Here is a 57,671-nt window from a genome sequence, read left to right as displayed (position 1 = left end):
TTTGCCACATGCGTTAAATCTTCACCGTAGCAAATTAGTCCACTGTACAATGGATTCTTGGCTCCAAAATTTGGAATTGGAGTAAAATTAAAACTGGATTGAGGAAGGTACGGCGAACCGTATACTTGAAATTGATTAGAAGTTCCGCGACCCACACTCACGTTTGTGCCTTCAAAAAAACACAAACTCGCATAGAGATTTATGGATTGTGAATTCGGTAAGTTAGGCGATGGATTTACCGGTAAATTGTACGACATGGTTCGCTTGTAATTTTCACAAGGAATAATGTTCAAATGGCATTGGACTTTGTTTTTGAGCCAACCTTGGCCGTTAATCATCAATGCATATTCGCCAATGGTCATGCCATGCAATACAGGAATGGGATGCATACCCACAAAACTTGAATAATTAGGATCTAAAATAGGGCCGTCCACGATAGAGCCGTTTGGATTCGGGCGGTCTAAAATGATCAGAGAAACATTGTTTTCCGCACACGCTTCCATAATGTAGTGCAAGTGTGAAATATACGTGTAAAAACGCGCTCCCACATCTTGCAAATCAAACAACAAGATGTCAATTCCGGCAAGTTGTTCGGCAGTCGGTTTTTTATTGTTGCCGTAAAGCGAAAGTATGGGCAAGCCCGTTTTCGCGTCTTTTGAATCATTCACATGTTCACCCGCATCGGCCGTTCCACGAAACCCATGTTCGGGAGCGAAAATTTTGACCAACTGAATGGGCGTTTTCTCCGTAATATAATCGACCAAATGGACGGTGCGAATGCGTATTTTTGGTTGAGGCGAGCGTCCTTCAGTCATCGTACTGTAAATAGAATCGTAGGTAACTAAACCCGTTTGGTTAGTGACAATACCCACTTTTTTATTTTCAAATAATTCTAAATGATCTTTCAAATTATCAGCACCAGTCATGAACTTTGTCGTTTTGACTTTCGGTTTTAAGGCCACTCGACTTGGCTTTGAATAGTTTGCAGAAATCAAACTCTTGCACGACACAAGTAATAAGAGTAAAAGCAGAGACGATAAAGGGCGAAAGTAGGTGGATTTATTTTTCATAGACAAGTGTAAAGGGATCAAAAACAGGTTTAGCGACTAATCAGTACAATTATAAGGATAAAATAGACACTAATTAAAGCGAATAAAGTATTTTTGATAAAAAAATAAAAGACTTGAATCTAGAATATTTTATTGCAAAGAGACTCATCACTGCTAAGAATCATAAAAGTAGTATTTCTGGACCAATTATAAAAATTGCTGTTTCGGCAATTGCCATCGGAATGATCATGATGTTGGTTTCTGTGGCAACAGGTATTGGTCTGAAAAAAGAGATTCGCAATAAAATATCGGCGTTCAACGGACACATCACGGTAACTAGTTATGACAGCAATCAGTCGGAGGAAACGTTATCACCCATTTCTACAAAGCAGGATTTCTACCCTAAATTTACTGCTGTTCCTGAAGTCACCCACATTCAAGCCATCGCGACCAAAACGGGAATCATCCGGACTGAAAGTACCTTTGAAGGAGTTGTGCTGAAAGGAGTAGGTAAAGACTACGATTGGAAAAGCATCAAAGGCTATATTTTAGAGGGGAAGTTACCGGATGTCAATTCAAATTTAAATGATCAAATCATCATTTCTAAATTTTTGGCCAACCGGTTGCACCTTAAATTAGGCGATAAATTCATGACCTTTTTTCTCAAAAATGAAGTGAATAAATATCCCAATAAGCGAAACTTTGAAATTGTAGGCATTTTCGATTCCGGATTTCAAGAGTTTGATGCCAATTACATCATCGGCGACATTCGACACATTCAACGAATGAACAAGTGGGAAAAGGACGAAGTAGGTGCTTTTGAAGTATTTGTGAATGATTTTGACCAAATTGAAGCCTTGGGCAACCAAGTGTATAAAGCTACATTTAATAAAGAGAATCAAGCGAAGCCATTAGATGCTCAAACCATTGTGGAAAAATACTATTTCATCTTTGAATGGCTTAAAATGTTTGACATCAACATCCAAATCATTCTTATTGTGATGATATTTGTTGCCACTATAAATATGGTGGTGGCTTTACTTGTGTTGATTTTAGAGCGGACGCAAATGATTGGAATTCTAAAAGCGTTAGGTGGAAATAATTGGAGCATCAGAAAGATTTTCTTGTACAACGCACTGTATTTAATTGGAAAAGGTCTTTTTTGGGGAAATGCAATCGGGATTGGGATTCTATTAGTGCAGAAGCACTTTGGGATTGTCAAACTGAATCCTGAAAATTACTATGTGAATCAAGCACCGGTGTACATTGGAATAGAAAACATACTGCTGCTAAATCTACTGACTGTGGTAATTTGTTTCTTGATTTTATTGATTCCTTCTTACATCATCACTAAAATATCGCCCATAAAAGCAATCAGATATAACTAAAGACTGTTTAATTTGAATTGGCATTGCACTAAAATTTAAGCGATTTGTTTTCAGTGTATTGCTGTTTGTGAAAGAGATTTTGTTAGCTATTTCACTTAAAAGCGCATCGTTAAATTCACCTAGTAGTACCAATGCTAAAAACCTACAACTTACAACTTTCAAACTCCAATGCTCAAAACCTACAACCTAGAACCTACAACTCTTAAAAAAACCTTCTAAAAAAGTAACTTCTTCTTTCTCAACTCAAAATTCTGTCCCAAGTAGACGCGTCGGACCATTTCATCTTGAACCAAATCTTCAGGTATTCCGGCTTTCAAAATACCTCCTTCAAACATTAAGTACGTTTTGTCGGTGATGGCTAGTGTTTCTTGAACGTTGTGATCGGTAATTAAGATACCGATGTTTTTGTTTTTCAATTGAGCAACGATACGTTGAATGTCCTCCACGGCAACAGGATCGACACCTGCGAAAGGTTCATCAAGTAGGATAAACTTTGGATCAGTAGCTAAAGCACGGGCAATTTCAGTACGACGGCGTTCCCCACCCGAAAGTAAATCGCCACGGTTCGTACGAATGTGTTCCAAGCTGAATTCTTCAATTAAAGATTCCATTTTAGCCACTTGTTCCACTTTTGACAATTTAGTCAATTGCAGAACGCTTAAAATATTGTCCTCAATACTCAACTTTCGGAAGACAGACGCTTCTTGCGCCAAATAACCAATGCCATATTGGGCACGTTTGTACATCGGATAATCCGTAATATTGGTATCGTCCAAGTAGATATTTCCAGAATTGGGCTTTACCAATCCCACAATCATGTAAAATGAAGTTGTTTTTCCAGCACCATTTGGTCCCAAAAGACCTACAATTTCACCTTGGTTGACCTCCACAGAAATCCCTTTTACGACACTTCTGCCTTTGTAGGTTTTGATTAAATTTTCGGCTCTTAACTTCATTTATGCTGAATTTATATTTAGTACAAAGAAACGAATTTCATTTCTTTACGGAATTCATTTAACTTCAAATTTGGAATGTGGGTCGAAGAATAGATTAGAGAGAAAAGAGAATAAAATATAGAGAATAGAAAAAAGAGTAAAGAATAGAGATGAAAGAAGTTTTGTTTTTTAATTTCAAATTAACCTACAACCTACAACCTACAACCTACAACCTACAACCTACAACCTACAACCTACAAATTCCAATGCTCAAAACCTTAAACCTGTTCCTCCAATGCTCAACTGAACACTAAAAACTGATTACTGACCACTTTCTTCCAACGCTCAACTGAACACTAAAAACTGATTACTGACCACTTTCCTCCAACGCTTCCCAAAACTCATACGCTCTTCTCAAATGCGGTACAACAATCGTTCCGCCCACTAACGTCGCAATTCCCAAAGCTTCCATCACTTCTTCTTTTGTAACGCCTTCTTTGTGGCTTGTTTCCAAGTGGTATTTTACGCAATCGTCGCACCTCAAAACAGCTGAAGCAACTAAGCCCAAAAGTTCTTTGGTTTTTACATCTAAAGCACCAGCGGCATACGCATTGGTGTCAAGGTTGAAAATACGTTTGATGATTTTATTATTGTCTGCCAATAATTTCTCATTCATTTTTTGACGGTAGTCGTTGAATTCTTTTATTACATCACTCATAATTAATCGGTTTTAGCGTCGCGGTTTTTATTGACGATTTTAGAAATAAAGATACTTATTTCGTATAATATTATTAAAGGAAATGTTACAATCATCTGGCTGATTACATCCGGTGGCGTTACAATTGCAGCAATAATCAAAATGATTACGTAAGCGTATTTTCGATAATCCCGGAGGAATTTTGGCGTAACCAATCCAATTCTTGAAAGGAAATAAATGACAATAGGCAATTCAAAAACAAGCCCTGTTGCTAAGGAAGTTGATTTCACCAATCCGATGTAGGAATCGATGTCAATTTGGTTTTGAACCATGCTGCTGATCGTCAAGTTCGATAGGAAATTAATCGATAAAGGCACGAGTACGAAATAACCAAAAGCCACACCTACGAAAAACAAAAGGGAAGCTAAGAAAATAAAATACTTGATGTTCTTTTTCTCTTTCTCGTACAAAGCGGGCCCCACAAACTTCCACAATTCCCATAAAATAAAAGGGAACGCAATAATGAATCCGGCGGTTATTGAAGTCCAAATCAACATTGAAAATTGCCCTTCCATCGTTCGGTTCTGAATGGTGAACGGCAGTTCGGTGATACAGAAGCTTTGGTCCAATCCGTATTTTGTGGCCATTTCACAGAAAAAGCGGTACGTCACGAAGTCGGCATTTTTAGGGCCAAAAATAACTGTATCAAAAATAAATTCACTGTAATTGTAAGCGACTGCAGCACCCACGAGAATCGCAATTGTACTGCGAATCAATACCCACCTTAATACTTCAAGATGGTCTAGGAACGACATTTCGCCTTGGGTTTTCTTTGCCATTATACGATGCCCTCTTTTAAGATGTCGTGCAGATGCAAAATGCCTTTGTATGCATCACCATCCAAAACAACCAATTGGGTAATCGAAAAATCTTCTAAAATATTCAAGGCATCCACCACCATATCGGTTGCTTTCACCGTCTTCGGATTTTTAGTCATAATGTCTTTTGCGGTTAAACCGGTAATCGAATCCTGCTCGTTCAGCATTCTTCGAATATCTCCATCGGTAATGATACCAATTACTTTTTCGTTTTCAATAACGGCCGTCACACCCAAGCGCTTTTCTGAAATCTCAAAAATAGCTTGTTTTACAGAAGTATCGGGGCCAACCATTGGTTTCAAGGAGTGTTCCAACATGTCTTTCACTTGCAGCAACAACTTTTTGCCTAAAGCACCACCGGGATGGTATTTGGCAAAATCAGTACTTTTGAAATCACGCAATTCCATCAAACAAACCGCAACGGCATCACCCATGACCAATTGAGCAGTGGTGCTGGAAGTGGGTGCTAAATTAAGTGGACAAGCTTCTTCTTCCACGGTCGTGTCCAAAACGTAATGTGCTCCTTTCGCTAAAAAGGAAGTACGGTTGCCCGTCATTGCAATCAAGGTATTTCCGAAACGTTGAATGATAGGGACCAAAACTTTAATCTCTGGACTGTTTCCGCTTTTAGAAATACAGATCAAAACATCGTCCGGTTGTACCATTCCTAAATCGCCGTGAATGGCTTCCGAGGCATGTAAAAACATAGAAGGCGTGCCCGTGGAGTTCATGGTGGCGACAATCTTTTGAGCGATGATGGCGCTTTTTCCAATTCCGGTGACGATCAAACGCCCTTTGGATTGGTAGATGATTTCAACACTTTTTACAAAATCAGCATCGATGAAATCAAGCAGTTTTGTAATCGCTTTACTTTCAATTGTTATCGTTTTCTTGGCCAGTGCCGTAATCGTTTGTGATGAATTCAAAACAGAAGTTTTATAAAAGTTGTTCGTATTAAAGAAAGTTGTATCTTTATGAAGTGCAAATTTATATAAAATACCCTTAACAAAGAATGAATTCAAACGAAATTGATATCCATAAGGAGTTAAAAAAATATTTTGGTTTCAACCAATTCAAAGGTCTACAAGAACAGGTTATAAAAAGCATTATCCACGACAACAATACGTTTGTAATTATGCCTACTGGCGGTGGTAAATCGCTTTGCTACCAATTGCCTGCTTTAATTAAAGAAGGAACGGCCATTGTTGTTTCTCCCTTAATTGCCTTAATGAAAAACCAGGTAGATGCCATCAGGAGTCTGTCTACAGATCCTGGAGTGGCCCATGTTTTGAATTCGTCGTTGACTAAAACCGAAATTGCACAAGTCAAACGCGACATTACTTCAGGAATTACGAAACTATTATATGTAGCCCCAGAATCATTAACAAAACAGGAATACGTTGCTTTTTTGCAAACGGTTACCATATCCTTCGTGGCTATTGACGAAGCCCACTGTATTTCAGAATGGGGACACGATTTCCGTCCGGAATATAGAAATTTACGACACATAATTAAACAATTGGGCGATGTAGCCATCATCGGTCTTACCGCTACGGCTACGCCAAAAGTGCAAGAAGACATCTTGAAAAATTTGGACATGTCCAATGCCAATACCTTCAAAGCTTCGTTCAACCGTCCGAATTTATATTATGAAGTACGGACAAAAACAAAGAACGTCGAATCGGACATCATCCGTTTCATCAAACAACACAAAGGAAAATCGGGTATTATCTATTGCTTGAGCCGTAAAAAAGTGGAGGCTGTTGCCCAAGTTTTGCAAGTCAACGGCATCAGTGCGGTTCCGTACCATGCGGGATTGGACGCCAAAACCCGTGCCCGACACCAAGATATGTTCTTGATGGAAGACGTGGATGTGGTGGTGGCAACGATTGCATTTGGAATGGGAATTGACAAGCCAGACGTTCGCTTTGTTATTCACCACGATATTCCAAAGTCGCTTGAAAGTTACTACCAAGAAACGGGACGTGCCGGTCGTGATGGAGGTGAAGGCCATTGTTTGGCGTATTACTCCTATAAAGATGTGGAGAAATTAGAAAAATTCATGTCTGGGAAACCCGTGGCAGAACAAGAAATAGGTTTTGCTTTACTGCAAGAAGTGGTGGCGTACGCGGAAACGTCGATGTCGCGACGTAAGTTCTTGTTGCATTATTTTGGTGAAGAATTCAGTTCAGAAACCGGCGAAGGTGCGGATATGGACGACAACGTTCGGAATCCAAAAAGCAAGAAGGAAGCCATGGACGAAGTAGTTAAACTGCTGAAAGTCGTTCGGGATACCAAGCATTTATATAAATCAAAAGAGATTGTGTATACTTTAGTGGGCAAAGTCAACGCCACTATAAAAGCCCATAGAACCGATGGTCAAGCGTTTTTCGGTATTGGTGCAGGATTTGAAGAGCGGCACTGGATGGCATTGATCCGCCAAGTGTTGGTTGAAAATTACCTTTCCAAAGACATTGAAACCTACGGTATTTTAAAAGTGACTGAAAAAGGATTGCAGTACATTGACAATCCCGTTTCGTTTATGATGTCGGAAGACCATGAATACAACGAAAAAGAAGACGAAACCATTGTAACTGCTGCAAAAACGTCGGGCATTGCCGATGAGGTTTTGATGGGCATGTTAAAAGACTTGCGTAAAAAAGTGTCTAAGAAATTAGGCGTTCCCCCATTTGTGGTGTTCCAAGATCCTTCGCTTGAAGATATGGCACTCAAATACCCCATGTCCATTACCGAGCTGGGAAGTATCCACGGAGTAGGAGAAGGGAAAGCCAAGAAATACGGTAAAGATTTCGCTGAACTCATTGCGAAATATGTAGACGAAAACGACATCATCCGTCCCGATGATTTAGTGGTGAAATCCACTGGCGTGAATTCGGCAAACAAACTATACATTATTCAGAACATCGACCGTAAACTCCCTTTAAGCGATATTGCTGCTGCAAAAGGACTGGACATGGATGCGTTGTTGAAAGAGATGGAAATGATTGTCTATTCGGGAACTAAACTCAACATCAAATATTGGGTGGACGACTTACTCGACGACGAACAACAAGAAGAAATTTTCGACTACTACATGGAGTCGGAATCCGACAGCATCAAAAATGCGTTAAAGGAATTTGACGGCAACTACGATACCGAGGAATTGCGATTGATGCGGATTAAGTTTATTAGTGAAGTAGCGAATTAGGCGATTTGTTGTATGTTTTGAGTTGCAGGTTGTGGGTTGTAAGTTGTAAGTTGTAGGTTGTAGGTTGTAGGTTTTGAGAGGGTATCCGACTTCTTTTCTGTTGTTTTAACTGACGTTATAATTGTAGTAGCTTGCCTTACTTTTCTTGATACGTGGATTTCCTGTTTCTGTTTGTGAATGGGTATTTTTGTTTATTGTAATACTGATGAAGTAGGAATGTATTCTTTTGTATTATATGTACTGTTCGATGTAAACTTGTAACGCTAGAAAGGTCTCTTTTCCTTACCGTACTCAGCAAAATAAGATTTATTCCTTTAATCTTTTAAATTTCTCGTCCTTCAATCTCTAAACCAAAAATCAAACATCATTATTTTTGGTGATTTATAAATGAATCTAGTCCTGACGCAGTGATCCCTCGTGCCTCGGGATGACAAAAAGAAAGGTAGAGCGACGAAAAGACTGTCGTATTGGAGGTGATTGAACAACTTTAATACATCATCACATTTATTTGTCATTCTGACGAATCCCGAGACTTCGGGAAGAATCTCTGCGTTAGTAATTTGTGATGTTATTATTTAATAGACTATTGTAGTCCTGACGCAGCGATCCCTCGTGCCTCGGGATGACAAATTGGAGGTTGTGTATATGAAACTTGATTGAGTAAATTATGTCCCTCAAATTGTGAGTCATTGATTGTTTAGATTTTAAATTAAAATCCCAATTTCTTCCATTCCCTTTTTATCGTTCCATCAATCCGCGTCCGTTGTTCCAAAACCTAAGTACGAGTGCGACGATAAATAACATGCTTGTGTATTCAATCCATTCCATCTGCAATTGTTTTAAGGTGCTTTAGTTGCCACCATTTATACTACGGCAAATCTAGAAGAAAAGATAAACGCTTCATTTATAAGATTTCTAGAAAGTGTTTTGATTTGGAACGGGGTTTTTAATTTGGATTTAGAAATTGCATTGTGGAATTCCTTCCTCGATTATTCAATGGAAAAGCGAACTAGATATAAAATCAAGTTTGGTTGGGCAACTGAATTAAAAGCCGACTTACTGATCTACGTCGCTTTAGTACGAATTGCAGCTGCACTTTAAAGTTTCAATCTTCTAGCAAAATTCTTTTATTTCGCAATTGATTGTTGATTTGCTTCATGATTTCGGGAACGTGTCTTTTGTCCACTCCTTTGTATTCAAAAAACTCAACAAAAAGTATTCGGTGTGTGGGTTCTTTGTTGTAGAATCTGCGAATTCTTTGCAGTTCTCGATAGGCAGATCGGAGGTCGTTGTCCATAAATACTTGTACTTGTTTTGCATTTATAAAAAGGGGATCGATTAATTTCATGGCTTCGATGTATTAAATTATTATAGAATAAGCTGTGTTCAACTGCTATGTTGGGCAGTTGCAATGCTTGAATGTACTTATTTGTTCGTTGTTGGAGCGTTATAAGTTGGTTATAAGTATGCTATTGATTCGTTGTTGGTTCGTGTCGTTGTCGTAACCTCCACGTAACCTCCACGTAACCTCCACGTAACCTGTACGTAACCTGTACGTAATTTGATCGGCATTTGACGTAACTTGTACGTAATCTGCACGTAACTTCAACGTAGTATTAGGTGTTTTTTATTGCTTTTTAAGATTAAAAACAAGCTCTTCGGTCTACTCTTTATTTCTGTTAAAACCTGTTGTGAAGATACAGGTTTTATGGTCTGTCCTTTTTTTAAAATGGACAACATTCCTTTTGACATTTTGAGTGGTTTCTCCCGAAACCGTACTTAGTTGTCTGCGCTTTAAGTATTTAAAACGTTTACAAATGTAAAATATTATTTTACAAATAAAAATATTATGCCAACTATTTTTGAATATCATCATTTATTCTGCACGAATAGCATTAAAATTATGTGAATTATGCTTATTTGTGTAAGCCCATCCTTTTAGACAACAGTATTTTTTCTTCTATTTTTAATCGTCACTCAATAATTAATTTATTGTTCAATACTGCGTATTTTTTTCATTGAGACTTCATTTATTTCGTGATTTTGTACATTTTGACTGTATTATTTAGTGACAATAACTGACAATAACTGACAATAGATGGCAAATACTGACAGAAATACCACGGTTTGTTTTTTGAATGTACGGTACGATTATCTTCGTTCCAATAATTTTAAATATTTGCAAAATGGCAAAAAATCAAAGTATTGTACGATTAAGCGGCTCCATAGATGGAGTTACGTACTCAGAGGGTGTAAATGGGAAGTTAAGTCGTTCTCGTTCGTCGTTGAATAAGGCAAAAATGGATGCCAATCCAAAGTACCGAAAATTGCGGATGATGCAAAGTGAACTCGGTTCTTATTCGCGTTTTGGCGCGTTGCTGCGTAGTGGTGCAAAAGGCGAGTTGAAACAGATCAAGCCTTTTCGTGGTGTTCAACGGATCAATAAATTGTTTAACGAAATTAAGAACTTGAACACGATTCACCGCATGGGCAAGCGAACCGTAGTTACGGGTTTGGACAACGTTCGGGCTCGGAATTTACTTAAGAATTTTGATTTCTATGGTAAAACCACGGTTTCTGAATTACTCGATCGTGAATTTGTTGTGGATTTAGCTACCGGGGAAGCACGGATTGACGATTTTAATCCAACGAGAGATTTGTTTGCTCCTGCTACGGCTACGCATTTTTTATTGAAAGCGATTTTTATTGGACTTGATTTAGATGAAAACAGCGTTTCTACCAAACGAAGTCCGGAAGTGTACTTGCCGATTACGGATCTGACGGCAGATTTAGTTTTACAGTCCGATGGATTACCAACGACCACAGTTAATCTGTTCTACCTGGTTCAGCTTCTTTTTATCGATGAAACGAATGGGTTCCGTGAGATTGATTCTATGGATTTAGCCGCACTCACGATTCTTGATCTTGGCGTGTAATGGTCCATTTTTGTATTGTAAATTTTAGTTTGATTTACATTTGAATCCCGATTGTTGTATGATGATCGGGATTTATTTTTGGGTTCATGTGATGTTTTGAATTATTTTTAAGACCATAGTACCTCTAAGTTTGTCACTATTAAGGAGTCTCTTCCCAATTCCTTCCTTAAGTATATTGGATTCATTTCGATAAAATTTTAGTCTTTCCATTCTTCAATCTCTCAGTCTTTCCATCCTCATTCAAAAACCACAATTCCAACTGATCACTCAAAATTGAACGTCTACTACTATCCTCAATCCTCCAATTCAATCCCATCATTAATAATGTAATTGTTTGTTTAAAATAATGTATTTTTGAACGGAAAGAAAAAGTTTACCATTAGTATGATTTCAAATGAACAAAGTCTTCAACAAAATACGACAAGTAACGATCAGAATTGGGATGCTGTAATCGAATCGAAGCATTCCCTTTTTGCGATTAATTTCAAGGAATTGTGGCACTATAGAGATTTGCTAGTTCTTTTTGTACGCCGGGATTTTGTGACGGTTTATAAGCAAACCATATTAGGACCGCTGTGGTTTTTTATACAGCCCATTTTAACGACCATTACCTTTACCGTAATCTTTGGTAACGTGGCCCAATTGTCCACCGATGGCGCACCAAAAGTCGTTTTCTATATGGCTGGAATTACCTTATGGGGTTATTTTTCTAGCTGTTTAACCTCCGTTTCAGGCGTATTTAATGCCAATGCTGGAATCTTTGGGAAAGTCTATTTCCCCAGGTTGATTATGCCGTTGACGATTGTGATTTCCAATTTGATGAAGTTTCTGGTGCAGTTTTTACTATTTGTTTGCTTTGCGGTTTATTTTTATTCGATGGGACAAATCCAACCCAATTTATGGATCCTTGCATTGCCTCTAGTGATTGTGTTGATGGCGTTAATTGCTATGGGAATAGGATTGATTTTATCCGCCATGACTACAAAATATAAAGATTTGAATCAGCTGATTTCGTTTGGAATGCAACTTTTTATGTATGCGACTCCTGTCATATACCCAAGTTCTGCCATTCCCGAAAAATACCAATGGATTGCGAATATGAATCCGCTGGCGGGATTGTTTGATTACATGCGTTATGCGTTTTTGGGAGTAGGAACTTTTGATTGGTGGGGATTTATTTATCCAAGTATTTTTGCAGTAGTGGTATTATTTTTTGGTATATTGGTATTCAATAAAGTGCAGAAAACGTTTATGGATACTGTGTAAAAAATTCTAGTTTACATGTTTGTAAATTTTAGCGATTGATCTTGATGTAGTAAGAGCGAACCGCAAAAAAGGAACGCAGATTTTAAAAATTAGAAAAATTTCTTAGTACATTTTGGGCACTAGCTCTGTAAATATACAGTTTTGAAAAGAATAAAAGAAGAATGAGCAAAGTAGTTATAAAAGCAGAAAATATATCTAAACAGTACCGTTTAGGACTCGTGGGTACGGGAACCGTGCGCGACGACTTAAAGCGGTGGTGGTATAATGCACGCGGCAAAGAAGACCCTTTTTTGAAAATTGGAGAAGCGAACGACCGCAGTACCAAAGGCGAAAGCGATTACGTGTGGAGCTTGCGCGACATCAACTTTGAAATCAATCAAGGCGATTCTGTGGGGATTATTGGACGTAATGGCGCGGGAAAATCTACTTTATTGAAAATATTAAGTCAAGTAACCCAACCCACGACGGGCAAGATATACACAAAAGGCCGTATTGCTTCGCTACTTGAAGTGGGAACTGGTTTTCATCCAGAAATGACCGGTAGAGAAAATATCTATTTGAACGGGGCTATTTTAGGCATGCGTAAGCACGAAATTACACGTAAGTTTGATGAAATCGTTGCCTTCTCAGGAGTTGAACGTTATATTGATACGCCTGTAAAAAGGTATTCTTCTGGGATGTATGTGCGTTTGGCTTTTGCTGTTGCAGCGCATTTGGAATCTGAAATTTTAATTGTAGATGAAGTGTTGGCGGTGGGTGATGCTGAATTTCAGAAGAAGTGTTTGGGAAAAATGAATGATGTTAGTAAAGGAGAGGGGAGGACTGTTTTGTTTGTGAGTCATAATATGGCGGCGGTAGAAACGTTGTGCAACAGGTCTATAACCTTGAGAGATGGTTTAATATCTGAAATTGGTGAAACAAGCAAATTGATTAACAACTACTTATCTCAAAATTCTTTTTCTAATCGTAAAATCAGCTTTGAATCTATAGATGATGCGATAGGTAATTCTAACGTTAAAATTTTATATGCAGCTGTTGAAAATGCATCTTCTAACAATCTCGATGCTGCTCTTGATGTGTATTCAGCCATAAATATTCGTTTCCAAATTGTAAATTTAACGGACGATGCTACTTTATCAATCGGTTTTGATTTAAAGACAGCTAAGGGTGATGTTTTATTTGGTTCTGGAGGTAAGTTTAATTGTGCTGTTAATCAAGCAACCGACTTACGTTGTCAAATACCTGGTAACTTTTTGAACGATGAACTTTATCAGATTCACATGTATATCCATACTGCTGCAATGCGCCAGTTATATTCCAACGTTGAATTACTTACTTTTGAAGTGCAAGATGTGAAGAGAGAAACAGGCTATTTAGGAAAAATCAATGGTCTTATTCGTCCGCAATTAGAGTGGACTTTAAATAATAATTAGTTATGAGAAAAGTCGTCATCACGCAGTCTAATTATATTCCGTGGAAAGGTTATTTCGATAGTATTGCTGTTGCCGATGATTTTGTGATTTATGATGATATGCAATACACCAAAAGAGATTGGCGTAACCGCAATTTGATTCAAACTTTTTCCGGAACCAAGTGGCTTACAATACCGGTAGAAGTAAAAGGTAAATTTTTTCAAAAGATAAATGAAACAAAAGTTTCAGACAATAATTGGAATAGAGAACATTGGAATCTTATTCAACAGAATTACAAGAAGGCACCTCATTTTAAAGAATATAAAGATTTTTTTGAAGAATTATATTTAAATACGAAATCTATATATTTAACAGAGATTAATATCAGATTCATTAAGGCAATCTGTGAACTTCTAGAAATTAATACCAAATTCCATTTCTCATCAGACTTTGTCTTGGAAGAAGACCGGACGGTACGATTGGTTAATATTTGTAAAAAATTAGACGCTACGGATTATTATTCTGGACCTGCAGCAAAAGCATATATGGATGAAGCTGCTTTTCAGAAACAAAATATAAACATTAATTATTTTGATTATTCGAACTATCCAGAATACAATCAATTACATGAACCGTTTGATCATGCCGTTTCTATTTTAGATTTAATTTTTAATGAAGGAACAAATGCAAAATCATTTTTAAAGTACTGTTAAATGGATAAAATAGGAAAAGAAGTCAAAGCGTATTACGATGCAAAAATCACCATTTTTGGAACAACTCCGCAAGGTGTAGATTGGAATTCTATTGAATCTCAAGAATTACGATTTGAAATGTTATCTAAAATAATAACTTCGGGAGAACATTTTTCAATCCTAGATTATGGATGTGGTTTTGGTAGTATGTTTGGTTATTTTGAAGAAAAGTTTAAAAATTTCGATTATTTAGGATACGATTTGTCCGATAAAATGATTGCAGCAGCAAATGAAAAATTCTCAAATGAAAAAGCAATATTTACCAATCAAACACCAAATCAAAAAGTAGATTATGTTATTGCGAGCGGCATTTTTAATATCAAATTAGATAATACCTCCGAAAACTGGTTGCTGTACATTCAAAATACATTGACAGAAATAAATAATTTAGCAAAGAAAGGTTTTGCTTTTAATATTTTAACCAGTTATTCAGATTTTGAATTTATGAAAGAGTATCTTTATTATGCCAATCCTTCTTATATATTTGATTTTTGTAAAAAACATTTTTCCAGAAATGTTGCATTACTGCATGATTATGATTTATATGAATTTACTATACTAGTTCGAAAATGAAATTAAAAAAAGTAATTATTTTTGGAACTGGAGATATAGCCCAATTGGCTAAATATTATTTTGATACTGATTCAAATTATGAAGTTGTAGCTTTTACTGTTGATAGTGATTTTTGTACTCAAGATACATTTGAAAACTTGCCACTGCTACCTTTTGGTCAAATTTTAAGTCATTATTCACCTGAAAATTACGAAATGTTTATTGCATTAAGTTATGCACAAATGAATAACTTAAGAGAAACAAAGTATTTCGCAGCAAAAAAAATGAACTATAAAATTGCTTCTTATATAAGTAGTAAGTGCAGTTATTTATCACAATTTCCACCAGGAGAAAATGCCTTTATTTTAGAAGATAATACAATTCAACCCTATGTGAAAATAGGTGATAATGTCACTTTGTGGAGTGGTAACCATATTGGTCATCATTCAGTTATTAAAAGTCATAACTTCATAAGTTCTCATGTTGTTATTTCAGGACATTGTACAATTGAAGAGAATTGTTTTTTAGGCGTAAATGCAACTATTGGACATCAGGTTATTATCGCAAAAGGAACACTTTTAGGAGCAGGAAGTGTGGTGACAAAAAACACAGAAGAAGATGCAATATATGTCCCTTCAAAATCAATAATGCTTACTAAAAAAAGCAACGAAGTAAAATTGTAACTTGATGTTGTGGAATAAGCTTGGAAATATATTTGATTCTTCAAAGCATAATGAAATAATTTCTCATGCTTCAAATCCTGTTGCAATAAAGCTTAAAGATAATATTTATCGCATTTTCTTTAGTACACGAAATCAGGAAAGAAAATCATCTGTAGCTTTTATTGATATAGATATTATTTCTTTAGAGGTAGTTGGCACTTTGTCAAAGATTGTCTTTAAATATGGAGCAAATGAGAGTTTTTATTCTCATGGAGTAAGTATTGGGAATTGTTATACACAAGCGGATAAAAATTTTATTCTTTTTATGGGATGGCAATTACGCGAAAATGAACATTGGAAAGGGGAAATTGGTAGATTAGAACTTTTAAATAAAAAAGATTTAATTTTAACGCCTTCTTCAGCTTTTATGAAACTCGACAAAGAAGATCCTATTAGTTTATCCTATCCTTATGTTGTTAACCACAACAATATTTACAAAATGTGGTATGGCTCTACTTTAGATTGGACTTCAGAAAATGACGAAATGATTCATGTTATAAATTATGCTACGTCAACTGATGGGGAAAACTGGAATAAGCATGGAATAGCTATTCCTTACGAAATAGGAGTAGCACAAGCCTTCTCTAAGCCTTCTGTAATAATTGATGAAAATGGCTATCATATGTGGTATTCTTATAGGAGTGGTGACGGAACTAAATATCGAATAGGATATTCATTTAGCAATGATGGCATTAATTGGGAAAGAAAGCACGATGAAGTGGGTATTGATGTTTCAGAATTAGGCTGGGACAGTGAAATGATTTGTTATCCATTTATTTTTTACCATAATGGTGAAACATATATGCTATATAATGGAAACGATTATGGCAAAACAGGATTTGGACTTGCAATATTAGAAAAATGATAGGATTCAATAAGCCTTATTTAACAGGAAACGAAACAAAATATATTACCGATGCAGTTGCGTCTGGCAAAATTTCTGGAAATGGTAAATACACGCAATTGTGTCAGCAATTTTTTGAAAACCGTTATGGCTTTGGAAAATGTTTGCTAACCACTTCGTGCACCGATGCTTTGGAAATGGCGGCTATTCTAATTGACATTCAGCCAGGTGATGAAGTGATTATGCCTTCCTATACCTTTGTTTCTACAGCGAATGCTTTTGTGTTGCGCGGTGCCAAAATAATTTTTGCTGATTCTTATGTGGATAATCCGAATATAGATGCCTCTAAAATAGAAGCTTTAATTACACCAAAAACAAAAGCGATTGTTCCAGTGCATTATGCGGGAGTAGCATGCGATATGGATTTAATTATGGAGTTGGCGACAAAATACAATTTGTTTGTGGTGGAAGATGCCGCACAAGCCATCGATAGTTTTTATACAGGTAAAGATGGTATAAAAAAAGCATTAGGTTCCATAGGGCATTTAGCGACTTTTTCATTTCATGAAACTAAAAATATTATTTCAGGCGAAGGTGGCATGTTGACTATTAACGATATGCAATTTGCAGACCGCGCTGAAATTATTTGGGAAAAAGGTACTAACCGTGCTGCTTTTTTTAGAGGAGAAATTGATAAATACGGTTGGGTTGATATAGGCTCTTCTTTTTTGCCCTCTGAAATTATAGCTGCATTTTTATGGGCACAGTTAGAATGTTTGGATATTATTCAAAAACGAAGAAAAGAGATTTGGAATATGTATTACAATGGATTAACGGATAGTAGGTTTAGTTTCACTTGCCCAAATATTCCTAAATATGCATCCAATAACGCTCACATGTTCTATATAAACTTTAAATCATTAAAAGACCGCACCCATGCTATTGAACTTTTGAAAAAAAATGGCGTAAATGCTGTTTTTCATTATTTAAGTTTGCACAAAAGTCCTTTCTACAGTGCTAAATATCATGGTAAAACTTTACCCAATGCCGATTTGTTTTCAGATACTTTGTTGCGTTTGCCTATGTTTTTTGAATTGGCAAATGATAATGTAAGTTCAATTATACATATATTAGAAAATGAATAAAATTAAAATATTATTTGTTGTTGAGGATTTCTATCAAGCTGGAGCTGAAAGATTTTGTTATGAAGTAGATAATGCTATCGATAGAAATAAATTTCAAGTGGAAATTTTATGTCTTGAAAAAATATCTGAATTGAATAAGGATTGGAATGTGCGTTACTATGAATCTTTACACAAAGAAAATGGAACTAAAATAAAGTATATTGATGAATTTTTAGTAAACCAGTCTTCATCATTTCTAATAAGAGTTTTTAATAAAATTACTAGAAATAAATTTAAAAAGATAAAACCTAAATATAACCTTGCCTTTTCGTTATTTTTTGACATGTTTGATGTTATTCACTGGATGGGTGAATATACATTTGTACATTCTCTACCAATAAGAATCAGGAAGAAAAGTTTGATTTGTACTATGACTGCAAAATTTCAAGACGCAAATATATATTCAAAATACGATTTTGAATATCCTTATAATTTTATGTCTGGATTTAAAGAAGGAGAGATAGAACATGAGTTCGGTCAATTTAAAAAAATAAAACACTTTTTTTTTCCGCTAGTAATGCATGTTTCTCAAAGGAATAGACACTGGTTCTATAAAGAAACTAAAATTTATAAAATTGGAATTTTCACTAGACTTAATTTCTATAAACCATTAGATCCTTTCTTTTATTCATTTCAGTTATTGTTAGAGATATTGCCTAATTGTGAGTTACATGTATATGGTAATGGCGATCCCGAGAAACAGGGTATGATAAATTCACTTAAGAGAATAGGTTTGCAGGATAAGGTTTTTTTTAGAGGTCATCAAGAAAGTATTTTTAAAACAGCCATAATTGAACATATTAATTTAGCTTGGTTTCAAGGCTATAATAATGATAGACCCGCAGGATATGCAGGATTTGATATTTGTTCTACAGGAACACCATTAATATGTTGGGATTTTTTTGACAAGCCAAATGATTTTTTTAATGAAACATACCCCCATTATAAAAGTTTAACAAAATTTGTAAATAAAAGCGTTGAAATATTAACAAATGAAAAAGATGCTAATTCACTTTCCGAAATTCAGTTTCAAGATATTTTAATGACTAGAGATATAACTAAACATATTAGAGATTTGGAAAACAAATATTTGTTAATTTCAAACGTAGAATAAGTTTTCCAATTAGTACAGTAAAATAAAATCGATATTTTGATCATATTTTTTGTTTAATTTTTTTTAATAAATTTTTAATTTTCGATAAAGTAAAATGACAAATAAAATTTCCATTATTGTTCCCTGTTATAATCAAGCACAGTTCTTGGATGAAGCTTTACAGTCTGTTTTAGACCAATCGTACGCAAATTGGGAATGTATCATAATTAATGATGGAAGTCCAGACTGTACAGAAATAATAGCTCAAGAATGGCTTAAAAAGGACTGTCGTTTTAGATATATTTATAAAGAAAATGGAGGTTTGAGTTCAGCCCGAAATGCTGGGATTATGGTTGCTAAAGGTGAGTACATACTGCCTTTAGATGCCGATGACAAAATTGGTACTGACTATCTAGAATTAGCTATAATAGAATTTCAGAAGGACACTTTGTTAAAAGTTGTCTATTGCAATGCCGAAAAATTTGGATACGAGTCCGGTTCTTGGAATTTACCTTCATTCAATCTGAAAAATTTAGGTCTTTTTAATATGATTTTCTGTTCGGCATTATATAGAAAAACAGAATGGGAAAGAGTTAAGGGATATGACGTTAATATGATTTATAGTCTTGAAGACTGGGAGTTTTGGATAGCAATTTTAAAAAATGGAGGAACCGTGATGCGAATAGATACTGTCGGATTCTACTATAGAATTAAAGAAAAATCGATGCTTAAAAATTTAGGAGTTGAAGAAAAGAAATATTTATTGGAATACATGAGTATTAAGCATGCTGATTTTTATGTAAAGTATTATGGATCTTTTATCTCCATTCATAATTCCTATGAGAAAATTTCTAGAGAAAATTTTCCGATAGTTAAAAACCGAAAAGTAATATGTAATTTATTCTTTCATACTTTTTTTGGTTTTAAATTATTTAAAAACAAATAATAATTTCAACTATAATATTTATAATAATGGTGCAATTTACCGTAAGTGTTTTTATGCTTACTTATAATCAGGAGTGTTTTATTGCACAAGCGATTAATGGAGTGTTAATGCAAAAGTCAAACTTTGCTTATCAGTTAGTTATTGGAGAAGATTGTAGCACAGATGATACATATAAAATCTGTGAAAATTTTGCTTTAGCATATCCTAGTAAAATAAAATTATTACCCAAGTTAGATCTTAATATTGGTTTAATAGCCAACTATATGCGTACAATAAAGGAATGTGATGGAAAGTTTATTGCTATATGTGATGGAGATGACTATTGGACAGACGTGCTGAAATTGCAGAAACAAGTTGATTTTTTAGAATTAAATCCTGACTATGCAATTGTTGGTAGTAATCTGAAAAAGTTATACGCAAATGGGGAAATGATTGCTTCAATTAATAGAGGTCGACAAGAGACTTATGAATTCGACGATTTGATATTTGCCAATTTGTTACCTTCAGTAACAGCTGTATTTAAAAACATTACAATTGAAGAGCCGCTGCCCTCTTGGATTCTAAATTTTCCATATGGTGATTGGCCTACCTACTTATGGACAATCAGAAATGGAGGTAAAATTCATTTACTAGGGGATATTACAGCAGTATACAGAATGGATATCGGAGTATCCTCAAAAATGCGTATTAAAAACTCGAATATTATTAAAGCTAACTTGCTAATTTTAGATTTTATTTTTTCAGATTTAAATTTTGCTCATAAAAAAGATATTATTAAAATTAGTATTGAACGGCTTAACGGAAACTTAATGACAAGTTACAATCGAGAGAGAAAGTATATATCGTCAATAAAATTATTATTCCAAAATTTAAGCCAAAGTCATAATAAAAGAAAAATTATAAAAATATACTTCTATTCTTTAAAGAAATCAATAAAATCAATTCTACTACGATAATAATGATAACTCTAGTATTAACCAATCGAAATCGTGACATTCGTATTATTAAAAATTGTTTAGATTCATTAGCGGATCAAAGTAATACTGATTTTGAATGGTTTTTAGTGGATTATGGTTCCAATGAGAGTCATTTAGAAGAGTTGCGAAGTCTGATACAAAATTATTCACAAATACAATTTATTACTTGCCCAACTTATGGACAACTTTGGAGTAAATGTAGAGCTATTAATATAGCTTTAAAAAAAGCGAGTTATTCCTTTTTTTTTGTGGGTGATATTGATATGATTTTTCATCCAAATTTCATGAAAAAAATAATTTCTAGTTCGGACTTTGAAAAAGTAATATATTTTAAGGTTGGATTTATTAATAAACAGGAAAGTCTTAAAGAAACAACTTTTGGCGCTTACGATATAGCTTTTACATCTGATAAAGAGGCGACTGGAATGACTCTTTATCCTACTGCGGCTTTAAAAGCAATTAATGGATTTGATGAATTTTATCAAGGATGGGGAGCTGAAGATACGGATGTGCACATTCGGATGCAAAATGCAGGCTATACATGTGAGTTTTATGATACTGAAGTTCTTGTAAAACACCAATGGCATCCTAAAACGTATCGAAGTAATTTAAGTAAACAACCTTATCATTCGTCGTTAGAAAGAATTAATCATGCCTACATGGTTCAAACTCGAAAAGCAAAAATAACGTTAGTGAATCAAAGTATGGAATGGGGAATGCCTACAGCGATAAAAGCTTATGAAGAATTAAAAAATCCAGTTGCAACCGTGCAATATACAAATTCTGTTGTAACAATAAAAGCATTGTTGGCTCAATTTAAGAATTTTAAAAACCAGGTCGTTAAAATAAAAATTAAAGAAGAGCATAAAAAGGAAGTTTTTAAAAACACATTAAAACGTTTTGTCAGAAAAAAGCACGATACGTTCTACAGTATGGAAGTTGTAAATAATTTGATTTTAGAGGAAATCATTACTAATTTCCGAAACTGTCCTTATGATTACTCGTTTGATAGACATACAAATCAAATAAGTGTTATTATAAATTTCACAGCATGAAAATTTTAATGGTATCAATACCAAGTCTTCATTTTTTCCGATGGACCGAACAACTGCAGGATTCGGGTCATGAAGTGTACTGGTTTGATATCAGCGGCATGAGTCAAACTGTGGAGAGAATAAATTGGGTGCAACAAAAAGTAAATTGGAAACTGAAGCGGAATTATGCAGGAAGAACTTTTATAAAAAAGCGATTTCCTAGATTGTATAAATTTTTACAAAAGCATAATGAGTACGATACAGCAAAGAAGTTTGAAGAATATTTATTAGAAGTTCAACCAGATGTAGTGCATAGTTTTGCCTTACACTTAGCTTGTTCGCCAATAGCAGAAGTAATGAAAAGAAGTACTAGTGTAAAATGGATTTATTCTTCTTGGGGTAGCGATTTATATGCACGAAAAAATACACTACTCGGAAAACGGGTCATAAGCGATACGCTTCCATTTATCGATTATATTTTTACAGATTGTAAAAGAGATTATGAAATAGCAAAAGAATTTGGATTCAGAGGAAAATTGCTTGGTATTTTTCCTGGTGGTGGTGGTTTTAATTTAAAACTAATTCAAACCTTATCTACTCCACATAATCAAAGAAAATTAATAGTAGTAAAAGGTTATCAAGATGTACATGGCGACTGTATAAGTGTATTGGAAATATTAGCTTTAATGAAAAAACAATTAGCAGGTTATGAAATTGTTGTCTTTGGTGCAAACGATGAAGTCATAAAGCATGTAAATAATGAAAAAAAATATACAGGTCTTAATCTTTTAATTAAACAAAGATTGCCACATAAAAATGTTCTGGAACTAATGGGAAAAGCCAAGATCTACATTGGTTATAGCCAATCGGATGGAATGCCTAACACTTTGCTAGAAGCAATTTGTTGTGGTTGCTTACCTTTACAATCAAATCCTGGAGGAGCTACTTCTGAAATTATTACAGATGGGTTTAATGGACTTTTGCTGGACAAACGAAACATGCAATTACAAATTTTAAAAGCTTTAAAAAAAGAAAACTATTGTGAAGGATTAAAATATAATAAAGAAATTTTAAGTCCTTTACTATCATTTGATTTTTTAAAAAATAAAGTTTTAAAAGCATATAATGAGATAAAAATATTCGCATGAAAATATTTCCACCAGAATTAGAGATTGTGGGTGATAAAGTTATTTTAAGGTCTAAATTTGAGACTAATCATTATTCGGATATATTATGGTATGAGTTTGACATGCAATTAAAAGACGATATTGTCTTCGAACAGTCAGATGCGTTTGTAGTAGGTCTATTGTTATTAGCTTTAAAATTGGGAGAAGATATTTATGTGGTAGGTACGATTTCCGCACGTTTGAAATATCAGCTAAACCATTATTTAATACCTGCATTATGTCTTGCATTTAAAGAATTTGTAACAATAAAAATTTACGCTGAACACGAAAATGAGCAGATTGTTTCTAAACATTCTGCTCAAGCGGCTACAGGTATTTCATGTGGTATTGATTCTTTCGCTACTCTTATTGAACATGCTTATATTAAGACAGACTTGAAAATTGCTTATTTGACCTATCTCAATGCCGGTTCGCACAGCGATTATGGAGGAAAATATGGGAGAAATGTATTCAAAATGCGCTCGCAAAGAATATCTCGTTTTGCAAAAGAAATAAAATTGCCTTTAGTTAAAGTAGATACCAACCTTAGTGATTTGTTGAAAATGAAATTTGTATCAACGCACACTTTAAGAAATATGTCGTGTATTTTAAACCTTCAGAAATCTATTAAAACCTATTATTACGCGTCAGCTTTTCGTTTTGATACATTTGAAATTAACAATCTCATTTCAGATAAATATGATTTATTAACGCTCCAAATGATTAGTACGGAATCTACTAAGTTTTATTCTAGTTTATCGGATAAAACTCGGGAAGAAAGAACAAGTCTGGTTTCTAATTATCGGTATGCGTTTGATTATTTAGACGTTTGTGTCGATCCTACCAACGCGAAGGGAAAAATTAATTGTTCTAAATGCGAAAAGTGTATGAGAACGCAGGTTACATTAGATGTTCTAGGAAGGTTGGAAGATTTTAATAAAGTTTTTAATAATGAATTTTATATATTAAACAAAAGCAAATACATCGGAAAGTTACTTGCAAACAAAAACAATAGTTTAGTAGATAAAAATGTTTTGTCATTTTTAATTGAAAATGATTTTAGAATAACTGCTAGTCATCAACTAGAGCGTTATATATACAATTATATTCGCTGGAAAAATAGTTTAAAAGCTAAATTAAAAAAATATCTAAGCAAATAATGATTAGTAACGGAATTTTAAACTACAATACTAAATTATGAAAAAAACAGCCATCATACCCTTGCGCAAAGGTTCAAAAGGAATTCCTAAAAAAAACAAGAAAAAAATGCTCGGACGACCTCTGTTTTCATGGGTTTTGTCCGCTGCTGTTTTTTCTGATTTAGAGGAGGTTATTGTTTTTACAGATGATGTTGAAATTTTAGAGTATATTCAGAAAGAGTACACATGGACATCAAAAGTAAAAGGACTATTAAGAAGTGATGCGAATGCAGATGATAGTGCTTCGACAGAAAGTGCAATGTTAGAATGTGCGGAACTAATCAATTATGAGTTCGATGTTTTCTGTTTATTACAAGCTACTTCACCGCTTACGAGGTCTGAAGACATCAATAATGCTTTGCAAAAAATTACAGACGAAAATAAAACATCTGTTTTAAGTGTAGTTAAAACCCACCGCTTTATTTGGAATCAAGACGGTACAGCCCAAAATTACGATGTATTTAACCGCCCTAGAAGGCAGGATTTTAAAGGACTACTCATTGAAAATGGTGCTATTTATGCATCAACAAAAGAGGCCTTTCTGAATTCTAAAAATCGTGTAAGCAATACAATAGGGTTGATTGAAATGCCTGAGGAAACGTTAATGGAAATAGATAGTATGAGCGACTGGAGCATCGTAGAGCAACTTTTGGCTACCCGACAAAAAAATATAAAAAAGCAAACTCGCCTTGACTATTTAGTGCTGGATGTTGATGGTGTTTTTACAGATGGAGGTGTTCATTATGATTCTAATGGAGAGCTTACTAAAAAATTCGATATGAGAGACGGTATGGGATTAGAAATTCTACGTCAAAATGAGGTAGAAGTCGTTGTTATTACCTCTGAAAAATCTAGACTTGTACAGAAACGAATGGAGAAATTACAGATTCAACATGTGTTTTTAGGAGTGAAGGATAAATATTCTTTTATGCAGCATTTTATACAGCAACAGCAAACGAGCTGGTCAAATTTAGCTTACGTAGGAGACGACGTAAACGATTTAGCTTGCTTGTGTACCGTAGGATGGTCTTTTGCGCCTGCAAATGCAACTCAAATCGTAAAACAGCATGTTGACTTTGTATTGACAAGTAGCTCTGGTAGCGGGGCAATACGAGAAATCTCCGAATGGATTATGAAATACAATAATCGATTTTAATACTTTTAATTTAACTTATCTACCGGCACTAGACAGAACCTGCAGTTTCAATAATTTTTTGTTTACTTTGCGTTAATAAATAAAATCATGACACACTATAAAAAACCTTATGTTATTGCCGAAATCGGTTGCAATCACAAAGGAGAGATAAGCCTGGCAAAGGAACTCATTAAGATTGCAAAAATATTTTGTAATGCGGATGCAGTTAAATTTCAGAAGAGGAATAATGTTGAGCTACTGACTGAAGAACAATACAATGCTCCTCATCCAAATCCTTCAAATTCTTACGGTGATACTTACGGTGCTCATCGCGAGTATCTAGAATTTAACGTAGATCAGCATGCTGAATTAAAGGCGTATTGTGAAGAACTGGGTATTGTGTATTCCACGTCGGTTTGGGATACTACTTCAGCTCAAGAAATGGCGTCATTGAACCCCGAATTTATTAAAATCCCATCGGCTTGTAACAATAATTTTGAAATGTTATCATGGTTGTGTACCAACTATCCAGGAGAAATCCATATTTCGACGGGAATGACCACTAAAGATGAAATCGATGAATTAGTTGCTTTTTTTGAATCCAAAGGAAGGAATAAGGATTTAGTATTGTACAACTGTACTTCGGGTTATCCCGTTCCTTTTACAGATGTGTGTTTACTGGATATTAACTTATTGATACAAAAATATGGAAATAAAGTAAAACACATTGGTTTTTCAGGACATCACTTGGGAATTGCTGTGGATGTAGCTGCTTATACTTTGGGTGCAAATATAGTGGAGCGACACTATACATTAGACCGTACTTGGAAAGGCACCGATCATGCGGCTTCGCTAGAACCAGAAGGATTGCGTAAGCTTTCTCGCGATTTAAAAGCGGTTTATCAAGCTTTACAATTTAAAAATCAAGATATTTTACCCATTGAGCAAGTGCAGCGCGACAAGTTGAAAAATAAAAAAGTATAATATGTTTCAGGATCGGATCCGTCTATTTTGGTGGAATGAAAAAATAATTCAAGGCAAAACGAAAGAAAATTATGGGGATGCGTTGGGAAGGTATTTAGTGCAGAAAATATCTGGTAGAAAAATTGTTTTTGCATGGCCAAAAAAGTTTTCTTTCTTAGATTGGTCTCAACCTATCTATGTGACAATAGGAAGTATTATCCATCATGTAAACGACAAATGTATTGTTTGGGGAAGCGGTATCATTAATCAAGAGATTAAAATTAAAAAAGCCAAATTTGCTGCGGTTCGAGGACCACAGACTAGGGCTTATCTGATGAAATCTGGTTATCAAGTTCCTGAGGTTTACGGGGATCCTGCACTATTAATGCCACAATTTTTTAAACCACGAGTTGATAAAAAATTCAAGTATGGCATTGTACCGCATTATAATGACTATTCAATAGTTGCCGATTGGTTTAAAGATCAACCAGATGTCCATTTAATAGACCTGATGACAAATGATATTGAAGCAAAAACAATCGAATTTTTGCAATGCAAATCTATAATTTCTTCTTCGTTGCACGGCATCATTATTGCACATGCGTACGGAATTCCAGCAGTCTGGCAGAAATTTTCCGATAAAGTTTTTGGAGATGATATTAAATACCAAGATTATATGGAATCTGTGGGACTTCAATTTTACAGACCAGAAGTAAAATTGACTCGTTTTACAGAAGAGCAAATGGAAAACTTATTCAAAAAATACCCTAACTTGCCTAAACAAGAACGATTGATGGAACTGTGTGAAGGTTTAATGCGTGCGTGTCCATTTAAATTATGAAGCAAGATATGAGTAAAAAAGCTTTTGTATTTTTGCCTGATGGCGTCGGATTGCGGAATTTTGCACTGACAAATTTTAATGCAATTGGAACTGCAATGGGTTTTGAAATTTGTTATTGGAATAATACCCCTTTTCAAATTAAATCCGAATTGGGTTTTGAAGAATTGAAAATCGAAAATCAAGAAATACATCCGATGACTACAGTGTATACACGTGCTCGAAAGAGATGCGAGCTGAATGTTTTTGATAAAAAATTCAACGAGACGGTCTACAACACTTATAATTTCCCACAGTCCTACAAAGGAATTAAAAATGCCTTTAAAAGTCTTTACGTGGATTTTTTAGTAGCCACAAAATCGAATGAGGAGGGAGTTAATTCCATTAGAACTCAAATTAAAAATTTAGAACGTTCTACTTCTAAATATGATTACTGTAAAAAGCAACTAGAAGAAAGCCGTCCAGAAGTAATTTTTTGCACCAACCCAAGACCTTCGCAAGCAATTGCACCGATTTTAGCCGCTCAAGATTTAGGAATTCCTACCGTTTCCTTCATTTTTTCGTGGGATAATTTGCCTAAAGCCACTACTTTAATTGAGCCTGATTTTTATTTTGTGTGGAGTGATTACATGAAAAACGAATTATTGAAATATTGTCCTTATGTCAAATCAGAACAGGTATTTGTCACAGGTACGCCGCAATTTGAAAGTCATTTTGACACAAGCTTATTGCAAACTAAAGCAGATTTTTATAAAACGCACAATTTAGAAACCCATAAAAAATACATTTGCTTTTCGGGAGATGATACGACCACTTCACCTTTAGATCAGTATTATTTAGAAGATTTAGCACTTTCTGTTCGTGAATTAAATAAACAAGATTATAATTTAGGAATTATTTATCGGAAATGTCCAGTAGACTTTACAGGTCGGTATGATACCATATTGGCAAAATATAAAGATGTAATTGTTTCCATTGATCCTTTATGGCGCCCCATAGGTAAAAGTTGGAATGAAATTATGCCTACTAAAGATGATTTTGCTTTACAAGCTAATATTTGCCATCATACCGAATTTGTTGGAAATATTGCTTCTTCAATGGTGTTTGATTTTGTTGCACATAATAAATCGTGTTTATTTTTTGATTATGAACAACCGCAACTCGCGAAAGGAATTCGAGATATTGGACAAAATTATAAATACATCCACTTTCGTTCTATGCCGTCAAAAGACGCTGCACTTTTCGTACAGAATAAAAAGGAGCTGACAAGTATAGTTAAGTCAATTTTAGATGGAAAAAAGACTAACGTACCTGTAGGTAAAAAATGGTTTGATGTGATTGTGGGAAGTGAGCCGACAAAGGCATCAGAGAAGATTTGGAATGCTATCAGTAAAATTATAACCTAATGCATATCGCTTTTCTAATTCCCGAGTACCCCCATCCCAAAGTGAACCATTCTGCGGGTTTAGGAAACAGTATTAAAAATTTAGCAGAGGCTTTAGTATCTAAAGGAGTACAGGTTACGCTGTTTATCTATGGTCAGTCCAAAGCAGCAGTTTTTCAAGAAAAAGAAATTACTTATCACTTTATTGAAAACAAAAGCTATCGTTTGGGCAAGTGGTTTTTTTACAGAAAACATATTCAAAATTATTGCAACAAAGTTATTGAAGCTGATAAAATTGATGTAATTGAAGCCGCAGACTGGACTGGTGTAACCGCCTTTATGAATTTTAAAGTTCCTTTAGTGATTCGATTTCATGGAAGCGATACTTATTTTTGTCATCTTGAAAAACGGAAGCAGAAGTGGAAGAATCGTTTTTATGAAACCTTAGCTGTGCGAAATGCGCAGGGTTATGTTGCACCGACAAAATTTGCGGGAGAAGTTTCGGCTAAGTTATTTGGACTCTCATCTGCTAAAATAAAAACGGTACATAACGGATTGAATTTAAAGCGCTTTCAGAACGATTCACCACTCCAATTTGAAAAAGGGTTGTTGCTTTACATAGGAACTATTATACGCAAAAAAGGAGTTTTTGAATTGCCAATCATTTTTGAAAAGGTATTAAAAGAGATGCCAGAAGTTAAATTGGTTTTAATTGGTGGAGATTCGGCGGATATTCAAACTGGTTCTAATTCCACCTGGAGTTTAGTCCAACAACAATTTTCAAAAGAAGCTTTACTTTGTGTCACCTATTTGGGTAAAATCCCCTATTCCGATGTGCAAGCCTATATAAAAAATTCAAACGTTTGCCTATTTCCCACTTATGCTGAAACATTAGGCATGGTAACCATTGAGGCCATGGCTATGCAAAAACCGGTTGTAAACAGTGACTTTGGTTGGGCTCAAGAATTAATGGAAGACGGTAAAAGTGGTTTTTTAGTACATCCTTCGAATCATGAGGAGTATGCAAATAGAATCATATCCGTACTACAAAATGACACTTTATCGGTAAAGATAGGAATGGAAGCGCTTGACTTTGTTAAGCAAAATTTTGATATTCAAAAAATAGTACAGCAAAATATTATTTTTTATAAAAATCTAATTTAACTATCATGATTTTACTAATGCATAACTTCAAGGAAGTAACATCTATAATTTTAGATGATACTTCAATTCCATTTAATTCCCGTTTATCAATAGCGAAAAATGTATATACCTTAGCATTACAATTTCCGAATAAAATTATTATTTGGAGTCATGAAGATGTAGGTTCGATTATAGATTTGGATTATTGTAGTAGTATATTTGAATCAGGACGAAGTATGCGGTCTTATAATCCAATCAAAAATTATTTAACTGATACTATCGGTTATGTTGAGGATAGCCCTTTTATCAACGTTTCTAAAAAAGTAATTTATCCCACTTGGCAAATGAGTAGTTTAGTAGGAGGGATTAAAGCAACTGTTATACTTCAAACAGATGAAAGGAGTTGGGACGCGACTGATTTTGATTATTGTTTAAATAGTATTGCAAAGATATACCAACCTCTAGGCTTATTTTGTTATTCCGACCCTAAGCTACTTAAAGCAACTACGAAGTTAGTTCTTCCAAAAGCAAATTTCAATCAACTATTTAAATTTGTGAAGCAACATTATAAAGTAATATGGGTGTACTTGTTGTTATTAAATATACTGTTACATGATAAAAAAGTACCTTTTTTTTCTGTGTTGAACACATTCTTCGTTAAAAAGCATTCCGTTAATAATGTTGCTTGTGATTTTAAGTCGGAAAAAATAAAGTCAGATGTAAGTAAAGAAACTATCGACGTAATTATACCAACGATAGGAAGAAAGCAGTATTTACACGATGTTTTACTTGATTTGAAGGCACAATTGCATCTTCCTGTTCGGGTAATCATCGTTGAGCAAAATCCTTTACTGGACTCCGTATCCGAATTGGACTATATTGAAAATGAAAATTGGCCCTTTGAAATCAAACATATCTTTACTCACCGGGCAGGTGCTTGTAACGCTCGTAATTTAGCACTAGAAGAAGTTAAAAGTAAATGGTTTTTTTTAAATGATGATGACAATCGTTTTGAATCTACATTAATAAGGGACGCTTTACAGTATTTGCTTCATTATAAATTTAAATGTATTACGACCTTTTATCCGCAAAAAAAGGAAAAAATGAAAAGCAGTTTATTGAATCAATCGGCGATTTTTGGTTCAGGAAATGCGTTTTTAGATGCTCGTTGCTTGAATGATGTTCAGTTTAGCAATGCGTTAGAGTTTGGATATGGTGAAGATAGTGATTTTGGAATGCAGTTAAGGAATGTGGGTATAGATGTAATATACGTTCCTAAATTGGTTATTGTACATTTAAAAGCTCCCATAGGTGGCTTTAGGACAAAACCAGTTTTAAAATGGAGTAAAGAAATAATCCAACCTAAACCTTCTCCTACAATAATGTTGTATAAAATGAAGCACAATACGACACAACAAATCTTAGGATACAAATCTGTACTTTTTTTTAAATATTATAAAGCACAAAAAATAAAAAATCCATTTCGCTATTACGAAATGTTTCAAAAGCAGTGGAAGCAAAGTGTCTTTTGGGCGACCGAATTAAATAAAGTAAAATGAAACTAACCCTTATCATTTGTACCTATAAACGTTCGAAAGTAATAACAGATCTGCTTGATTCGGTAGTACAACAAACGCTGTATCCCGATGAGGTATTAATTGTTGATGGTTCACCTGATGATTTAACTAAAGAAGTTCTAGCCGCGAAATCCTACAAGAATCTAGTGTATTTTAAAGTAGACCCTGAAGACAGGGGATTAACGAAACAACGTAATTTCGGAATAGAGCGAGTCAATTCTACTACTGAAATTATTGGGTTTTTGGATGATGACACTGTTTTAGATACCCATTATTTTGAAAATTTACTAGAAACTTATAGTTTGCATCCCAAAGCCTTAGGAGTAGGCGGTTATATCAATAACGAGGTGCAGTGGCAGAAAGTTGAGGATAACTACAAACCCAGCCTAAATGAATTTTTTTACGACGGCTACAAACGCAAAGACGGCAGTCGATTTGTAATTCGGAAAAAGTTACATTTGGATTCGGATTGTGCCCCAGGATGGTCTTCTAATTATTCGCACGGCCGCAGTATAGGCTTTTTACCGCCTTCCGGAAAAATATATGAGGTAGAACAACTCATGGGAGGGGTTTCCTCGTTTAAAAAAGAAGTTTTTGAGACGTTGCAATTCGCTGCTTATTTTGAAGGATATGGATTGTACGAAGACGCCGATTTTACAATTCGGGTCGCAAAAATGGGCAAACTTTTTGTAAATACAAGTGCCCAATTGAGCCATTACCACGATCCCGCCGGACGGCCAAATAAATTTCAATACGGAAAAATGGTAGTGCGCAACGGTTGGTATGTTTGGAGAGTTAAAAATCCAAGTCCTAATTTTAAAGATCGCTGTAAATGGCATGCCGTAACGGTACTATTGATTAGTATTCGCGCGACAAATATCATTACTTCTGCTGATAAAAAGCAAGCATTAACGGAAACTGCTGGAAGAATTGTGGGTTGGTGTAGTTTAGCATTTAATACGCCGAAGTAAAATGCATAAATTAAGTTCCTTAAAATGACAATACAGTCAACTAAATAATTATTTTAGTACGGGTCAAACTCAAATTAGCTACATACCTGGTCTATGCCAGAGGTATGCCACAAGTATGGATAGTGTATGAGTAATGTATGAAAAATATTATGTAAAACAGAAAATAATAGGGTCTGCTGGTGAGAGGGAAGAAGTTTGCTTTGTCTGTAACAAAAAGACTTAACCCTTAAGTATGGAGCGTAACGCATCGGAATCAGAAACAGAATGCAGCAACTTCATCAATAGATAATACACACCGCACAATTAAAGCTAAATCGTATATTTACAAAATAATTCAGGAGCAATATTTAGAATTACCAGTTACTATAAAGTTTTAGATTGATCAGCACCACATAGTCAAACACGATCTGTAAATTTACAAATACATGAAATTCTGCATCATCACGCACGTGAATCACATTAAAAAAGAGGATCAGTTCTACGGCTATGGACCTTACGTTCGCGAAATGAATATTTGGCTTCGGTATGTGGATGAAGTCATTATAGTCGCACCGATCCAAACAGGTGCAATTTCTGAAATTGATTTACCTTATAGTGCCAATAAAATTGATTTTAAAGCAGTTCCTGCATTTGAGTTGACATCAAGTAAACAAATAATTAGTTCGCTTTTTAAATTACCGAAATTAATCTACCAAATTTTCAAAGCCATGCAATCCGCCGATCACATCCATCTAAGGTGTCCAGGAAATATGGGATTACTGGGAAGTATTGTGCAAATTGCTTTTCCATCCAAAACCAAATCAGCCAAGTATGCTGGGAATTGGGATCCAAAGTCCAAACAACCTTGGAGTTACCGGTTGCAAAAGTGGATCGTGTCCAACACGTTTCTCACTAGAAATATGCAAGTATTGGTCTACGGCGAATGGCCCAATAGCTCCAAAAACATCAAACCTTTTTTTACCGCTTCCTACTATAAAAGCGAAATAGTGCCGTTAGTACCATTGGAACACGCGCTTAAAATTCGATTTGTTTTTGCGGGAAGTTTAGTGGTGGGTAAAAACCCACAGTATGCCATTCAACTGATAAGCCAACTGAAAGAGACCTTTCCTACTATTCACTTGGATGTATACGGTGAAGGTATTTTACGACAAGAGTTAGAACAGATGGTAGTCGATTTAAAATTAGAATCGCATCTGATTTTGCACGGCAACCAAAACGCAGACGTATTGAAGCACGCCTATCAAAGTAGTCATTTTGTGCTATTGCCTTCTAAAAGTGAAGGTTGGCCAAAAGTCATTGCCGAAGGCATGTTTTGGGGTTGCATTCCAATAGCCACGCCTGTTTCGTGTGTGCCTACGATGCTAGACCACGGCACTCGAGGCATTGTTTTGGAAATGGATATTAAAATAGATAGTGCGAAGATAAGCGCACTTTTAAAAGAGAAGGTGCTTTTTCAAAAGAAAAGAGAAGCCGCTGCGGCGTGGTCAAGAACGTATACACTGGATTATTTTGAGGCCGAAATCCAACAAATACTAAAGTCATGAGAATACTCCAACTCATCGATTCTTTAGACGCTGGCGGTGCAGAACGAATGGCCGTGCATTATGCAAATGGTTTGGCAGAAGCGATTGACTATTCTGCTTTAGCAAGCACTAGAAAAGAAGGTGTTTTGAAAGAATCTCTAAGTAATAACGTGGATTATTTCTTTGTAAATAAAAACAATAATTTTGACGTTTTAGCTTTTAATGGACTGCGAAAATTTTGCATACAAAAGAAAATTACGCATATTCACGCCCACAGTACGTCTTTTTTTTGGGCAGTAGTACTGAAATTATCATGTAGGAAAATCAAAGTAATTTGGCACGACCATTTTGGCAATAGAGCAAAAGCCAATTCGTCCGTTAATAAAATGCTCATACGATGTTCCTCTTTCTTTGATCTAGTAATTGTTGTAAATGAGGATTTAAAGGATTGGGCAACCACACATTTAAAGTGCAGTAATATTATACAGTTACCGAACTTTGTAGCTCCCCAAGCAAATGAGTTAGAAGTTACTTTTTTAAAAGGAAAACCAAGCCGAAGAATCGTAATGGTTGCTAATTTAAAGCCCCCTAAAAACCACCTGTTTTTTTTAGAAGTATTTTGGAAATCTAGTATTCACAAATCCGATTGGTCGTTGCATTTCATTGGAAAAGATTTTAACGACACGTATTCTTCTGATTTAAAAAGTTACATTCGCACAAATGCAGTACAGAATGTCTATTTTTACGACCAGTGTACTGATGTAAACTTTGTGTTAAGTCAGAGTACGTTAGGCGTTTTGGCCTCTACGTATGAAGGTTTTCCGGTAACATTAATAGAATATTCAACAGCGGGATTGGCACTTTTTTCAACAAATGTAGGCGAATGTACCGCTATTTTGAAAGAAGAATCTTTACTTTTTGATCCCAAAGAGGAACAGCTTTGCAGGGCTAAATTAAAAGCTATTACAAAGTCAATTGAAATAAATGCTATTTCTTTTGAAGAACGAATGCTGAACGTTACTAATCGAATTACTACTGAATATGCTCAAAACACAATTTTAGAAAATTATATAAAGGTACTTCAAGGAAATAATGACTAAAAAAGAACAATTTTACTTATTTATTGTGCTCCTGCATGTGGGGATGGGGTTTTTATTTTTCTTCCTGCCTTTTATAGGAAAAATATACGGTGTAGGTGTGTTTATTTTTGGTCTACTGTATGTCATCAATACCCAAAACCGCAACAATGAAGTGCTGTTAATGGCTGCTTACTTCACAGGTATAGATGTCTATTTAAAAATGATAGACGCTGCGTTTCTAAATGAATACGGGAAGTACACGGTGATGATCTTTATGGTAATTGGTATGTTTTACAAAGGCTTTTCCAAAGGCGCTTTCTTATACGTCGTTTTTCTCGCATTGTTACTGCCTGGTATTTTCATTGCAACTGAAAGTTTGTCGCTTGACGCCAATATTCGAAAAGCCATAGCATTTAATATAACAGGACCAGCTTGTTTAGGAGTTTGTGCGATTTATACGTTTCAAAGAAGTATTAGTTTTGAACGGATCAAAGACGTACTGACGATGCTTATGTTGCCACTTGTCGCGATGGTGGTCAATTTAATTTTGTTTACACCAAGTGTTAGAGATGTAGTGACAAGTACGCAGTCTAATTTTGCCACATCGGGTGGATTTGGCCCCAATCAAGTCGCCACTGTTCTCGGACTCGGAATGTTTTTTGCATTTGCCAAGTTGCTGTTAGACGCACCCACTAAAAAACTGCAAATAATAAACGGAATTTTAGTACTGGTTTTTGCGTTTCGTGGCATTGTCACCTTTTCCCGAGGCGGAGTGCTGACCGGTTTAATTATGATGGTTCTTTTTTTAGTTGTACTCTACAGAATCGTTGGATTAAAAGGGAGAGGTAAAATTTTAGTCACAACAGGAATCGCTGCTTTTGCAGGTCTACTCATTTGGGGATACACCTCCATTCAAACAGGCGGATTGATTGACAAACGCTACGCCAATGAAGATGCCAGAGGCCGGAAAAAGGAAAGTGCGTTGTCGGGTCGTGAAACCTTAATCGCTACGGAACTGAATATGTTTTTAAACAATCCCTATCTGGGAGTTGGCGTCGGAAAAAACAAAGAAATACGGGAACAAAAAACAGGTATTGAAGCGGCAAGTCACAATGAAATTACCAGAATGCTCGCCGAACACGGAAGCTTAGGTTTAGCAGGATTGCTGATTTTATTCATAACGCCCATTGCATTGTACTTAGGCAACCGTTATCAGATTTTCGCACTGGTATTTATGGTGTTCTGGCTGTTGACCATCAATCACGCCGCTATGCGAATTGCCGCTCCCGCTTTTGTGTACAGTTTAGCGCTACTCAAAGTAAACTTCTCAAGTCCAAACAACACAGATGAGGATGAAACCGCTGAAGAAGTTGCAGCAGTATGAGAAACTTAAATAGGAGATGAATAAATCTTCCAATCTTCTTCGATCTTCGATCTTCCATCCTTCTATCTTCCAATCTACCCATCTGCCAATCTTCTTCCATCTTCTTCCATCTTCCAACCTTCTAGCATCTTCCATATTTCCATCTTCTTCCTTCCATCTTCCACCTTCTACCGATAAACGGTCCTCTTTCTCTGCTGAATGGAGGAATTGATAATTTTTATTAAATTTACATAAAATTTTACACGGCAATGATGCTATATTTGTTTCAATAGGGGTAAATTACCAACTCTTGTGTAGCGCAGCAATCCATGAAGAACAAACGTAAAATGCATTTCGAAGTTTCTGAACGTAAAATCCTGCTGCGGTTTTGCGACATTGCATTTGTATTACTCGTGTTGCATTTATTGAGTGTGTTCTTTAGTTTTGATTACTTTTTACTCTCAATTCATAACGCAAGATGGGCGGTAGTACTCAGCATTTATCTGACCATTATTGGAACTGTTTTTGAAATGTACAACCTGCAAGTGGCAAGCAATCAGTACCAAGTCATCAAAAGTATTTTACTGACTTCCTCCACAACGGTTCTACTCTATTTACTGACACCGATTTTAACGCCAACTTTACCCCTCAATCGGTTACAGATTTTGTTTTTCTTCGGCGGTGTGTTCATCGCTTTGCTGTTGTGGCGTCTTTTTTACCAAAGATTTCTAGCATCCCAACGCTTTGAAAAAAGGGTCGTTCTGCTGTGTGGTGCCGATGATTGTGGCGAATTAGTAAATGCACTTGAAGAAAGCAACCCGCATTATAAAGTGGTAGCGGTATATCTGCTGGACGGCACACGGAAGTTGGATTACGTCGCGAAGTCCTTTAAAGAAGTAATAGAACAGAAAAGCTTAAAAGAGTTTGCTTTCGCCAATTCGATCTCAGAAGTGGTGATTGCATCACACCGTACGGAAGGAATTACGCCGCATTTGTACCAACAAGTCTTAACGCTGTTGGAACAAGGCTACATCATTCGAGAGTACACTCAAGTATACGAAAGCAATACGTTTCGGATACCCATACAGCATTTCAATACAGATTTTTATCGGTATTTCCCGTTCAGTAGATCCAATCACAACCAGTTTTATTTGTCGTTTGTGAAGTTGTTCGACATCGTGTTGTCACTTGTTGGACTAACACTCGGACTTCTTCTAGTTCCTTTGGTCTTTATTGGAAATGCAATCGGAAACAGAGGCAGTTTGTTTTACACGCAAACACGTGTTGGAAAAAACGGCATTCCCTTTGAAATACTAAAGTTCCGCACCATGCGAAGCGACGCCGAACAACATGGAGCAGTATTTTCCACAACAGGTGATTTACGGGTGACGCCTTTCGGCAAATTCATGCGCAAAACCCGTATCGATGAGTTTCCGCAGTTTGTGAACATCCTCAAAGGCGACATGGCATTCATCGGTCCACGTCCCGAACGGCCGTACTTCGTAGCAGAATTGTCTGCTGTAATGCCTTTTTATGAAACCCGCCATGTCATTAAACCGGGATTAACGGGTTGGGCTCAAGTCAATTATTCGTACGGCGAATCCATTGAGGAAAGCCTTATCAAACTTCAATACGACTTGTATTACATCAAACACCGAAGCATTTTCTTGGACGTGAACATTTTAATTAAAACGTTTAGTACAGTTTTGTTCGCGAGAGGGCAGTAGGAAGGGTTGTAGGTTGTAAGTTGTAGGTTGTGAGAATTTATTTCAGAACAATTTTGTACGCGAGGAATGGGGTAGTTTTAAGGAATTTTTAATAACGACACTTTGCGTCTTCGCGTCTTTGCGAGATCAAACATTTAGCTCTTTAGAGGTAATTCTTATTACGCTCTATCTTAGTCAACCAATGCTTTAAGATTTAACTACCTGATCATTCCCCACTCCCAAAAGTAACCCTCTTACCACCAAAACCACATTTGCCACCATAAACGGCCAAACAATTCCCAAGTGGATTTTGTTCAGCATATATAATAAATATACCACGATACTGGCGAGGGCTATAAAACTACTCCACAACAAAGCAGTTCGGTTTTTTTGCCAACCAAAATAAGCGACAAACAAATAAACAGGATTGAATAAAAGTACGTTGTAATTCCACAGTAATTCTTTGTGAAAAGAATAAAACCCCACCACACAAAAGAAAATTCCCAAAACTCCAATGAATAGGAAGTAGCCATTTGTGACTGCTTTTTTGTTAACGACAACAATAAGTACCAAGAAGAAAATCAACGTGTAAATAGAATCCCACCAAACAGTCTTTGGAACGCGATTCGCCTCAAAAAGTGTTTTACGTTCACTTACGAGCTCTTTGTCTTTATATTCGGTTTGGTCCAGATTATTCTTCAAATCAAACGGCAGGAAAATACGCGTTGCTTGCTCATCGACTTTCGCACCGAAAATAATATTAATACCCAACCGTTGAAAAAAGGGCTGTTCAGCATACGGATACAGCACATCTCTATAGGTCAATTCGGAAACGTCGTGTTTGTAAATAATATCTTTTTGCAACACGGCATTGATAACGTCCACCACTTTTGTCGTGCAATTTCGGTCGATGAATTTGTAGGTGTAAAATTTGTCGTCTCCTGTAATTGATTCTTCCAAAGCGGAAATAAGGGCCAGTTTCTTCGCTGTAGACAATGCAAGCGTTTGTTCGTAAATAGAACGATTTTCAAAGCGGTAATTGTCTTCAAAATCAACATACGGATACGCTCCCGCAAAATACTGCATGTCGCCTTTTACAAAACGAAGTATAAAATTCGGTGTTCTAAAATCAAACATGCCGTAATTATACACTTGATCAATCCCTCTAAAATCATCCTTGATCCGAATCGCGGTGTGTCCGTACAAAGAATGCGATTCATCAGCAACGCCAACGGTTAAGACACTTATTTGGATGGCGTCGTCTGGACTTGCTTGTGCCAAAATGTTTTGGACAAAAAAGAAGAGTAAAAGAAGGTAGATTTTGTTCATAATTACAACCGAAATAGTTTTATCTAAAAATACCCAAATCAATTTTCAATGAAAAAATATTGGAATACAACGCCGCACTTTGGTCGCCCAAATCCGTTAACGCATAATCAATCTGGATGCCTTTGTATTTGAATCCCACACCGATATTGGGTTGGAACCCAACTTGCTGTGAACCGTCCAATTGTGTGATGTTTTGAAAATTTCCCACACCGGTTCTAAAGAAAACCAGATCAGTATAACCGACTTCAAATCCCAAAGCAGGGTCAATGCTCACAAAACTAGTAGAAATAAGGTCGTTGGTTTGAGCAAAACGCATGTTCAAATTCGTCGCTGCCAAAAGACTCATGTCGTTGTGAAACTCCCACTTTTTAGAAATTCCCAATTGGGCTTTTGGTAAAGTGATTTCTGTACTTTCAGGTAATTCTTGATTCTGACCGGGAATGGCATTCGCTATTTTGTCGTACGCTTCTTCATCGATGTTCCAAATGTTGTAGGTCGTGGTGATGTCGCGGACCATTACACCAAATTTCCAATCGTTGCGTTCAAATTGCAAACCGACGTCAAATCCGAAACCCCAAGAGCTGGCGAAATCCCCAATGACGCGTCGGATTACTTTTGCATTCACACCATATTGAAAGCCAGGAACGGGTAATTTTCGGGCGTAAGAAAACGTAAAAGCATAATCAGCTGCTGAAAATAACTTAATCCGACTGTAATCAATATTGCCTTGGCCGTCAATTAATTCGGTGGTATTCAAAATATCGTCGACCCCAAAACGGATAAAGGAAATGGCATAAGCACTTCGATCGTCAATTGGTTTGGCGTAAGCCGCATAATCGTATTGGGCAATATTGGCAAAATAACTCGCATGCATCAAAGCGCCTTGGTGGTCTTCTAAATGCACCAACCCCGCTGGATTCCAATACGCCGAATTCACATCGTTCGTACTGGCGACCAATGCATTAGACATTCCTAAAGCCGCGGCATCTACGCCAATATTCATAAATTCATTTGAATATTTTCGCACCACTTGGCTGCTGGAAGTGAAGGTGATCAGTAAAAGAGGTATCAACGCGATGTTTTTCAAAAGCCGGTATTTAGCAAAATTAATTGAGAGCGTAAAAATATAAATTTTTAATGAGCATTAAGGTGTTTCATTCAAAATAGGGGACTGAAAAAGACACATTAAAAATCTCTCTTAAAAACGTGCTTGTCTTTCAGTTATTGTATTAAATTTGTTTTTCAAAATGCTACACTTATGAACATTAAAAAACACGTTCCCAACCTAATTACGTTACTGAATTTATTTTCGGGTTGTATTGCTTTAGTTTTCGCAGTGCGATTCAATTACGAAATGGCGTTTTTCTTTGTAAGTCTAGGTATCTTTCTGGATTTCTTCGACGGCTTTTTCGCTCGTTTGTTTAAAGTGTCAAGCGAACTGGGTTTGCAATTGGATTCGTTAGCAGATATGGTGACGAGTGGTTTAGTACCCGGATTTGTAATGTTTGCCATGTTGTGTGAAGGGAATTTTGAAACGACCAATTGGATTGCTTATTTAGGTTTTATCATCACATTGGGATCGTGCTACCGACTCGCTAATTTCAACATCGATACCCGTCAGACCGACTCATTCATTGGACTTCCAACACCTGCCAACGCCCTTTTTATATTGAGTTTGCCGCTCGTTTTACAACACACAAATTCCGAATTCATCCGTACAATCTTAGAAAATCAGTGGGTGCTTTTAGCAGTAACGGCCTTAAGTGCTTATGTGTTGAATGCGGAAATTCCCTTGTTCTCATTGAAAATCAAAGAATTTAATTTTGCCAAAAACAAACTGCAAATCGGATTCTTAACGGCGTCAATTGCGCTTTTAATTGCGTTCCAATATTTAGGAATTCCACTTGTGATTATTATGTATGTATTGCTTTCTGTGGTGAATAATAATTTGAAGCGGAAAGAGCAAAGAATTTAGAGTAAAGAACAAAGAATTTAGAGCGAAGAGTTTGAGATTGGAGAGAACTTTGCTTTTAGAACATTCTGTATTTTTCTAGAATTTGGATTGGTGGCAATTTTAAAAGTAGTAACACAGCATTGACTTTAATTGACACAAACTTAACGACTTTCAAAGTTTAGTGCGTTTCTGATTCACGCTTCTATTGTCCGTATTCTAATTTCTAAAATCTATCTTCTATTCTCTATTATCTAATCTCTACAATCTTCTCACTTCCTCTTTCTCAATCACCGCTAATCCCATACGAATCGTGCTGTAGGCGATTTGTTCTTCGAAGTAATCAAAGTACGGTTTTAGAACTGATGCAGATCCAATGGTTTTATGGGCTTCTTTCAACTGCTCAATTTCTTCAAGCGTTACGAAAGTGCTCAAATCCGTAATATGATCGTCGGTATATAATTTTGCAATATGCGACAGAATTGTGGAAACGCCTAATTTCCGCTGTTGCGCAATTTCCTCCACAGAAACGCCTTTCGTAAAAAGGGCCAAGGTTTCCTTATAAGTCGCTCCTTCTTTTTTGACGCGAATCTTTTTATTCTTTTGGAATTCAGCTATAGCGTCAATGAATTCGGCTCCGTACTTTTCAAGTTTTGCTTTTCCAACACCGTCAATTGTTAAGAATTCCGCTTCACTCATAGGTCGGACGGTTTCGAGTTGGCGAAGCGTGGCATCGTTGAAAATAACATAAGCCGGCACGCCTTCTTCCTTAGCAATCGTATAACGCAATTGGCGAAGCGTTTCAAATAAACCATTTTTTGCAGCACTTGCTTTCGATTCCTTCAGAACTAATTTCGCCACAGATTTTTGAACCACAGCGGTCAAAAGCACTTTTTCGCCTTCAAACAAAACTTTTCTTGCCAAAGGAGTGAGTAGAATCCTGTTTTTTTGGTGAAACGCAATTTCACAATACCCAAGATTGATCAACTGAATCAGATACTGATTCCAATCGTACCACGACGTTTCGGCACCAATACCGTAACTTTTCAATTGATGGTATTCTTTTTCATATATCGAAGCATTTTTAGAACCCCGAAGAAAATCTACAATCAACGTCATTGGTTCTTTTTCTTGCAAACGAGTAATGGCCGATAAGGCTTTTTGTGCCAATATCGTTCCGTCAAAAAAGACCGGTGGATTTTGACAAATGTCGCAGTTGCCACAGTTTTCCGTGACCAATTCTCCGAAATAAGAAAGCAGGATTTTCCGACGGCAACTTAAAGCGTCAGCATAATGTCGCATGCGTTCGAGTTTGGCCAATTGCAAGTCGGCATTCAAACCTTCAGAAGCAAATTTTTGCAATTGAATTACATCCGCATAACTTTCGAATAAAATGGTCTCCGAAGGCAATCCGTCGCGTCCGGCACGGCCAATTTCTTGGTAATAGCCTTCAATATTTTTTGGTAAATTGTAATGAATTACCCAACGTACATTTGATTTGTCTATTCCCATCCCAAAAGCAATGGTAGCGCAAACAATAGGACAATCGTCGTTGATGAAATCATCTTGTGTTTTTGCCCGTAATTTTGCTTCTAAACCCGCATGGTACGCTTTCGCATTAATGCCTTTCTGTTGTAATTTTTGTGCCAATTCTTCCGTCGTCTTTCTGCTCAAGCAATAAATGATTCCCGATTCATTGGGCTTTCGTTCTATAAATTCAATAATTTGTTTTACGCGATCCACGGCAGGTCGGACTTCTAAACTCAAGTTTTTACGGTCAAAAGAAGCGACTACAATTTTAGGTTCAGCAAGGTTCAATTGTGTTGCAATATCGGTACGCGTCGCTTTGTCGGCAGTCGCGGTTAAGGCTAAAATAGGAGTAGTGGGAAAACGTTTTTTGAGGTAGCCCAAATTCGTATAAGCAGGCCGGAAATCGTGTCCCCACGCCGAAATACAATGGGCTTCGTCAATCGCAATCATGCTAATTTCGAGTGAGTCAAACGCTTGGTCCAAATAGGATAAACTTTCAGGAGCAACATAAACAAGCTTGATGCTGTTGTTTCGCAAAGCTTCAATGTAGTGTTGTTGTTCTTCGGAAGATTGGGTGGAATTGATGAAACAAGCGGCAATTCCATTGGCTTTCAAGCTGTCCACCTGATCTTTCATCAACGCGATCAAGGGAGAAACTACAATTGTAATACCGTTGAATAATAACGCGGGAAGTTGGAAACAAATCGATTTACCGCCACCCGTTGGCATAATGGCTAACGTATCTTTTCCTGACAGCACTGTTTGTATGATGCTTTCTTGATTCGGTCTGAATTTTTCAAACCCAAAATGTTCTTTTAATTTGGCGTGCAGCAGTTCGTTAGACATAAGGCGTGTATATTTTAATTAAGTAAATAAGTGGCTTCGAAAACAATTCAGGCGAAAAAGGTATATTCTTAATTTACTAGTAGCGCTAACTGATCGTAGCAAATTTTGAATAAAAACGGTATTTTAGAAGGTGTGAACCATTATTTTTGTTTGAAAAACGCACTGTTCGAAATTGCTTCTTGCAAAGGTTTCATGTCTTTTAAAAGCACTTTTCCATCAAAAGCCGCGATGTGTTTCTGATGATGCGTATCCGAACTTGCAAAATCAATCATGCCTTGTGTCAATAACTTCTGAGCTGTTTTTGCCACACCTTCACCATAATATCCCATTACGGAAAGTAAATTCAGTTGAAACAAACACCCCTGCTTTTTGAGTTTCTTATATTCGTCAAAATTATTGTGATAGAAATTGTACCGTTCTGGATGTGCTAAAACAGGCTTGTAACCGGCAACTTGTAAGTCAAATAAAATTTCATACAACTGAATTGGCGCGTTGATGTACGACATTTCGACCAATACATAATTGTCTTTCAAAGTCAATAGAGGCTGACTTTTGAACAGTTTTGCAAAATGGTCGTCCATTAAATATTCCGCAGCAGCTTTTATTGTGACGTCAATTTGCTGGAGTTTTAGCAATTCGTTTACTTCATTTTGTCGGTTGATAATGATTTCCGTGGTGTTTTCCCAAACGTGTTGCATCACGTGAGGCGTGGTGATGAACTGTTTAATGCCAAATTTCATCAACGATTGTACAAGTCCTGCTGTATCGTCAAAAGTTTTCGCACCGTCGTCAATCCCAAACAACAAATGCGAATGGAAATCAATGTGATCGTCGGGAATTAAATCTTTTAAAATTGTTTTCTTATTGAAAAAAAGCATTGGGACGATGGTTTTAAACGCGTTAATCTAATTCAGACGTAAAGAATAATTTAACCGATGGGTATTTAGCAACTGTCATTTGAATAGTAAAATCGGAATCGGCTAAAAACACCAGCTGACCGTATTTGTCTTTGGCAAGAAACTTCTGCTTGATTCGTTTGAATTCTTTAAACTCGTCGTTTTTTGCATCATCGGGTTTTACCCAACAAGCTTTGTGCACTGGGAAGTTTTCGTAAGTACATTTTGCACCATATTCGTGCTCTAATCGGTATTGAATTACTTCGTATTGTAAGGCACCAACGGTTCCAATAATCTTACGATTGTTCATTTCTAGAGTGAACAATTGGGCTACACCTTCGTCCATCAATTGGTCAATTCCCTTGTCCAGTTGTTTTGCTTTCAAAGGATCTGCATTATTAATGTACCTAAAGTGTTCTGGAGAAAAACTTGGAATACCTTTGAAACTCATGATTTCACCTTCGGTCAAGGTATCGCCAATTTTGAAATTACCGGTATCATGCAATCCTACAATATCGCCTGGAAATGAGATGTCTACAATTTCTTTCTTTTCAGCAAAGAACGCATTGGGACTTGAGAATTTGAAATTCTTCTTCTGACGGACGTGGTAATACGGTTTGTTTCGTTCAAAAGTACCCGAAACAATTTTTAAGAATGCCAATCGATCGCGGTGTTTTGGATCCATATTGGCGTGTATTTTAAAGATAAAACCGGATAGTTTTTCTTCTTTAGGATCAACTAATCGCGTTTCTGATTCTTTTGGTCGGGGTGAAGGAGCAATTTCTACGAAACAGTCTAAAAGCTCTCGAACTCCGAAATTATTCAAAGCCGAACCAAAAAACACGGGTTGCAAATCACCATTCAGGTAAGCATCTCGATCAAATTCGGGATAGACTTCGTCAATCAACTCCAATTCTTCGCGCAAACGAGCGGCTGGTTTTGCACCCACAATTCCATCTAATTCGGGACTATTTACATCCGAAAAAGCAATCGTTTCTTCGATGTTTTTACGGCTGTCGCCACTGAATAAATTAATGTTCTTTTCCCATCGGTTGTAAATTCCTTGGAAATCATAACCCATACCAATTGGGAAACTCATCGGCGTTACTGTAAGACCTAATTTCTGTTCCACTTCGTCCATCAAGTCAAAAGCGTCTTTTCCTTCTCGGTCTAATTTATTGATGAAGACGATCATGGGAATGTTTCGCATGCGGCAAACCGCTACTAACTTTTCTGTTTGTTCTTCCACTCCTTTTGCTACATCGACTACCACAATAACGCTGTCCACTGCTGTTAAAGTTCTGAAGGTGTCTTCTGCAAAATCCTTGTGTCCAGGAGTATCAAGGATGTTTATTTTTTTATTTTTATAATTAAAAGCCAATACAGAAGTTGAAACTGAAATCCCTCTTTGGCGTTCAATTTCCATAAAATCGGAAGTAGCTCCTTTTTTGATTTTATTGTTTTTAACAGCACCTGCTTCTTGAATCGCACCTCCAAAAAGCAATAACTTTTCAGTTAAGGTTGTTTTACCCGCATCGGGATGGGCAATAATTCCAAAGGTTCGGCGTCTGTCAATTTCTGTATTAAAACTCATAGTATTTTTTATTGGATGCAAAAATAATGATTCTAGCGGAATAAATAGGCTTTAAAGTAGATACGTCTTATTCTTTTAAAGTATTCGATATTAATTTAGTAATAATTTAAAGGCTACTGGTTATAAATTGAAGTTTTTGCAGTATTTTTGAAAAAGTTATGAATATAGACAATAGTTTTAAGATGACCAATTTATCGAAGACCATTTTATTAGCCGATGATCACAGTGTAGTAAGACAAGGCATTTCAATGATATTGAAAGAATCTTACAAAGACTTGACCATTTTACACGCCGCCGATTTTGAAACTGCATTAACACAACTTCGCAACAACGCAGTGTACTTACTCGTTTTAGACATTTCTATTCCTGAAGGAAAAGGAGTACAAATGATTGAACTCGTAAAAGCTATCAATCCAGAAATTAAAATTTTAGTATTCTCCGCTTACGAAGAAGAATTGTACGCCATGCGTTATTTAAAAGCAGGTGCCGAAGGTTATTTGAATAAATTAAGTTCTGAAACGGAATTTAAAAAAGCCTTTAAATCCATGCTGGAAGACGGAACCTACATGAGCGAGGCTATCAAGCAGAAAATTATAAATGCGACTTTAAAAAAGGAATCCGACAATCCATTGGATATTCTTTCCAACCGTGAAATCGAAATTGCGCGTTTGCTTGTAAAAGGAGAAGGGAATTTAGAAATTGCCAACAAACTCAATTTGCAAACCAGCACCGTAAGTACCTATAAAAACCGAATCTTTGAGAAATTAGCGATCAGTAATACCGTCGCTTTGGTTTCACTACTGCAAGCTTACGACGACTCCTTTTCGGTCTGATTGCTGAATTGTAATATAACGGTTGTTCCTTTACTTTCTTGACTAATCAGTTCAATTTTTCCATTTAAAATTAGCATAAGTTCAATGACTAAATGAAGGCCTAACTTTCGTTTGGATCTATTTTCATGCCCATCAAAATCTGAAATTACAGATTGATAATACGTCAGCGTTTCTGAATCCATTCCCGTTCCTTCGTCGGCAATCGTAATAAAAAAATCATCTTCTTTTTGCTCTGCTGAAAACGTAACTTTTCCCGTAACAGTATGCTTCAACGCATTGTCCAGTAAGTTATGAATGATAATCGCAAACAAGGACTTATTTGTATTCAATTGCAACGTCTGCGGTATAGCATTAATCACCTTCGTTTTTTGTGAAGTGGCAATGTTTTTAAACAATTCTATTTTATCGTAAATTTCGTTAAAAAGTAGAAAACGTTCGTTTGCCAGTGCTCCATCTTCGTTATTTACTTTAGAGTAAGAAAGTATGTTATCTAAGAAATTATAGATTTGCGAGGAAGAAGTATGAATCGATAGAATGTTCTCTTTTAAATCAGGACTGTTCGGGTCAAAATCATCGTACATGTACTTACTTGCCATCGACATAAATTTCAGTGGGCTTTTAATGTCATGGGAAATAATCTGAATCAACTTATTGTTTTTGTCGGCTTGTCGCTTCATATTGTCTTTCGTAGCACGCAAAGTCGATATCGTATTCTGTAAATCTTTTGTTTTTTCTTTGATTTTCTGAATCAGTATTTTATTTCTGTGACGCACATTATTCGAGTATATTTTTGAAAAACAATACGCCAGAAGCATGATCACTAATGCGATGAGTACAACAAACCAGTTCGTCTCGTAGAACGTGGGTTCAATACTTAGATTTATTTTTTTGTAGATATAGTCGGAGTCAAATCCTGCTAATTTCCGAGCTGTTAATGTATAATTTCCCGGAGGTAATTTCATCAATGAATATTCTTGTTCCGCATTTAGTGTTGTCCATTCAAGATTTGTAGGGCCTTCCAACATGACTTCGTAATTGGAATTTAACTCATTTCCATAATACGGACTTGAAAAACTAAAGGTTACCCGTTTGTAGTCCTTTGGTAATTTTAAAGGAATATTAAGGCTGACTTCTTTATTGTCAACATCAATTCTGTCAATGTATATCGGATTTTTTGGTTCAAGAGGTACAATTTTTTCGGTGTCAAAAGTAGCGACTCCGTTCATACTCGGTAGGAACAATTGGGTTCCTAGTTTTGCGGCGTAAGGACTGCCACCACCATTAAATTCATTGGTTAGAAAACCAGAATTTTTACTGTAATAATGGTAATAAATACCGCGCTTCGGGTTTTTTATATATGCAAGTAATGCTTCTTTTTTAACCTGAAAAAGACCTTTATTTGTAGTGATCCAGAAATATCCTTTTCCATCTGCTATAAAATAGTGCGTCGTCGATAGATACTGTTTCTTGTCCAGCGGGAAATGGTGTAACGTATTGTTTTTATGCAGATAAAACCCACTTTCGTAGGTTGCAATCCAAACCTCCTCTTTTTCTGTTTCTAAAACACTTCTTATGTTTAATTTAGAAGTTCCATCAATACGTTTTAGAGAATAAGTTTTCGGATTAAACAAATAGAGTCCTTTTGAACCAGCGATCCAAAGCGTTCCATCGTCGCGTTGTTTAATGTAGTTTATATAAAAATTTAGATTGATGCTGTTTTTAAAAACCGGATGTTCGGAAGGTGTAAAAGAAAGAAGCTTACTTGTAGTTCGATAGTTATTTTCAAAAGTAATCCAGATTTTATTCGAATTGTCTAAAAAGATAGTACCAATTCTTTCTTTAAATCCATACGTTTTCCGTACCGTATATCCTGTTGCTTTGGTATATTGATACAACTCTGCACTGCTTTTTAACCATATATTATTAGCAGCGTCCATTGCCATGGCTGTTCGTTCTTTATTCGTAAAGTTGTACTGGTGTAGAATCGTGTCCTTACTCATCACAACACCAGAAGAGGTAATAATTGTACTGTCCGTCAGTGGATGCATGGCATAAAAAACAGCGGATTGTTTGTCATCTACTATTGTTTGTGTTTTAAAACTGCGTATGCGGTAAATACCCAAACCATTTGTACTACTGCCTAAAAAAATAATTGAACGTACTTTGTCGTAGTAAGCAGAATTTAAATTTGCAAATGGCAGTTGGTTGTCTGTTAAGAGCAACTTAGAGTTAAGTTTATTTTCCTTACTTGTAATTTGAAACAGTTTTGAATTTGATTGTAAAAAGACCTGTTCGCTCCCTTTATTCCATAGTATTTTAAAGTTAGACGCTAACTCAAATTGAGGTGTATGCCATTCTATTTTACCTTCATCAAATACGGCAAATTGTTTTTTATTTTCGAGATAGAATAATTTCTCACCTATCGTAAAAAAATAATTTGAATTGGAATGCTCAAATGGAACTTCGCTCAATAACTCGTTGGTAGACGAGTAATATTGCACCATTTTTTCAGTAATTAGATAGTACCGTTTTGAATTAAGAAGAATGCGGTACGACATATTTCGCAATTCAATTTTGTAGGGACTGGTGCCAAACGAATTGTAAGAATTTTTAAGCTCATTAATGTAAACAGCAGCATTTTTTACGGTGGTAGGATCAATTTTAACCGCAGTACGGTTATGGATTAATATCAATTCACCAATAACATCCGTACCTGCGAATAAAGTATCTGACGCAGCATTGCCCTGAATAAAAAGGATTCGATTGCTCTTTGAACGTAAATTTTTACTGTTGTAAATTTTGTAATTCAATCCATCAAAACGAACCAATCCATTTTCTGTACTGAGCCAAATGTAACCGTATTTATCTGGTATAATAGATTTTACGCTATTCTGGGGAAGTAAATCACTGTCAGCCGTCCAATTAATCCGATTTTGCGTTTGGGCTATAGCAACAGTAAAAAAGCAAAAAGTTGCCAGCCACGTATAAAGGATTTTTTGAAAACGCATAAATTCGAATTAGAATGATTTTGTATCTTCAAATATATATCATAAGTTTTGAATTTTAAATATTTAGCTTGCAAATTCGTAAGTAAAATGTGTAATTCAACTTACATTTATCTCAAATACGAAAAGGGAGTGGCTTTGAATTAATTTTTGTAATTTTCAACAGTCAATTTCAACGCAACTTTCCATTGCAGACGTAAATCAGCAGCATGAAACTATTTCTACCTAGATATTTTTTACTGTTCATCAGTTTCTTGACTTCAACGGTTGTCCTAAGTCAGCAAGATTCCCAGTACAGTCAGTACATGTACAATACGGTAGCTGTTAATCCTGCTTATGCCGGTTCTCGGGGTGTGACAAGTATTTTTCTGATGCACCGCAATCAATGGGTGGGACTTGACGGCGCTCCGGTAACGAATGTGTTTTCGGTTAACAAATCAGTAGCGAACTCGGCTTTGGGATATGGGATTTCAGTGGTCAACGATCGGATTGGGGTTTCAGACGACAATACGGTTTCCGCTGACGTTTCCTACTCAATTCCCCTTGCGGCTTCTTATAAATTATCTTTTGGAATCAAGGCTTCCGCCAATTGGTTGAGCGTTGACTACAGTCGAATGACGATTCGGGATCCAAATGATATTATTTTGAGTCAGCAAAATGAAATAGACAATCAATTTTCGCCAAATGTCGGAGTCGGTGTTTATTTGCATTCCAATAAAAATTACGTGGGAGTTTCAATACCTCATTTTCTAGAAACCAAACGCTACGACGACAACATTAGTTCCACAGCAAATGACAAAATGCATTTTTATTTCATTGCAGGAAGTGTGTTTGATTTGAATTCCGATTGGAAATTTAAACCTGCACTATTGACTAAATTGGTACAAGGAGCTCCTTTGCAAATTGATGTTTCTGCAAATTTTCTGTTCAACGACAAATTCACATTTGGAGCCGGCTACCGTTTTAATGCTGCTGTCACAGCTTTGGTCGGTTTTCAAGTCACCAAAGCGTGGCAAATTGGCTATGCTTACGATGCCGAAACAACGCGATTAGCAAATTACAATTCAGGTTCGCATGAAATTTTTCTGCGTTTGGAACTGTTCTCAAAGTACGATAAAATTGTTTCACCTCGTTTTTTCTAAATCCAAATACACATGAAAAACCGATTTATTTTTTTTGTTTGTTTCTTCATTTTTGCCGTTCCTGTTTGGTCGCAAAAAGAGGTAGAAAGAGGGTACCAACAATTTGAAAATTTAGCTTATAGTGATGCCATTATCAGTTTTGAAAAAGCAGTCGAAAAAGGTTTTGGTAATCCAAGAATTTATGCAGCATTAGCCGATGCGTACTACTTTAATGCAAATTATCCGGCTTCCGCCAAATGGTACCAACTCTTATTCAAAAATTCAGATAACAATTCGAAAATTCATTATTTCAGATATGCACAAACACTGAAATCTATTGGAAAAGAAGATAGATCTACGACGCTTTTGAAAAAAATGGAGTTGCATTTTCCCAATGAAAATACGGATGACTCAAGTCGGTCTAATCAACCCATAGAAACGAATCGAATTAAAAATTCCGGTAGATTTAATGTCAAGTTGGCCTCTTTTAACTCCGCACTTTCTGATTTTGGACCGTCTTATTTTGGTGACAAAATTGTTTTTGCTTCTACAAGAGACACAGGAACAATTTTCAAACGCAAACACTCTTGGACCAACCATCGTTTTACGGATTTATATGTGGTTCATTCGGATACAGCAAATGACAAGCCTGCTAAATTTTCAAAAAGCATCAATTCTAAATTTAATGAATCTACTGCTGTTTTTACAAAAGATGGATTGACGGTGTATTTCACTAGAAATAACTCTGATCGCAATAAACCGGGAACAAATGAAGACCAAACGACTTTACTGAAAATCTACAAAGCAGTAAAAATTGACGAAGAATGGAAAGTTATTGGTCCGTTATCGTTCTGCAGCGACAGGTATAATGTGGCTCATCCCGCTTTAAGTTTCGACGAAAAAACAATGTATTTTGCTTCCGATCAACCCGGCGGTTTTGGACAATCCGATTTGTATAGCGTTGCTATAAATGACGACGGTAGTTTTGCAACGCCTCAAAATTTAGGAAAAAACATCAATACGTTTGGACGAGAAACTTTTCCTTTTGCAAGTCAAAACAACAAATTGTATTTTTCTTCAGACCGTCACGATGGTTTTGGAGGTTTAGACATTTTTGTGTCAAATATAACAGGTAATTTTAAAATTTCACCACCTCAAAATGTAGGAACGCCTGTAAATTCTGCCATGGATGATTTCGGATTTATAATGAACGAAACGACTAAAACCGGTTATTTCACGTCAAATCGTGTCAATGGAATTGGAATGGACGACATCTACGAATTTGAGGAAGTAATTTCACTGCCGTGCGAAACGATTTTGGAAGGAAGTGTGGTTGCAGCACAACAGACAGATTTACAATTAAACCCGGTAATTCGATTGCTTGACGCCAATAGAACGCAAATTTCCACAACGACAGCGGACACAGAAGGTCGTTATCATTTTACTGTCGAGTGCCAACAAGAATATACCATCGAATTCACCTCAGATGGATTTGTTTCGCAGGAAATTGTGGTGCTGCCAAGAGTAAATGAGGAAATGCATCTTCAAAACATAATTATACAGCAAGTCCAACCTGCTTTTAAAATTGGAGACGATTTGGCTAAAAATTTATCGCTATTGCCTATTTATTTCGACCTCGGGAAATGGGACATCCGCGAAGATGCGGCAATTGAGTTGGCTAAAATTAAAAGAGTTTTACAACAAAGTCCTTCAGTAACCATAATTATAAAATCCCATACCGACAGTCGTGATACGGATGAAAATAATCTGATTTTGTCAAATAAGAGAGCAAAAGCTACGTTGAAATGGTTCGTAGAAAACGGCATTGAAGCGAATCGGTTGACAGGAAAAGGATGTGGAGAAACAGAACTAATAAACAGTTGTGCTGATGGAATTCCATGTTCGGAAGTACAACACCAATTCAATAGAAGAAGTGAATTTATAGTAACGGGAATCTGATTTTATTTGCCCTAAAAACAGGTAAAAACCACTCCGTATAATTTTTTGTTAATAGTATTCAAGTAACTTGCATAATGTTTTTGAATTGTTAATTTTGTTGGTCGTTGTAAATCAGCGTTTTTTGCGCCTTAAATTTGCAGCAGTCGCCCTAATTTTGAAGCGCTAAATAATAGTAATATAATAGGTTAAACAAATGAAATTAAAACAGTTGTTGTTGGGTTTTTTGCTAGTAACCGCTTTTGTTTCTAAAGCACAAGACTCGTCCAAGAGGATTCTATTTACCATCAATGAAACTCCTTATTATACGGATGAATTCAAGCGAGTGTACAACAAAAACATCGATCTGGTTAAGGACGAATCTCAAAAAGACCTGAATAAATACCTCGATTTGTACGTTGGCTATAAATTAAAAATCAACAAAGCGTATGAATTGGGTTTGCAAAACAATCCCAAATACATCAATGAGTTGAATTCCTACCGAACCCAACTCGCTAAAAATTATTTGACCGATGTAAAAGTGACGAATGAGTTGGTTCAAGAAGCCTACGATCGTTCGTTAAAAGAAATCAACGCTTCGCACATTTTATTTTTGGTAGACGAAAATGCCAGTCCAGTAGACACATTAAAAGCATATAACAAAGCAATTGCAGTACGCAAAAAAGCAGCAGCAGGAGAAGACTTTGGAACACTTGCAATGCAAAATTCAGAAGATCCTTCCGCAAAAGAAAATAAAGGAGAATTGGGTTATTTCTCAGTATTTAGAATGGTGTATCCTTTTGAATCTGGCGCTTATAAAACAGCAGTTGGTCAAGTTTCTAATCCCGTTCGTTCTCGTTTTGGATACCATTTGATAAAAGTGAATGCCGTTCGCGACAATCGAGGAGAAGTTGCTGTTTCGCATATAATGTTGACAAAATCAGAAGATTTAGATTTAAATGCGAAAAACAAATTGCGTATTCAAGAGTTGTATCAAAAATTGAATCAAGGCGAAAAATTTGAAGAGGTTGCGAAACAGTTTTCAGATGATAAATCATCAGCACCAAACGGAGGTCGAATTGCTCCTTTCAGTTCCGGTCAGTTGAGTTCAGATGAATTTGAAAATGTTGCTTTTGGCTTGACCAAAGAACAACCGCTTTCCAAGCCTTTTGAAACCAATTTCGGTTTTCACATCGTGCGTTTGAACGAGAAAATTCCAGTGAAATCTTTTGAAGAAATGCAAGAGGATTTGCAAAGCAAAATTGGCCGTGATGAACGTTCTCGATTAATTGAAAATTCGGTTACGGAGCGTTTGAGAAAGAAGTATAAAATCACTACCGATAAAAAAGTGTATGCGGCAATTGAAAAGTCGTTTACGGATGACTTTTACAAAGGAATGTGGAAAAGTGAAGAGATAAAAACACCGTTCAATGAAAATTTATTGACCGTAAATACCACCAAAAGTTCGGGTCGGGATTTCTTGAATTACATTCAAAATAACCAAAGAGTAGCCTTGGATGTTAAACCATTGTCAAAAATGGTTTCAGTGTTGTACGAACAATTTACGGATGCGGAGTTGAATAAATATTACAATAGTAATTTGGAAAATGAGTTTCCGGAATTTGCCAATGTAATGAGTGAATACCGCGACGGATTGTTGCTTTTTGACCTTATGGAAAAAGAAATCTGGGAGAAATCAAAAACAGATACAGTAGGATTGCAGTCTTTTTATGATAAAAACAAGCAGAACTACCAGTGGAAAAAGCGTTATGATATTTTAGTGGTTTCTTCAACGAAAAAAGAGTTCATCAAAAAAGCAGAGAAACTGTTGAAAAAAGGAAAGTCGGCAGCTGAAATTAAACAGACTTTGAATTCAGGTACAGATTTGGAAGTAATTGAAAAAGAAGGAATTTTTGAAGAAGGTAGTACGTTGTTGCCACAAAACGTAGGGGATAAAAAAGGGCTGACTTCAATTACAAAGGAAGGTGCGTATTATTATGTAAGTCGAATTAAAAATGTACTTCCGGCAGCTCAAAAAACGTTTGAAGAATGTGAAGGAAAAGTAGTCAATGATTACCAACAATATTTGGAAGAACACTGGGTTTCTGATTTAAAAAAGGAATTTAATATTAAAGTAAATCAGCCGATTTTTGAAGAAGTAAAAGCAGAAATCAAGTCGTAGATGTTTAAAAAGTGTCTCCTGATATTGACAATTGCATTGTTTGCTTCTTGTACATATTTCAAGAAAGAAAATGATCCGCAAGCTGTGGCACGAGTAGGAGATAGTTATTTGTATGCTTCTGAGTTGGACAGTTTGGTTCCGAAAAACACATCAAAAGAAGACAGCACCTTATTGATTAAAAGCTACATCGACCGTTGGGTCACGCGAAAGCTTTTAGTTACGGCAGCGGAACGGAATTTAGACGATGCTAAAAAAGAAGAGTTTAGCGTTTTAGTACGTCAGTATAAAAACGACTTGTATACGAAAGCTTACATTGAAAAAATGGTGCAAACTACCGTAGATACTGTGATTAATGACAGTGAACTAAGAAGGTATTACGACGCGAATAAGGAAAATTTTAAAACAAATGGAACGCTGGTGCAGTTGAGGTATTTGCATTTGTCGAAAGACCATCCCAAATATGCGACTATAAAAAGTAATTTTTTAAACTTTAAGAAGTCGGATGCGAAGTTTTGGCGCACGTACCAAATGCAGTTTAAAAATTCAGCACTGAATGATTCAGTTTGGGTATCAATGAATGAAGTATACCGCAGAGTGCCATTTATCACTCCGGAAAATAGAGATAAATACATCAGCGAAGGAATGGCTTTTGAAAAGTCGGATTCGTTAAATGATGTGTATTTAGTGAAAATAAAAAAAGTGATTAATAGAAATCAAATTAGTCCGTTTGAATATTTAAAACCAACTTTGCAACAAGTAATTTTGAATAGAAGAAAGTTAGAATTAATAAAAAAGTTTGAAAAAGAAATTACAGAAGATGCAATCAAAAATAAAGATTATGAAGTTTTTAAGTAGTAGAAATTTAGCCGTAGTATTGTTGACTTTAGGCTCGTTGGGTTTGGCGAAAGCCCAAGATGTAGTGGTGACGGATACGGTAAAGAAAGCCCCAGAAACTTCAAAAAATTTTAAAGGCAGAATGAAAGTGGACGGCATCATTGCCACGGTTGGTGATTACATTATTCTTGATTCCGATATTGATAAAAACCTTCTTGAAGCGGAAGCAAGTGGAAATGATATTTCTAAAATCAGCCGCTGCCAAATGTTAGGGAAGTTACTTGAAGAGCGTCTTTATGCACACCAGGCAAAACAAGATAGTGTTATTGTTTCTGACGCAGAAATCAATGGCATGATGGAGGAAAAAATTGACATCATGTTAGAGCAAAGTCGGGGTTCAATGGATGATCTAGTGAAGTTTTATAAGAAAAATTCGGAAGAAGAGTTCCGACGTTATTTCTTTGATATTTTGAAAATGAATAAGTTGACGTCTGCGATGACGAATTCAATCATTGAAAAAGTTGAAATTACGCCGGAAGAAGTACGCAACTTTTTCGTAAACATTCCTAAAGAAGAATTGCCAATCGTAAGTGATGAGGTGGAGATTTCGCAAATTGTAATTTATCCTAAAATTACGCAAGTTGAGAAACAAAAAATCATTGATAAATTAAACGAGTTCAAAAGCGACATTGCTGCAGGATCAAGTTTTTACAGTAAAGCGGTTTTGTATTCGCAAGATCCTGGATCAAAATCGAACGGAGGTTACATGAAAGTAAACCGTAAATCACCTTTAGTAAAGGAATTTAAAGAAGTTGCCTTTAGTTTAGATGAAGGTCAGATTTCAGAACCTTTTGAAACGGAATACGGATTTCATATTATTTATATTGAGAAAATTAAAGGTCAGGATGTAGAATTAAGACACATCTTAATCGCGCCAAAAGTTTCTGAAGAGTCTTTGAAAGAAGCAAAAGACGAAATTACTTTGATTCGGAAAAAGATTGTTGATGGCGAAATCAGTTTTGCGGATGCAGCGAGAAGTTCTTCTGATGAGAAAGAAACGAGAGCAAATGGTGGTACTTTATTGAATCCAAAATCATTGGATAGTAAGTTTGATATGACAAAATTAGACGCTGTTTTATACGGTCAAGTTTCGAATTTGAAAACAGGTGAAGTTTCGCTTCCTTTTTTAGAAGAAGACCGCGTGAAAGGAAAGATTTATAAATTAATGATGGTTACAAATCGAATTCCTTCGCATCCCGTTGATTACTCACAAGATTATTTGAAAATCAAAGAATTTGCCTTGAGTGACAAACGAATTAAGGAAATTGCAAAGTGGAGCAAAGAGAAAATTAAAGATACATACGTTAAAATCAATGGCGAATACCGCGACTGTGATTTTGTAAACAATTGGTTGAAAAAATAAACCAGTAGTAAGTTGTTACTCTTTAATTCTAAAAATTTAATCCATGTCTGATATCACTGCTGTTGAAAATTTAGTTCAGAAACGTTTAGCGTTAAAAGCTGAGATTGCAAAAATCATCGTAGGCCAAGACGTTGTTGTTGATCAAATACTTTTAAGTATTTTTTCAGGAGGCCATGCCTTACTTGTTGGAGTTCCAGGATTGGCGAAGACTTTGATGGTAAATACGTTGGCACAAGCCTTAGGATTGGATTTTAAGAGAATTCAGTTTACAC

Annotated in this window: 49 protein-coding genes (2 of these 49 cut by a window edge); 36 read left to right on the top strand and 13 right to left on the bottom strand. The window is 35.9% G+C overall.

Going from position 1 to position 57,671, the window contains the following annotated elements:
* On the bottom strand, nucleotides 1–1,070 hold the 5' portion of the coding sequence (locus YWA_RS0113750; protein ID WP_026718817.1) for an exo-beta-N-acetylmuramidase NamZ family protein. It extends 217 nt beyond the left edge of the window; only the first 1,070 of its 1,287 coding nucleotides appear in the window; its start codon is at nucleotides 1,068–1,070; its stop codon lies beyond the left edge, outside the window.
* 113 nt (nucleotides 1,071–1,183) lie between these two features.
* Here YWA_RS0113750 and YWA_RS0113745 point away from each other — a divergent pair, with 113 nt between their 5' ends.
* Nucleotides 1,184–2,437 carry an ABC transporter permease gene (locus tag YWA_RS0113745; RefSeq protein ID WP_022829097.1) on the top strand — a complete coding sequence of 418 codons (1,254 nt, stop codon included), beginning with the start codon at nucleotides 1,184–1,186 and terminating at the stop codon, nucleotides 2,435–2,437.
* A gap of 215 nt (nucleotides 2,438–2,652) precedes the next feature.
* Here YWA_RS0113745 and lptB read toward each other — a convergent pair whose 3' ends face one another.
* From lptB to YWA_RS0113725, 4 genes are all read right to left on the bottom strand, one after another.
* Complete coding sequence (gene lptB, locus YWA_RS0113740) at nucleotides 2,653–3,393, bottom strand: LPS export ABC transporter ATP-binding protein (RefSeq protein WP_022829096.1); 741 nt, start codon at nucleotides 3,391–3,393, stop codon at nucleotides 2,653–2,655.
* 346 nt (nucleotides 3,394–3,739) lie between these two features.
* Nucleotides 3,740–4,090 (bottom strand): carboxymuconolactone decarboxylase family protein, encoded by a 351-nt coding sequence (locus YWA_RS0113735; protein WP_022829095.1) that lies wholly within the window; start codon nucleotides 4,088–4,090, stop codon nucleotides 3,740–3,742.
* A gap of 2 nt (nucleotides 4,091–4,092) precedes the next feature.
* Nucleotides 4,093–4,908: a twin-arginine translocase subunit TatC gene (tatC, locus tag YWA_RS0113730; RefSeq protein ID WP_022829094.1), complete on the bottom strand. Its 816-nt coding sequence runs from the start codon at nucleotides 4,906–4,908 to the stop codon at nucleotides 4,093–4,095.
* Nucleotides 4,908–5,873, bottom strand: a complete 966-nt coding sequence (locus YWA_RS0113725; protein WP_022829093.1) for a KpsF/GutQ family sugar-phosphate isomerase — start codon at nucleotides 5,871–5,873, stop codon at nucleotides 4,908–4,910. Before YWA_RS0113725 ends, tatC begins: the two co-directional genes overlap by 1 nt.
* An 86-nt stretch (nucleotides 5,874–5,959) precedes the next feature.
* Between YWA_RS0113725 and recQ (YWA_RS0113720) the strand changes: the two genes are divergently transcribed.
* Both recQ (YWA_RS0113720) and YWA_RS15720 read left to right on the top strand, forming a co-directional pair.
* Nucleotides 5,960–8,155, top strand: a complete 2,196-nt coding sequence (gene recQ / locus YWA_RS0113720) for a DNA helicase RecQ (RefSeq protein WP_022829092.1) — start codon at nucleotides 5,960–5,962, stop codon at nucleotides 8,153–8,155.
* 951 nt (nucleotides 8,156–9,106) lie between these two features.
* Entirely contained in the window at nucleotides 9,107–9,256 is a 150-nt protein-coding gene (locus tag YWA_RS15720) for a hypothetical protein (RefSeq protein ID WP_157505369.1), read from the top strand.
* Nucleotides 9,257–9,260: 4 nt separating this feature from the next.
* On the opposite strand, the gene YWA_RS0113710 is transcribed toward YWA_RS15720, so the two are convergent.
* Nucleotides 9,261–9,503 carry a hypothetical protein gene (locus tag YWA_RS0113710; protein ID WP_157505367.1) on the bottom strand — a complete coding sequence of 81 codons (243 nt, stop codon included), beginning with the start codon at nucleotides 9,501–9,503 and terminating at the stop codon, nucleotides 9,261–9,263.
* Nucleotides 9,504–9,602: 99 nt separating this feature from the next.
* The gene (locus YWA_RS15715; protein ID WP_157505365.1) at nucleotides 9,603–9,764 is read right to left on the bottom strand and encodes a hypothetical protein; all 162 of its coding nucleotides are present in this window, start codon (nucleotides 9,762–9,764) and stop codon (nucleotides 9,603–9,605) included.
* 577 nt (nucleotides 9,765–10,341) lie between these two features.
* Between YWA_RS15715 and YWA_RS0113705 the strand changes: the two genes are divergently transcribed.
* The 25 genes from YWA_RS0113705 to YWA_RS0113575 all read left to right on the top strand — a co-directional run bounded on the left by YWA_RS0113705 (nucleotide 10,342) and on the right by YWA_RS0113575 (nucleotide 37,941).
* Entirely contained in the window at nucleotides 10,342–11,091 is a 750-nt protein-coding gene (locus YWA_RS0113705) for a hypothetical protein (protein ID WP_022829089.1), read from the top strand.
* Between the two features lie 354 nt (nucleotides 11,092–11,445).
* Complete coding sequence (locus YWA_RS0113695; protein ID WP_245557721.1) at nucleotides 11,446–12,357, top strand: ABC transporter permease; 912 nt, start codon at nucleotides 11,446–11,448, stop codon at nucleotides 12,355–12,357.
* Between the two features lie 161 nt (nucleotides 12,358–12,518).
* Entirely contained in the window at nucleotides 12,519–13,790 is a 1,272-nt protein-coding gene (locus YWA_RS0113690; RefSeq protein ID WP_022829086.1) for an ABC transporter ATP-binding protein, read from the top strand.
* Between the two features lie 2 nt (nucleotides 13,791–13,792).
* Nucleotides 13,793–14,482 (top strand): WbqC family protein, encoded by a 690-nt coding sequence (locus tag YWA_RS0113685; protein ID WP_022829085.1) that lies wholly within the window; start codon nucleotides 13,793–13,795, stop codon nucleotides 14,480–14,482.
* Nucleotides 14,483–15,094: a class I SAM-dependent methyltransferase gene (locus YWA_RS0113680; RefSeq protein WP_022829084.1), complete on the top strand. Its 612-nt coding sequence runs from the start codon at nucleotides 14,483–14,485 to the stop codon at nucleotides 15,092–15,094.
* Nucleotides 15,091–15,756 (top strand): acetyltransferase, encoded by a 666-nt coding sequence (locus YWA_RS0113675; protein ID WP_022829083.1) that lies wholly within the window; start codon nucleotides 15,091–15,093, stop codon nucleotides 15,754–15,756. Before YWA_RS0113680 ends, YWA_RS0113675 begins: the two co-directional genes overlap by 4 nt.
* A 4-nt stretch (nucleotides 15,757–15,760) precedes the next feature.
* On the top strand, nucleotides 15,761–16,660 hold the full coding sequence (locus YWA_RS0113670; protein WP_022829082.1) for a glycoside hydrolase family protein: 900 nt from the start codon (nucleotides 15,761–15,763) through the stop codon (nucleotides 16,658–16,660).
* Nucleotides 16,657–17,784: a dTDP-4-amino-4,6-dideoxygalactose transaminase gene (gene rffA, locus YWA_RS0113665; protein WP_022829081.1), complete on the top strand. Its 1,128-nt coding sequence runs from the start codon at nucleotides 16,657–16,659 to the stop codon at nucleotides 17,782–17,784. Before YWA_RS0113670 ends, rffA begins: the two co-directional genes overlap by 4 nt.
* Nucleotides 17,777–18,937 carry a glycosyltransferase family protein gene (locus YWA_RS0113660; protein WP_022829080.1) on the top strand — a complete coding sequence of 387 codons (1,161 nt, stop codon included), beginning with the start codon at nucleotides 17,777–17,779 and terminating at the stop codon, nucleotides 18,935–18,937. The genes rffA and YWA_RS0113660 overlap by 8 nt, the downstream gene beginning before the upstream one ends.
* 94 nt (nucleotides 18,938–19,031) lie before the next feature.
* Nucleotides 19,032–19,862: a glycosyltransferase family 2 protein gene (locus YWA_RS0113655; protein ID WP_022829079.1), complete on the top strand. Its 831-nt coding sequence runs from the start codon at nucleotides 19,032–19,034 to the stop codon at nucleotides 19,860–19,862.
* Nucleotides 19,863–19,888: 26 nt separating this feature from the next.
* Nucleotides 19,889–20,818, top strand: coding sequence for a glycosyltransferase (locus tag YWA_RS0113650; protein ID WP_022829078.1), 930 nt, complete (start codon nucleotides 19,889–19,891; stop codon nucleotides 20,816–20,818).
* A 2-nt stretch (nucleotides 20,819–20,820) separates the two neighbouring features.
* Complete coding sequence (locus tag YWA_RS0113645; protein WP_022829077.1) at nucleotides 20,821–21,894, top strand: glycosyltransferase family 2 protein; 1,074 nt, start codon at nucleotides 20,821–20,823, stop codon at nucleotides 21,892–21,894.
* Nucleotides 21,891–23,021 (top strand): glycosyltransferase, encoded by a 1,131-nt coding sequence (locus YWA_RS0113640; protein ID WP_022829076.1) that lies wholly within the window; start codon nucleotides 21,891–21,893, stop codon nucleotides 23,019–23,021. Before YWA_RS0113645 ends, YWA_RS0113640 begins: the two co-directional genes overlap by 4 nt.
* Nucleotides 23,018–24,199 (top strand): hypothetical protein, encoded by a 1,182-nt coding sequence (locus YWA_RS0113635; protein WP_022829075.1) that lies wholly within the window; start codon nucleotides 23,018–23,020, stop codon nucleotides 24,197–24,199. Before YWA_RS0113640 ends, YWA_RS0113635 begins: the two co-directional genes overlap by 4 nt.
* Before the next feature lie 37 nt (nucleotides 24,200–24,236).
* On the top strand, nucleotides 24,237–25,394 hold the full coding sequence (locus YWA_RS0113630) for an acylneuraminate cytidylyltransferase (RefSeq protein WP_022829074.1): 1,158 nt from the start codon (nucleotides 24,237–24,239) through the stop codon (nucleotides 25,392–25,394).
* Nucleotides 25,395–25,481: 87 nt separating this feature from the next.
* Nucleotides 25,482–26,357: an N-acetylneuraminate synthase family protein gene (locus YWA_RS0113625; RefSeq protein ID WP_022829073.1), complete on the top strand. Its 876-nt coding sequence runs from the start codon at nucleotides 25,482–25,484 to the stop codon at nucleotides 26,355–26,357.
* Between the two features lies 1 nt (nucleotide 26,358).
* Complete coding sequence (locus tag YWA_RS0113620; protein WP_022829072.1) at nucleotides 26,359–27,177, top strand: polysaccharide pyruvyl transferase family protein; 819 nt, start codon at nucleotides 26,359–26,361, stop codon at nucleotides 27,175–27,177.
* Between the two features lie 8 nt (nucleotides 27,178–27,185).
* Nucleotides 27,186–28,580 carry a glycosyltransferase family protein gene (locus tag YWA_RS0113615; protein ID WP_026718814.1) on the top strand — a complete coding sequence of 465 codons (1,395 nt, stop codon included), beginning with the start codon at nucleotides 27,186–27,188 and terminating at the stop codon, nucleotides 28,578–28,580.
* A complete protein-coding gene (locus YWA_RS0113610; RefSeq protein ID WP_022829070.1) occupies nucleotides 28,580–29,722 on the top strand; it encodes a glycosyltransferase family 4 protein in 1,143 nt (380 codons plus the stop codon). Before YWA_RS0113615 ends, YWA_RS0113610 begins: the two co-directional genes overlap by 1 nt.
* Nucleotides 29,723–29,727: 5 nt before the next feature.
* Complete coding sequence (locus YWA_RS0113605; protein WP_022829069.1) at nucleotides 29,728–31,260, top strand: glycosyltransferase family 2 protein; 1,533 nt, start codon at nucleotides 29,728–29,730, stop codon at nucleotides 31,258–31,260.
* Nucleotides 31,257–32,249: a glycosyltransferase family 2 protein gene (locus YWA_RS0113600; protein WP_022829068.1), complete on the top strand. Its 993-nt coding sequence runs from the start codon at nucleotides 31,257–31,259 to the stop codon at nucleotides 32,247–32,249. The genes YWA_RS0113605 and YWA_RS0113600 overlap by 4 nt, the downstream gene beginning before the upstream one ends.
* 425 nt (nucleotides 32,250–32,674) lie before the next feature.
* Nucleotides 32,675–33,793, top strand: coding sequence for a glycosyltransferase family 4 protein (locus tag YWA_RS0113595; protein WP_022829067.1), 1,119 nt, complete (start codon nucleotides 32,675–32,677; stop codon nucleotides 33,791–33,793).
* On the top strand, nucleotides 33,790–34,872 hold the full coding sequence (locus YWA_RS0113590) for a glycosyltransferase (protein WP_022829066.1): 1,083 nt from the start codon (nucleotides 33,790–33,792) through the stop codon (nucleotides 34,870–34,872). The genes YWA_RS0113595 and YWA_RS0113590 overlap by 4 nt, the downstream gene beginning before the upstream one ends.
* On the top strand, nucleotides 34,865–36,235 hold the full coding sequence (locus tag YWA_RS15160; RefSeq protein WP_022829065.1) for an O-antigen ligase family protein: 1,371 nt from the start codon (nucleotides 34,865–34,867) through the stop codon (nucleotides 36,233–36,235). The genes YWA_RS0113590 and YWA_RS15160 overlap by 8 nt, the downstream gene beginning before the upstream one ends.
* A gap of 308 nt (nucleotides 36,236–36,543) precedes the next feature.
* Nucleotides 36,544–37,941, top strand: coding sequence for an exopolysaccharide biosynthesis polyprenyl glycosylphosphotransferase (locus YWA_RS0113575; protein WP_022829063.1), 1,398 nt, complete (start codon nucleotides 36,544–36,546; stop codon nucleotides 37,939–37,941).
* A 186-nt stretch (nucleotides 37,942–38,127) separates the two neighbouring features.
* Here the strand turns inward: YWA_RS0113575 and YWA_RS0113570 are convergent, their stop codons facing one another.
* Nucleotides 38,128–39,249, bottom strand: a complete 1,122-nt coding sequence (locus tag YWA_RS0113570) for a lipoprotein N-acyltransferase Lnb domain-containing protein (RefSeq protein ID WP_040472222.1) — start codon at nucleotides 39,247–39,249, stop codon at nucleotides 38,128–38,130.
* Nucleotides 39,250–39,268: 19 nt separating this feature from the next.
* A complete protein-coding gene (locus YWA_RS0113565) occupies nucleotides 39,269–40,336 on the bottom strand; it encodes a putative type IX sorting system protein PorV2 (RefSeq protein ID WP_245557720.1) in 1,068 nt (355 codons plus the stop codon).
* Nucleotides 40,337–40,507: 171 nt separating this feature from the next.
* On the opposite strand from YWA_RS0113565, the gene YWA_RS0113560 reads away from it, so the two are divergent.
* Complete coding sequence (locus YWA_RS0113560; protein WP_022829060.1) at nucleotides 40,508–41,224, top strand: CDP-alcohol phosphatidyltransferase family protein; 717 nt, start codon at nucleotides 40,508–40,510, stop codon at nucleotides 41,222–41,224.
* 237 nt (nucleotides 41,225–41,461) lie between these two features.
* On the opposite strand, the gene recQ (YWA_RS0113555) is transcribed toward YWA_RS0113560, so the two are convergent.
* The 3 genes from recQ (YWA_RS0113555) to YWA_RS0113545 form a co-directional block, all read right to left on the bottom strand.
* Nucleotides 41,462–43,576: a DNA helicase RecQ gene (gene recQ / locus YWA_RS0113555; RefSeq protein WP_022829059.1), complete on the bottom strand. Its 2,115-nt coding sequence runs from the start codon at nucleotides 43,574–43,576 to the stop codon at nucleotides 41,462–41,464.
* A 140-nt stretch (nucleotides 43,577–43,716) separates the two neighbouring features.
* Nucleotides 43,717–44,454, bottom strand: coding sequence for a tyrosine-protein phosphatase (locus YWA_RS0113550; protein ID WP_022829058.1), 738 nt, complete (start codon nucleotides 44,452–44,454; stop codon nucleotides 43,717–43,719).
* Nucleotides 44,455–44,476: 22 nt separating this feature from the next.
* Nucleotides 44,477–46,066, bottom strand: coding sequence for a peptide chain release factor 3 (locus YWA_RS0113545; protein ID WP_022829057.1), 1,590 nt, complete (start codon nucleotides 46,064–46,066; stop codon nucleotides 44,477–44,479).
* A 158-nt stretch (nucleotides 46,067–46,224) separates the two neighbouring features.
* Between YWA_RS0113545 and YWA_RS0113540 the strand changes: the two genes are divergently transcribed.
* Nucleotides 46,225–46,899 carry a response regulator gene (locus YWA_RS0113540; RefSeq protein ID WP_022829056.1) on the top strand — a complete coding sequence of 225 codons (675 nt, stop codon included), beginning with the start codon at nucleotides 46,225–46,227 and terminating at the stop codon, nucleotides 46,897–46,899.
* On the opposite strand, the gene YWA_RS0113535 is transcribed toward YWA_RS0113540, so the two are convergent.
* Nucleotides 46,875–49,907 (bottom strand): sensor histidine kinase, encoded by a 3,033-nt coding sequence (locus tag YWA_RS0113535; RefSeq protein ID WP_022829055.1) that lies wholly within the window; start codon nucleotides 49,905–49,907, stop codon nucleotides 46,875–46,877. The two genes, YWA_RS0113540 and YWA_RS0113535, sit on opposite strands and share 25 nt — an antisense overlap.
* A gap of 206 nt (nucleotides 49,908–50,113) precedes the next feature.
* On the opposite strand from YWA_RS0113535, the gene YWA_RS0113530 reads away from it, so the two are divergent.
* From YWA_RS0113530 to YWA_RS0113505, 6 genes are all read left to right on the top strand, one after another.
* Nucleotides 50,114–51,046 (top strand): PorP/SprF family type IX secretion system membrane protein, encoded by a 933-nt coding sequence (locus tag YWA_RS0113530; protein ID WP_084683094.1) that lies wholly within the window; start codon nucleotides 50,114–50,116, stop codon nucleotides 51,044–51,046.
* Between the two features lie 12 nt (nucleotides 51,047–51,058).
* Complete coding sequence (locus tag YWA_RS0113525; protein ID WP_022829053.1) at nucleotides 51,059–52,984, top strand: OmpA family protein; 1,926 nt, start codon at nucleotides 51,059–51,061, stop codon at nucleotides 52,982–52,984.
* Nucleotides 52,985–53,177: 193 nt separating this feature from the next.
* The gene (locus tag YWA_RS0113520) at nucleotides 53,178–55,142 is read left to right on the top strand and encodes a peptidylprolyl isomerase (protein WP_022829052.1); all 1,965 of its coding nucleotides are present in this window, start codon (nucleotides 53,178–53,180) and stop codon (nucleotides 55,140–55,142) included.
* Nucleotides 55,143–55,997 carry a hypothetical protein gene (locus tag YWA_RS0113515; RefSeq protein WP_022829051.1) on the top strand — a complete coding sequence of 285 codons (855 nt, stop codon included), beginning with the start codon at nucleotides 55,143–55,145 and terminating at the stop codon, nucleotides 55,995–55,997.
* The gene (locus YWA_RS0113510) at nucleotides 55,981–57,399 is read left to right on the top strand and encodes a peptidylprolyl isomerase (RefSeq protein ID WP_040472220.1); all 1,419 of its coding nucleotides are present in this window, start codon (nucleotides 55,981–55,983) and stop codon (nucleotides 57,397–57,399) included. Before YWA_RS0113515 ends, YWA_RS0113510 begins: the two co-directional genes overlap by 17 nt.
* A gap of 43 nt (nucleotides 57,400–57,442) precedes the next feature.
* Nucleotides 57,443–57,671 carry the beginning of an AAA family ATPase gene (locus tag YWA_RS0113505; RefSeq protein ID WP_022829049.1) on the top strand. Its footprint extends 725 nt past the window's final position, so 229 of the gene's 954 nt are visible here — the first part of the coding sequence; the start codon lies at nucleotides 57,443–57,445; the stop codon falls past the right edge of the window.

The sequence above is a fragment of the Flavobacterium antarcticum DSM 19726 genome (assembly GCF_000419685.1).
GTDB lineage: Bacteria > Bacteroidota > Bacteroidia > Flavobacteriales > Flavobacteriaceae > Flavobacterium > Flavobacterium antarcticum.
Note: the sequence above shows the minus strand (reverse complement) of the source record. Positions and strands in the feature narration are given on the sequence as shown.

Excerpts from the sequence above, each read along its gene's own strand:
- lptB (WP_022829096.1), bottom strand. The coding sequence starts at position 3,393 with ATGAAGTTAAGAGCCGAAAATTTAATCAAAACCTACAAAGGCAGAAGT.
- YWA_RS0113735 (WP_022829095.1), bottom strand. The coding sequence starts at position 4,090 with ATGAGTGATGTAATAAAAGAATTCAACGACTACCGTCAAAAAATGAAT.
- tatC (WP_022829094.1), bottom strand. The coding sequence starts at position 4,908 with ATGGCAAAGAAAACCCAAGGCGAAATGTCGTTCCTAGACCATCTTGAA.
- recQ (WP_022829092.1), top strand. The coding sequence starts at position 5,960 with ATGAATTCAAACGAAATTGATATCCATAAGGAGTTAAAAAAATATTTT.
- YWA_RS0113710 (WP_157505367.1), bottom strand. The coding sequence starts at position 9,503 with ATGAAATTAATCGATCCCCTTTTTATAAATGCAAAACAAGTACAAGTA.
- YWA_RS0113705 (WP_022829089.1), top strand. The coding sequence starts at position 10,342 with ATGGCAAAAAATCAAAGTATTGTACGATTAAGCGGCTCCATAGATGGA.
- YWA_RS0113690 (WP_022829086.1), top strand. The coding sequence starts at position 12,519 with ATGAGCAAAGTAGTTATAAAAGCAGAAAATATATCTAAACAGTACCGT.
- YWA_RS0113685 (WP_022829085.1), top strand. The coding sequence starts at position 13,793 with ATGAGAAAAGTCGTCATCACGCAGTCTAATTATATTCCGTGGAAAGGT.
- YWA_RS0113680 (WP_022829084.1), top strand. The coding sequence starts at position 14,483 with ATGGATAAAATAGGAAAAGAAGTCAAAGCGTATTACGATGCAAAAATC.
- YWA_RS0113675 (WP_022829083.1), top strand. The coding sequence starts at position 15,091 with ATGAAATTAAAAAAAGTAATTATTTTTGGAACTGGAGATATAGCCCAA.
- YWA_RS0113670 (WP_022829082.1), top strand. The coding sequence starts at position 15,761 with ATGTTGTGGAATAAGCTTGGAAATATATTTGATTCTTCAAAGCATAAT.
- rffA (WP_022829081.1), top strand. The coding sequence starts at position 16,657 with ATGATAGGATTCAATAAGCCTTATTTAACAGGAAACGAAACAAAATAT.
- YWA_RS0113660 (WP_022829080.1), top strand. The coding sequence starts at position 17,777 with ATGAATAAAATTAAAATATTATTTGTTGTTGAGGATTTCTATCAAGCT.
- YWA_RS0113655 (WP_022829079.1), top strand. The coding sequence starts at position 19,032 with ATGACAAATAAAATTTCCATTATTGTTCCCTGTTATAATCAAGCACAG.
- YWA_RS0113650 (WP_022829078.1), top strand. The coding sequence starts at position 19,889 with ATGGTGCAATTTACCGTAAGTGTTTTTATGCTTACTTATAATCAGGAG.
- YWA_RS0113645 (WP_022829077.1), top strand. The coding sequence starts at position 20,821 with ATGATAACTCTAGTATTAACCAATCGAAATCGTGACATTCGTATTATT.
- YWA_RS0113640 (WP_022829076.1), top strand. The coding sequence starts at position 21,891 with ATGAAAATTTTAATGGTATCAATACCAAGTCTTCATTTTTTCCGATGG.
- YWA_RS0113635 (WP_022829075.1), top strand. The coding sequence starts at position 23,018 with ATGAAAATATTTCCACCAGAATTAGAGATTGTGGGTGATAAAGTTATT.
- YWA_RS0113630 (WP_022829074.1), top strand. The coding sequence starts at position 24,237 with ATGAAAAAAACAGCCATCATACCCTTGCGCAAAGGTTCAAAAGGAATT.
- YWA_RS0113625 (WP_022829073.1), top strand. The coding sequence starts at position 25,482 with ATGACACACTATAAAAAACCTTATGTTATTGCCGAAATCGGTTGCAAT.
- YWA_RS0113620 (WP_022829072.1), top strand. The coding sequence starts at position 26,359 with ATGTTTCAGGATCGGATCCGTCTATTTTGGTGGAATGAAAAAATAATT.
- YWA_RS0113615 (WP_026718814.1), top strand. The coding sequence starts at position 27,186 with ATGAGTAAAAAAGCTTTTGTATTTTTGCCTGATGGCGTCGGATTGCGG.
- YWA_RS0113610 (WP_022829070.1), top strand. The coding sequence starts at position 28,580 with ATGCATATCGCTTTTCTAATTCCCGAGTACCCCCATCCCAAAGTGAAC.
- YWA_RS0113605 (WP_022829069.1), top strand. The coding sequence starts at position 29,728 with ATGATTTTACTAATGCATAACTTCAAGGAAGTAACATCTATAATTTTA.
- YWA_RS0113600 (WP_022829068.1), top strand. The coding sequence starts at position 31,257 with ATGAAACTAACCCTTATCATTTGTACCTATAAACGTTCGAAAGTAATA.
- YWA_RS0113595 (WP_022829067.1), top strand. The coding sequence starts at position 32,675 with ATGAAATTCTGCATCATCACGCACGTGAATCACATTAAAAAAGAGGAT.
- YWA_RS0113590 (WP_022829066.1), top strand. The coding sequence starts at position 33,790 with ATGAGAATACTCCAACTCATCGATTCTTTAGACGCTGGCGGTGCAGAA.
- YWA_RS15160 (WP_022829065.1), top strand. The coding sequence starts at position 34,865 with ATGACTAAAAAAGAACAATTTTACTTATTTATTGTGCTCCTGCATGTG.
- YWA_RS0113575 (WP_022829063.1), top strand. The coding sequence starts at position 36,544 with ATGAAGAACAAACGTAAAATGCATTTCGAAGTTTCTGAACGTAAAATC.
- YWA_RS0113570 (WP_040472222.1), bottom strand. The coding sequence starts at position 39,249 with ATGAACAAAATCTACCTTCTTTTACTCTTCTTTTTTGTCCAAAACATT.
- YWA_RS0113560 (WP_022829060.1), top strand. The coding sequence starts at position 40,508 with ATGAACATTAAAAAACACGTTCCCAACCTAATTACGTTACTGAATTTA.
- recQ (WP_022829059.1), bottom strand. The coding sequence starts at position 43,576 with ATGTCTAACGAACTGCTGCACGCCAAATTAAAAGAACATTTTGGGTTT.
- YWA_RS0113550 (WP_022829058.1), bottom strand. The coding sequence starts at position 44,454 with ATGCTTTTTTTCAATAAGAAAACAATTTTAAAAGATTTAATTCCCGAC.
- YWA_RS0113545 (WP_022829057.1), bottom strand. The coding sequence starts at position 46,066 with ATGAGTTTTAATACAGAAATTGACAGACGCCGAACCTTTGGAATTATT.
- YWA_RS0113540 (WP_022829056.1), top strand. The coding sequence starts at position 46,225 with ATGAATATAGACAATAGTTTTAAGATGACCAATTTATCGAAGACCATT.
- YWA_RS0113535 (WP_022829055.1), bottom strand. The coding sequence starts at position 49,907 with ATGCGTTTTCAAAAAATCCTTTATACGTGGCTGGCAACTTTTTGCTTT.
- YWA_RS0113530 (WP_084683094.1), top strand. The coding sequence starts at position 50,114 with ATGAAACTATTTCTACCTAGATATTTTTTACTGTTCATCAGTTTCTTG.
- YWA_RS0113525 (WP_022829053.1), top strand. The coding sequence starts at position 51,059 with ATGAAAAACCGATTTATTTTTTTTGTTTGTTTCTTCATTTTTGCCGTT.
- YWA_RS0113520 (WP_022829052.1), top strand. The coding sequence starts at position 53,178 with ATGAAATTAAAACAGTTGTTGTTGGGTTTTTTGCTAGTAACCGCTTTT.
- YWA_RS0113515 (WP_022829051.1), top strand. The coding sequence starts at position 55,143 with ATGTTTAAAAAGTGTCTCCTGATATTGACAATTGCATTGTTTGCTTCT.
- YWA_RS0113510 (WP_040472220.1), top strand. The coding sequence starts at position 55,981 with ATGAAGTTTTTAAGTAGTAGAAATTTAGCCGTAGTATTGTTGACTTTA.